Source organism: Nocardia sp. NPDC060255 (assembly GCF_042727395.1).
Taxonomy (GTDB): Bacteria; Actinomycetota; Actinomycetes; order Mycobacteriales; family Mycobacteriaceae; genus Nocardia.
On record NZ_JBHXAU010000004.1, the window covers coordinates 110,728 to 168,398 of the forward strand.

At 66.3% G+C, this 57,671-nt stretch carries 46 protein-coding genes and 1 pseudogene (2 of these 47 only partly in view); 26 read left to right on the plus strand and 21 right to left on the minus strand.

Annotation, left to right across the window (positions count from 1 at the left end; genetic code table 11):
* The 5 genes in view from ACFWF1_RS10790 to ACFWF1_RS10810 are tightly spaced (at most 27 nt apart) and all read right to left on the minus strand, a layout consistent with a single transcriptional unit that may run on beyond the window.
* Window positions 1-281, minus strand: the 5' portion of a protein-coding gene (locus ACFWF1_RS10790) for an acetyl-CoA carboxylase biotin carboxylase subunit family protein (protein WP_379281568.1). Its footprint begins 862 nt before the window's first position; the window shows 281 of its 1,143 coding nt (coding positions 1-281); its start codon is at window positions 279-281; its stop codon lies off the left edge, out of view.
* Entirely contained in the window at window positions 268-1,386 is a 1,119-nt protein-coding gene (locus ACFWF1_RS10795) for a pyridoxal phosphate-dependent aminotransferase (RefSeq protein ID WP_379281569.1), read from the minus strand. Before ACFWF1_RS10795 ends, ACFWF1_RS10790 begins: the two co-directional genes overlap by 14 nt.
* Window positions 1,376-2,359: an arginase family protein gene (locus ACFWF1_RS10800; protein ID WP_379281570.1), complete on the minus strand. Its 984-nt coding sequence runs from the start codon at window positions 2,357-2,359 to the stop codon at window positions 1,376-1,378. Before ACFWF1_RS10800 ends, ACFWF1_RS10795 begins: the two co-directional genes overlap by 11 nt.
* Window positions 2,352-3,374: a methyltransferase domain-containing protein gene (locus tag ACFWF1_RS10805; protein WP_379281571.1), complete on the minus strand. Its 1,023-nt coding sequence runs from the start codon at window positions 3,372-3,374 to the stop codon at window positions 2,352-2,354. Before ACFWF1_RS10805 ends, ACFWF1_RS10800 begins: the two co-directional genes overlap by 8 nt.
* A 27-nt stretch (window positions 3,375-3,401) precedes the next feature.
* Entirely contained in the window at window positions 3,402-4,628 is a 1,227-nt protein-coding gene (locus ACFWF1_RS10810) for a 4-hydroxyphenylacetate 3-hydroxylase N-terminal domain-containing protein (protein WP_379281572.1), read from the minus strand.
* Window positions 4,629-5,224: 596 nt separating this feature from the next.
* On the opposite strand from ACFWF1_RS10810, the gene ACFWF1_RS10815 reads away from it, so the two are divergent.
* The 8 genes from ACFWF1_RS10815 to ACFWF1_RS10850 are packed head-to-tail and all read left to right on the plus strand — an operon-like array spanning window position 5,225 to window position 16,630.
* A complete protein-coding gene (locus ACFWF1_RS10815; protein ID WP_379281573.1) occupies window positions 5,225-10,024 on the plus strand; it encodes an SDR family NAD(P)-dependent oxidoreductase in 4,800 nt (1,599 codons plus the stop codon).
* Window positions 10,021-10,863 (plus strand): 3-hydroxyacyl-CoA dehydrogenase family protein, encoded by an 843-nt coding sequence (locus ACFWF1_RS10820; RefSeq protein ID WP_379281574.1) that lies wholly within the window; start codon window positions 10,021-10,023, stop codon window positions 10,861-10,863. The genes ACFWF1_RS10815 and ACFWF1_RS10820 overlap by 4 nt, the downstream gene beginning before the upstream one ends.
* A gap of 52 nt (window positions 10,864-10,915) precedes the next feature.
* Window positions 10,916-11,179 (plus strand): acyl carrier protein, encoded by a 264-nt coding sequence (locus ACFWF1_RS10825; protein WP_379281575.1) that lies wholly within the window; start codon window positions 10,916-10,918, stop codon window positions 11,177-11,179.
* Complete coding sequence (locus ACFWF1_RS10830; RefSeq protein WP_379281576.1) at window positions 11,179-12,336, plus strand: acyl-CoA dehydrogenase family protein; 1,158 nt, start codon at window positions 11,179-11,181, stop codon at window positions 12,334-12,336. Before ACFWF1_RS10825 ends, ACFWF1_RS10830 begins: the two co-directional genes overlap by 1 nt.
* 22 nt (window positions 12,337-12,358) lie before the next feature.
* Window positions 12,359-13,426 (plus strand): HAD-IIIC family phosphatase, encoded by a 1,068-nt coding sequence (locus ACFWF1_RS10835; RefSeq protein WP_379281577.1) that lies wholly within the window; start codon window positions 12,359-12,361, stop codon window positions 13,424-13,426.
* Window positions 13,423-14,181 carry a thioesterase II family protein gene (locus ACFWF1_RS10840; protein ID WP_379281578.1) on the plus strand — a complete coding sequence of 253 codons (759 nt, stop codon included), beginning with the start codon at window positions 13,423-13,425 and terminating at the stop codon, window positions 14,179-14,181. The genes ACFWF1_RS10835 and ACFWF1_RS10840 overlap by 4 nt, the downstream gene beginning before the upstream one ends.
* Window positions 14,178-14,918 carry a 4'-phosphopantetheinyl transferase family protein gene (locus ACFWF1_RS10845; RefSeq protein ID WP_379281579.1) on the plus strand — a complete coding sequence of 247 codons (741 nt, stop codon included), beginning with the start codon at window positions 14,178-14,180 and terminating at the stop codon, window positions 14,916-14,918. The genes ACFWF1_RS10840 and ACFWF1_RS10845 overlap by 4 nt, the downstream gene beginning before the upstream one ends.
* The gene (locus tag ACFWF1_RS10850) at window positions 14,915-16,630 is read left to right on the plus strand and encodes a fatty acyl-AMP ligase (RefSeq protein WP_379281580.1); all 1,716 of its coding nucleotides are present in this window, start codon (window positions 14,915-14,917) and stop codon (window positions 16,628-16,630) included. Before ACFWF1_RS10845 ends, ACFWF1_RS10850 begins: the two co-directional genes overlap by 4 nt.
* 9 nt (window positions 16,631-16,639) lie before the next feature.
* Here ACFWF1_RS10850 and ACFWF1_RS10855 read toward each other — a convergent pair whose 3' ends face one another.
* Complete coding sequence (locus ACFWF1_RS10855; protein ID WP_379281581.1) at window positions 16,640-17,437, minus strand: class I SAM-dependent methyltransferase; 798 nt, start codon at window positions 17,435-17,437, stop codon at window positions 16,640-16,642.
* A 130-nt stretch (window positions 17,438-17,567) separates the two neighbouring features.
* On the opposite strand from ACFWF1_RS10855, the gene ACFWF1_RS10860 reads away from it, so the two are divergent.
* The 3 genes from ACFWF1_RS10860 to ACFWF1_RS10870 all read left to right on the plus strand — a co-directional run bounded on the left by ACFWF1_RS10860 (window position 17,568) and on the right by ACFWF1_RS10870 (window position 19,375).
* Window positions 17,568-18,311, plus strand: a complete 744-nt coding sequence (locus tag ACFWF1_RS10860; RefSeq protein ID WP_379281582.1) for a hypothetical protein — start codon at window positions 17,568-17,570, stop codon at window positions 18,309-18,311.
* Window positions 18,312-18,398: 87 nt separating this feature from the next.
* Window positions 18,399-18,599 carry a hypothetical protein gene (locus ACFWF1_RS10865; protein WP_379281583.1) on the plus strand — a complete coding sequence of 67 codons (201 nt, stop codon included), beginning with the start codon at window positions 18,399-18,401 and terminating at the stop codon, window positions 18,597-18,599.
* 296 nt (window positions 18,600-18,895) lie between these two features.
* On the plus strand, window positions 18,896-19,375 hold the full coding sequence (locus ACFWF1_RS10870) for an SRPBCC family protein (RefSeq protein WP_379281584.1): 480 nt from the start codon (window positions 18,896-18,898) through the stop codon (window positions 19,373-19,375).
* On the opposite strand, the gene ACFWF1_RS10875 is transcribed toward ACFWF1_RS10870, so the two are convergent.
* Window positions 19,376-20,182, minus strand: coding sequence for an alpha/beta fold hydrolase (locus ACFWF1_RS10875; RefSeq protein ID WP_379281585.1), 807 nt, complete (start codon window positions 20,180-20,182; stop codon window positions 19,376-19,378).
* Between the two features lie 150 nt (window positions 20,183-20,332).
* Here ACFWF1_RS10875 and ACFWF1_RS10880 point away from each other — a divergent pair, with 150 nt between their 5' ends.
* Together ACFWF1_RS10880 and ACFWF1_RS10885 are read left to right on the plus strand one after the other, a co-directional pair.
* Window positions 20,333-20,890, plus strand: a complete 558-nt coding sequence (locus ACFWF1_RS10880; RefSeq protein WP_379281586.1) for a MerR family transcriptional regulator — start codon at window positions 20,333-20,335, stop codon at window positions 20,888-20,890.
* A gap of 120 nt (window positions 20,891-21,010) precedes the next feature.
* Window positions 21,011-21,457, plus strand: a complete 447-nt coding sequence (locus tag ACFWF1_RS10885; RefSeq protein ID WP_379281587.1) for a nitroreductase/quinone reductase family protein — start codon at window positions 21,011-21,013, stop codon at window positions 21,455-21,457.
* Between the two features lie 2 nt (window positions 21,458-21,459).
* On the opposite strand, the gene ACFWF1_RS10890 is transcribed toward ACFWF1_RS10885, so the two are convergent.
* From ACFWF1_RS10890 to ACFWF1_RS10920, 7 genes are all read right to left on the minus strand, one after another.
* Window positions 21,460-22,329, minus strand: a complete 870-nt coding sequence (locus ACFWF1_RS10890; protein ID WP_379281588.1) for a type II CAAX prenyl endopeptidase Rce1 family protein — start codon at window positions 22,327-22,329, stop codon at window positions 21,460-21,462.
* A 79-nt stretch (window positions 22,330-22,408) separates the two neighbouring features.
* Window positions 22,409-23,389: a glycine betaine ABC transporter substrate-binding protein gene (locus ACFWF1_RS10895; protein ID WP_379281589.1), complete on the minus strand. Its 981-nt coding sequence runs from the start codon at window positions 23,387-23,389 to the stop codon at window positions 22,409-22,411.
* Complete coding sequence (locus ACFWF1_RS10900; RefSeq protein WP_379281590.1) at window positions 23,386-24,117, minus strand: ABC transporter permease; 732 nt, start codon at window positions 24,115-24,117, stop codon at window positions 23,386-23,388. The genes ACFWF1_RS10895 and ACFWF1_RS10900 overlap by 4 nt, the downstream gene beginning before the upstream one ends.
* The gene (locus tag ACFWF1_RS10905) at window positions 24,114-25,391 is read right to left on the minus strand and encodes an ATP-binding cassette domain-containing protein (RefSeq protein WP_379281591.1); all 1,278 of its coding nucleotides are present in this window, start codon (window positions 25,389-25,391) and stop codon (window positions 24,114-24,116) included. Before ACFWF1_RS10905 ends, ACFWF1_RS10900 begins: the two co-directional genes overlap by 4 nt.
* Complete coding sequence (locus ACFWF1_RS10910; protein WP_379281592.1) at window positions 25,388-26,032, minus strand: ABC transporter permease; 645 nt, start codon at window positions 26,030-26,032, stop codon at window positions 25,388-25,390. The genes ACFWF1_RS10905 and ACFWF1_RS10910 overlap by 4 nt, the downstream gene beginning before the upstream one ends.
* A gap of 150 nt (window positions 26,033-26,182) precedes the next feature.
* A complete protein-coding gene (locus ACFWF1_RS10915; RefSeq protein ID WP_379281593.1) occupies window positions 26,183-27,112 on the minus strand; it encodes a TauD/TfdA dioxygenase family protein in 930 nt (309 codons plus the stop codon).
* Window positions 27,113-27,239: 127 nt separating this feature from the next.
* A complete protein-coding gene (locus tag ACFWF1_RS10920; protein ID WP_379281594.1) occupies window positions 27,240-27,812 on the minus strand; it encodes a CGNR zinc finger domain-containing protein in 573 nt (190 codons plus the stop codon).
* Window positions 27,813-27,883: 71 nt separating this feature from the next.
* On the opposite strand from ACFWF1_RS10920, the gene ACFWF1_RS10925 reads away from it, so the two are divergent.
* Window positions 27,884-28,627 (plus strand): class I SAM-dependent methyltransferase, encoded by a 744-nt coding sequence (locus tag ACFWF1_RS10925; RefSeq protein ID WP_379281595.1) that lies wholly within the window; start codon window positions 27,884-27,886, stop codon window positions 28,625-28,627.
* A gap of 168 nt (window positions 28,628-28,795) precedes the next feature.
* A complete protein-coding gene (locus ACFWF1_RS10930) occupies window positions 28,796-29,128 on the plus strand; it encodes a plasmid stabilization protein (protein ID WP_379281596.1) in 333 nt (110 codons plus the stop codon).
* Window positions 29,129-29,190: 62 nt separating this feature from the next.
* Here ACFWF1_RS10930 and ACFWF1_RS10935 read toward each other — a convergent pair whose 3' ends face one another.
* Complete coding sequence (locus tag ACFWF1_RS10935) at window positions 29,191-29,391, minus strand: hypothetical protein (RefSeq protein WP_379281597.1); 201 nt, start codon at window positions 29,389-29,391, stop codon at window positions 29,191-29,193.
* A 207-nt stretch (window positions 29,392-29,598) separates the two neighbouring features.
* Here ACFWF1_RS10935 and ACFWF1_RS10940 point away from each other — a divergent pair, with 207 nt between their 5' ends.
* The 4 genes from ACFWF1_RS10940 (at window position 29,599) to ACFWF1_RS10955 (ending at window position 32,594) form a co-directional block, all read left to right on the plus strand.
* Window positions 29,599-30,060, plus strand: a complete 462-nt coding sequence (locus ACFWF1_RS10940) for an SRPBCC family protein (RefSeq protein WP_379281598.1) — start codon at window positions 29,599-29,601, stop codon at window positions 30,058-30,060.
* A 325-nt stretch (window positions 30,061-30,385) separates the two neighbouring features.
* Entirely contained in the window at window positions 30,386-30,892 is a 507-nt protein-coding gene (locus ACFWF1_RS10945; protein WP_379281599.1) for a hypothetical protein, read from the plus strand.
* Window positions 30,893-31,014: 122 nt separating this feature from the next.
* On the plus strand, window positions 31,015-31,911 hold the full coding sequence (locus ACFWF1_RS10950) for an aromatic prenyltransferase (protein ID WP_379281600.1): 897 nt from the start codon (window positions 31,015-31,017) through the stop codon (window positions 31,909-31,911).
* A gap of 302 nt (window positions 31,912-32,213) precedes the next feature.
* Window positions 32,214-32,594 (plus strand): PLD nuclease N-terminal domain-containing protein, encoded by a 381-nt coding sequence (locus tag ACFWF1_RS10955; RefSeq protein WP_379281601.1) that lies wholly within the window; start codon window positions 32,214-32,216, stop codon window positions 32,592-32,594.
* 7 nt (window positions 32,595-32,601) lie between these two features.
* Here the strand turns inward: ACFWF1_RS10955 and ACFWF1_RS10960 are convergent, their stop codons facing one another.
* The 4 genes from ACFWF1_RS10960 to ACFWF1_RS10975 all read right to left on the minus strand — a co-directional run bounded on the left by ACFWF1_RS10960 (window position 32,602) and on the right by ACFWF1_RS10975 (window position 34,791).
* Window positions 32,602-33,615, minus strand: coding sequence for a hypothetical protein (locus tag ACFWF1_RS10960; RefSeq protein WP_379281602.1), 1,014 nt, complete (start codon window positions 33,613-33,615; stop codon window positions 32,602-32,604).
* Window positions 33,616-33,694: 79 nt separating this feature from the next.
* Window positions 33,695-34,051, minus strand: a complete 357-nt coding sequence (locus ACFWF1_RS10965; RefSeq protein WP_379281603.1) for a hypothetical protein — start codon at window positions 34,049-34,051, stop codon at window positions 33,695-33,697.
* Between the two features lie 15 nt (window positions 34,052-34,066).
* Window positions 34,067-34,522 carry an ester cyclase gene (locus tag ACFWF1_RS10970; protein WP_379281604.1) on the minus strand — a complete coding sequence of 152 codons (456 nt, stop codon included), beginning with the start codon at window positions 34,520-34,522 and terminating at the stop codon, window positions 34,067-34,069.
* A 53-nt stretch (window positions 34,523-34,575) separates the two neighbouring features.
* Window positions 34,576-34,791, minus strand: a complete 216-nt coding sequence (locus ACFWF1_RS10975) for a hypothetical protein (RefSeq protein WP_379281605.1) — start codon at window positions 34,789-34,791, stop codon at window positions 34,576-34,578.
* Between the two features lie 166 nt (window positions 34,792-34,957).
* Between ACFWF1_RS10975 and ACFWF1_RS10980 the strand changes: the two genes are divergently transcribed.
* The 3 genes and pseudogenes from ACFWF1_RS10980 to ACFWF1_RS10990 form a co-directional block, all read left to right on the plus strand.
* Window positions 34,958-37,573: an AAA family ATPase gene (locus ACFWF1_RS10980; RefSeq protein WP_379281606.1), complete on the plus strand. Its 2,616-nt coding sequence runs from the start codon at window positions 34,958-34,960 to the stop codon at window positions 37,571-37,573.
* Window positions 37,574-37,606: 33 nt separating this feature from the next.
* The gene (locus ACFWF1_RS10985; RefSeq protein ID WP_379281607.1) at window positions 37,607-38,398 is read left to right on the plus strand and encodes an adenylate/guanylate cyclase domain-containing protein; all 792 of its coding nucleotides are present in this window, start codon (window positions 37,607-37,609) and stop codon (window positions 38,396-38,398) included.
* Window positions 38,287-39,006 (plus strand): annotated as a pseudogene (locus tag ACFWF1_RS10990) (alpha/beta fold hydrolase); the annotation flags it as partial. The gene ACFWF1_RS10985 and the pseudogene ACFWF1_RS10990, both read left to right, overlap by 112 nt.
* A gap of 67 nt (window positions 39,007-39,073) precedes the next feature.
* Here ACFWF1_RS10990 and ACFWF1_RS10995 read toward each other — a convergent pair.
* Window positions 39,074-39,655: a helix-turn-helix domain-containing protein gene (locus tag ACFWF1_RS10995; RefSeq protein ID WP_379281608.1), complete on the minus strand. Its 582-nt coding sequence runs from the start codon at window positions 39,653-39,655 to the stop codon at window positions 39,074-39,076.
* A 66-nt stretch (window positions 39,656-39,721) separates the two neighbouring features.
* Here ACFWF1_RS10995 and ACFWF1_RS11000 point away from each other — a divergent pair, with 66 nt between their 5' ends.
* From ACFWF1_RS11000 to ACFWF1_RS11010, 3 genes are all read left to right on the plus strand, one after another.
* A complete protein-coding gene (locus tag ACFWF1_RS11000) occupies window positions 39,722-40,732 on the plus strand; it encodes an alpha/beta fold hydrolase (RefSeq protein WP_379281609.1) in 1,011 nt (336 codons plus the stop codon).
* Window positions 40,733-40,920: 188 nt separating this feature from the next.
* Entirely contained in the window at window positions 40,921-42,300 is a 1,380-nt protein-coding gene (locus ACFWF1_RS11005; RefSeq protein WP_379281610.1) for a hypothetical protein, read from the plus strand.
* Window positions 42,300-43,691, plus strand: coding sequence for a PQQ-binding-like beta-propeller repeat protein (locus tag ACFWF1_RS11010; protein ID WP_379281611.1), 1,392 nt, complete (start codon window positions 42,300-42,302; stop codon window positions 43,689-43,691). Before ACFWF1_RS11005 ends, ACFWF1_RS11010 begins: the two co-directional genes overlap by 1 nt.
* Before the next feature lie 229 nt (window positions 43,692-43,920).
* Here the strand turns inward: ACFWF1_RS11010 and ACFWF1_RS11015 are convergent, their stop codons facing one another.
* Entirely contained in the window at window positions 43,921-47,226 is a 3,306-nt protein-coding gene (locus ACFWF1_RS11015) for a BTAD domain-containing putative transcriptional regulator (protein WP_379281612.1), read from the minus strand.
* A gap of 479 nt (window positions 47,227-47,705) precedes the next feature.
* Between ACFWF1_RS11015 and ACFWF1_RS11020 the strand changes: the two genes are divergently transcribed.
* On the plus strand, window positions 47,706-57,671 hold the 5' portion of the coding sequence (locus tag ACFWF1_RS11020) for an amino acid adenylation domain-containing protein (RefSeq protein ID WP_379281613.1). The gene runs 5,286 nt beyond the window's last position; the window shows 9,966 of its 15,252 coding nt (coding positions 1-9,966); it begins with the start codon at window positions 47,706-47,708; its stop codon lies off the right edge, out of view.

A 57,671-nucleotide genomic window follows, 5' to 3' on the forward strand; every position in this document is an offset into this window, starting at 1 on the left:
AGCTGCGCCGCATAACCGAGCAGGTACTCGTCATTGGTGACGATCGCGGTGGTTCCGGCGGGGATCAGCGACCGCCATTCATCGAGGTCGGCGATCTGTTCCGCGCCGATCTCGTCCAGTGCCTCGTCGCCCTCGCGAACCAGCGGAACCTCCCCGGTCCGCAGGATCCGCAGGTCGGCGCCCGCCGCCGTGACGGCCGAGCCGAACTCGGTCAGCCCGGCGGTGCCCAGCGATTGTTTCGCCTGGAGCAGGACCACCGTTGCGCGATCACCTGATGACAACTCGCCTCCACGCCTCTAGGTGCTGGTCGACGCGTTGGCAGCCGGTGACGACGGCTTCCGGATCGCGCGCCAGCGAGATACGGATCAGATCGGTGCCGAGTTTTGGCTGCGCCCAGTAGAACAGCTCGCCGGGCAGCACGTGCACACCAGCCTCGCCGAGTTCAGTGTAGAGCGCGCTGGCCTCGACACCCTCCGGCAGCCGGAACGTATCGACCGAGATTCTGGATTCCGGATAGGCGGGCGCGAGGTTGATGTGCTCGCGCGCCAAGGTCCGGTTGCTCTGGATGCCGCCGCGCAGCCGATCGTAGCCACCGTGCCTGCCGTCCTCGGCGAACAGTTCGACGACCCGCAGGATGAACGGCGACGCCGACAGCATGTGATCGGAGTACATTCTGGCCAGCGGCAGCGGATTGCCGACATTCCAGTTCAGGAAGCCGGCCTTCAATTCCTGCAGGGGCCAGAGCTTTCCGGTGTCCTCGATGATCACCCAGTCGAGATCGTAGTGGCCGAGTACGGCATACATGTCGTACTGCGCGCGCAGATCCTGTGCCCGGAAGCAGGAATCGATGACGAGGACGGTGTCCCGGTCGGCGCATGCGGCGGCGATCTCGTGCAGCCGATCCGCATCGATCACCGTACCCGTCGGATTGTTCGGTGAGACGGTGAACAGCACTCCGCGCGTGGGGATTACATCCTCGAGTGCCCCCGACGCCAACTCGGTTTCGGCAATGGAATGGATGGTCAGGCCGTGGCCCGCGAGCAGGTCGTGCAGGTTGTCGAAGGTCGGCTCGACCATCGCCACCCGGCGGTCGGCGAGGCGAATCGCCTTGCCGATCATGTCGATAGCGGTCGAGGAGGAATAGCAGCTGCGGAAGGTGACCTCGTCGGCCAGCGCGCCGTGCTGGCCGATCGACGACAGGAACGCGTTGCGCGCGCTCCGCTCGACCACGTCGACGGGCAGCTTCCTGGTTTCTGCGAAGACCTCGGGGAAGGCGGTGACGATGTCGGACTGCGTGGCGGACAGCGACATTCGCGGATGCCCATCGGACAGGTTCACACCGTCGATCAGCGCCTTGACTTCGAGGTCGGTGATGTTATCGGGCATGCAAACGACCATCCTGTTGCGTCTTGGCTCGCCGTGCGGCGGCGGCAAGGGTCATGATTTCGAAGATCACCGCGACACCGAGATGCGCGGTGATGTCGGCGGTGTCGTACGGCGGCGATATCTCCACCAGCGATACGGTGCGAATATCGGGCAGCTGGAGTTCGCGCAGCAGCCGCAGCGCGAACGCCGAGGACGGCCCGCCGACCTCGGGGGTACCGGTGCCGGGGGCGCACGAGGGATCGACGAAGTCGATATCGAAGGTCAGCGCAACGGGATTGGCGCCGACCCGGTCCCGGACGATCCGGCCGAGTTCGGTGGCGCCGAGCGCCATCGCCTCCTCGCACTGGATCACGGTGAAGCCGAGGCCGTCGTCTTCCAGGTCCTCGCGTGGCACGCTGCCGCGCATGCCGATCTGGATGCTGGTGGTCGGATCGATCAGGCCTTCCTCGGCGGCGCGGCGGTACACCGTGCCGTGAAAGTGCTTCATGCCGAAGTAGTTGTCGAGCACGTCGCGGTGCGCGTCCAGTTGCACCAGCGACAGCGGGCCGTGTTGCTTTGCGGCGGCGCGCAATTCGGCGATGGCCAGGCTGTGGTCGCCGCCGACCAGGATCGGCAGCGCGCCGATGTCGTGCACGAGCCCGACGCTGTGCTCGATCAGGTCGAGCGTCTCCAGGTGATAGCCGGGCACGATGTGCACGTCGCCGCCGTCGACGACGGTGAGCAGATCGGTGATGACCAGGTTGCGTTCCCGGCTGCCCAACCGGCCGAGCGTGCTCGCCGAGCGGACCGCCTCGGGCCCGAAGCGCGCGCCGCTGCGGTAGCCCGTCGCGCCGTCGATCGGCACCCCCATGATCACCGCGTCCACGCCGTCGGTGGCGGTCAGCTCCCGGATCGGCCGGTAGGGGAGCCGGAAGAAGGTGCGCGGGCCCGAACTGAGCCGGGAGACGGCCTGGCTGTCGGTGTAGTCAGTCATCGTGGGTTCCCTTGGACCGCAACAGCATTGCCGTCACGATGCCGGTCTCGTCGAGGCCGGGAGTGTCGACATCATCCACTACGACCTCGAGGCCCTCGCTCTCGTACAGGTCCGTCCAGTACTGCTTGGGTGCCAGCCGCTGGTCGGTGAAAGGGTGCAGCAGGAAGTAGTGGTTGTAATAGTTCGTGCGATGCGGGTCGCGCATCTTCTCCGGATCGTCCCAGCAGTAATCGATATCGATCACCAGGAGCTCGAGGCCGGGGTTGGTGTCGAACAGCGAGCGGAGGAACTTGCGGACGCCCGCTTCGCCCTCCTGGCCGAGGATCTCGTGGATGACGAAGCTGATGATGCCGAAGTCGTAGCGGGATTCGGTCTGCTCGAGATGGCGGATGGCATCCGCGTTCACGATGTCGATCCGGTCCGCGTGCAGCGACCCGGACACGAATTCCACTGCGGCGGCGGCACCCTCGGGGCTCGGCTCGATCCCGGTGAGTCGCATGTCCGGATACTTCTCGGCCAGCGTGGTCAGGAAGATGCCGCTGCCGCAACCGAGGTCGATACCGCTGGTGTAGGTCTTACCGCGCTGATCGAGCACCCGGTACATCAGCGGGATCGCGTCGTGCACGCTGATCTCGCAGCTGCCGATGCCGACCATCCGGCCGTCTCTCGGCACCGCGGCGGGGGAGGTGAACCCGCTGCCGATGTCCAGGAAGGTGCGGCCGTATCCGCCGATCATCATCTGATACCAGCCGCGTGCTTCCCAGATCTGCACGAGCTTGTCGGTGGCCCGATCGTTGTCGGTGTATCCCGCGGTGTGCAGGAACAGTTGCAGCGCGTCGACCCGCTCCGGCGTCGTGACGGCGGATTCCAAAGCCTTGCGAACGGAAATCCCGTTCACCACGATTTGTTCCAGAATTCCGTGCTCGATCAGGTTGTACAGCACAGCCGACTGCACGTATCCGCTGAACGGCTCCAGCGCTTCGATCAGGCGTTTCCGGTTGAGCATGTCGTTCATACCTCTCTTTCGGTGCTTTTCCGCCTGTCAGCCAGCGGCGAGCCGATCGGGGTCACCGACGAATGCCAGCTCGTATTTGTTCTGTCGATATCCGTACGCGCCCGACGAGAGGTTGGTGAACAATGTCCAATCGGAGAGCTGTGGTGCGGCGGGAATGAGGCCGTGCTGGGTTGTTCTGCCCGGTTTGGGGCAGATGAGATCCAATCCGGCCATTTGGGAAAGCAGGGTCGAGGCACTTTCGATACGTTCGGTGAAATTGCCGATGCCCTGCAGGAGCAGATTGCGGTCGGCGGCCCAGAATCCGTAGCGGTCGTCGAATGCGGCCGAGTCGAGCGCGGCGGTGAAGTCTCGTTCGGTGCTCGCGGCGAAACGACGGAGTTTCGCCAGAATTACCGCGGGTTCCTTGACGGAGGTCTGGCCGCCGTCCAGTACTCGCTGCGCCAAGGTGTAATACATCTCGGCTTTCGCCGACATCCTGGCGAGCGCCTGTACCCAGGCCGGATGGGTCATGCCGGTGCGGGCCCGCAGCGTATTGCACTGTTCGACGGAACCGTCGATGAAGACCCGGGAGTTGGGCACGAACGCGTGGTCGAGCTCGATGATCGCGTCTTGTTCGTCGAGCACGTCGATGGATTGGTCCGGCAGTTCGTGCGCGCCGCGGAAGCCCGCGCGGGAATGCACGGTGACCCCGTTGCTGTCGGGTTCGATCGCGACGCACAGCGCGGTGTACTCCTCCGCCTGCGACAGCATGCGGTAGGGGTAGATCAGTAGCACGTCGGCGTACAGCGCCAGTGTGGCCAGCTGTTTGAAGCCGCTGAGATAGATGCCGTCGGCGTCGCGCGCAACGACTTTCAGCAGGTGTTCCTCGGAGATTCGCCCGCGTTCGGAGATATCGGAGATCGCGTGCGTGAGGATGGCGTTGCCGGCGCGGCACTCGCGATGGAACTCGCGGATCGGTCCGGCGCCGTCGCCGAAATGGTCGGCGTTGGCGGCCCAGGCGGACACGATGCCGGCCAGGAAATCGGGGCTGCGGCCGAGCAGTCCGCCGCTGTGCGCCGCGAACCGGCGCAATTGCCCGGCGTACTCCAGGAATTGGTCTTTCGTCTCCGGTGGTGTCCAGATGCAATCCCAGAACAATTTTAGCTCGGGATTGGTGCGCAGGCCGTCCAAGGTTTTTGCGAAAGGAGTATTGGTTCTTTCCGCAAAAGTGGCCGAAATAGTTTCGGTCGAGCAGCTGATTTGCTGAGTTTCCAATGGATATCCTTAGTCCTGCGACTTGGAAGTCTGAAATGCACCTTTAATTATTAGAGTCCGAATCCATGACACCCCAGCTCCAAGTATGGACACCCTGTAGCCTGCCCCGTCTTCAAGATAGCCGAACTAACGAAGTGTAACCATTCCAGCATCTGTGACCCTCATCACATTGTACCATTTCGTGATCACGCGCCAAGTGTCTATTCCCGACTATCGGGAAAGCATTGGAAAGGCCGTTTGTAAACCCCCCGATCGGGGGGATGGGATTCGCCTGAAACCCCCCTTTTCAGGGGGTTGCGGATTCCGTGTGAATGTCGAGAATGTAGTCGCTGTCGAACGGTAAGTCCAGCATGCCGCAACGACTCTCATTCAAATACGCGTCGATATGAAGTATGCTGGAAACGGCGTTGCGAGGTGGGTGTAACGGTGCTAGATTCGGGGCCACCAGGGGCTGAGCTCGCCCTGATCGGGTGTATGGCAAAAGCTCTTTTGAATTCGAGCATTCAGGCCGGGAACCCGATGTCCGAAGGGTGGTATTGGTGGAGACGAATCGGGTGGGGTCCGGTGCCTTCGATCGGTCGGCGATCGAAGAATGGATGGCAGACAAGATAAGCCAGATCATCGGAATGGATCCGGCGGCGATCGATCGGACCACCACCTTCGCCGCCTACGGGCTGACGTCGTCCGACGCGGTCGGCCTGTCCGGCGAGCTGGAGGAGTGGCTCGGCCGCGACCTCCCCGAAACCCTGCTGTACGAGCACCCGACGGTGGAGCAGTTGAGTGCGGCACTGGTCGGCGCGACTGCCGATTCAAGTAGCGCCACAGCTGATTTCGGCGGCACCGCGGAGCGCGAGCCGGCGGCCGACGACGACACGATGTGCATTGCGGGCATGGCCTGCCGATTCCCCGGCGGCGCGAACTCGCCACAGTTGTTCTGGCGCAACCTGGCAGACGGCATCGACACGGCCACCGATGTGCCGCAACAACGGTGGGACGCAACGGAATACTTCGATCCCGATCCTTACGCGCCGGAAACGGCCTACACGACGAAGGGCGCGTTCGTCGACGACATCGCGGGCTTCGACGCCCAGTTCTTCGGCATCTCGCCCCGCGAAGCGATGCGGATGGACCCGCAACAGCGGATGCTGCTCGAGGCGACCTGGGCGGCGTTCGAGGACGCCGCCATCCCCGCCGACCAGATCCGGGGCAGCCGGACCGGCGTGTTCGTCGGGATGATGGCGGACAGTCGGTACGCGAACGTCCTGGTCGACCACGGCGGCCACGGTGAACTGGATGACCCGTACGTGGGCCTGGGCAGCGCGTCCAGCGTTGCGGCGGGCCGGCTTTCGTACCTGCTCGACCTGCGCGGGCCGAGTCTCGTTGTCGACACGGCCTGCTCGTCCTCGCTGGTCGCGTTGCATCTGGCAATGAACAGCATTCGCAACGGAGAGTGCGATCGGGCCGTTGTCGCCGGAGTCAGCGCGATCGTGCATCCCGACACCTACCTGCAGGCCTGCAAGATGCGGATGCTCGCCGTGGACGGTCGCTGCAAAACCTTCGACGCGGCGGCGGACGGGTTCCTGCTCGGCGAGGGCTGCGGCGCGGTCGTTGTCGAACGGCTCGCCGATGCCAAGGCTCGGCGGCATCAGGTGCTCGCGGTGGTGCGCGGATCGGCGGTGAACCAGGACGGCATGAGCAACGGGCTGACCGCCCCGAACCGTGCCGCGCAGGTCGCCGTCATTCGCGAGGCGCAGCAGCGCGCCGGAATCACTGCCGACAGCATCGATTACGTCGAGGCGCACGGCTCGGGGACGCAGCTCGGTGACGCGATCGAGATCGCCGCATTGACCGAGGTTTTCGGCGCATCGGGCGACCGGCCGCTGTATGTGGGCGCGGTGAAGACGAACATCGGTCATCTCACCGGTGCGGCCGGGATGGCCGGATTGGTGAAAACCGTGCTCGCGCTGAACCGTCGGACGATCCCCCGGAATCTGCATCTGCGCCAGCCGAATCCGGCCATCGACTGGTCCGCCACCCCGGTCCGCCTGCCGCACGAGAACATTCCGTGGCCGCGCGAGGACGAGCGCGTCCCCACCGCCGGTGTCAGTTCGTTCGGGTGGTCGGGCACCAACGCCCACGTCATCGTGTCCGCGCCGCCGGTCGAGGTGCACGACGACCAACAGCGTTGGCACATCCTGCCGTTGTCCGCCCGTTCGCCAGAGACGTTGACCAGCACCGCACATGCGATCGCGGAGTACCTGCGCAGCAATCCACGCCTCGCTCCCGCTGCGGTGGCTGCCACCTTGCAGACGGGGCGAACTTGCATGCCGTGCCGAACGGCGGTGCCATTCCGGACGCTGCTCGAGGCGGCGGAGGCGCTCGACGAGGTCGGCCGCCGAGTATCGGTGGCGAGCGTGCCGCGCGGACCGCAGCCGGTCGTGCGATTCGTGTTGCCGGGCACCGGCGATCAGTTCCCGGGCATGGGGCGTGACCTCTACCGAGCACACCCGGAATTCCGTGACGCGATCGATCACTGTGCTGAGATCGCGGCCGAATCGTTGGGCATGGACCTGCGCACCGCCCTCTACCCGGACGCGGCACCGGTGGTGTCGGATCCCTTCGCGGCGTTGCGTGGCAATGCGACCGGCCCGGGAGAGCTGGTCACCCGAATCGACCTGGCGCACGCGGTGGTTTTCGCGTTGAACTACGCTGCGGCGCGGCTGTGGCACAGCTATGGCATCGAGCCGCGAGGTCTGCTCGGGTACAGCCTCGGTGAATACTCCGCCGCCTGCCTGTCAGGTGTGTTCGACGTGGAAGTCGCGCTGCCACTGGTTATTCGGCGGGCCCAGCTCGTCGCGGCCGCCGAACCCGGCGCCATGCTCACCGTCGCGACCGCCGCGGACCGCATCGCCGAATACCTCGGCCCGGACCTGTCGTGTGCCGCGGTCAACAGCCCGAACACGGTCGTAGTGGCTGGCACCGAGGCCGCGATCACCGCGCTCGAACAACGCCTCGCCGCCGACGAAATCGCCGCGCGACGAGTCCCGACGACCCGCGCGATGCATTCACACCTGCTGGATCCGTTGCGCGAGCGGCTGATCGAACTGTTCGACGGAGTCGAGCTGCGTGCGCCTCGTATTCCGTTCGTGTCCAACCTGACCGGTAAGTGGATCACCGACGATCAGGCCCGCGACCCGCAGTACTGGGCCGAGCACATGTGTGCGACGGTCTCGTTCGCTGACGGCGTGCACACGCTCGTCGACCCGGAGCCGTGCGTGGTGCTGGACCTCGGGGCCGGTCAGCTGGCCAGCCTGGTCAGTCAGGCGCTGGTGCACTCCGGTGGTGTCGCCGCACTGCCGACGCTGCGTGGCTCCTCGACGCGTGATCCGGACGAGATGATCGTGTCCCGCACGCTCGGCCGCCTGTGGGTCGGCGGGGTGGAGGTGGATTGGCCGCGTATCGGCTCAGCGGGAAGTTCACTGTCCCTTCCGACGTATTCGTTTCAGCACCAACAGTTTTGGCCTACTGGTGCGCGCGGCGTCAGTGTCGCGCCGATCAGGACGCCTGCCGCGACGGACGGCGCGGCCACGGAGCTCTTCGAACCACAGTGGGTCGCGATGCCCGCGTCTGATTCGGCGGATCGGTACGGGCCCTACCTCCTGTTCGCCGATCCCGGTACGCGCAGTGCCGATCTGGCCGGTCATGTGGCCAAGGCGCTGGACGGTGCCGACCTGGTGACCGTGGTCCCCGGTACCGAATTCGGCACGTCCACCGCTGGTGGCTACCGTATCCGGCCCGGCGAACCGGCCGACTACGCCCGGCTGTTCGAGGCGCTCGGCGAACGGAACCTGCTGCCACGCACCATCGTTCACCTTTGGTCCGTGCACGGTACGACCGACCACCCGGCGACCGTCGACAGTGTCGCCCTGCATCGACGTTTCGGGTTCGACAGTCTGATGGCGCTGGCCGGCCAGTGGGGGCAGCGCTGTGTCGACGGCTGCCGAATATTGGTCGTCACCGATCACGCGCAGTTCATCGATCCCGATGACATCCTCTATCCCGGCAAGACCGCGGTGGCGGGCCCCGCGCTGACCGCAGGCCAGGAGTATCCGGGGTTGGCGGTGCGCACGTTCGATGTCGTCACGCCGGTCGACGATGAGAGCGGTTCGTGGGACGAGCTCACCGAAGCTGTTGTCGCCGAACTGCATTGGCCGGGCACCGACACGGTGATCGCGCGTCGCGGGCGGCGCAGGCTGGTGAAACGCTTCAGGCCACTCACGCTGGACGCACCTACTCCATACGTCCGTGACGGCGGCGTCTATGTGATCACCGGCGGGACCGGAAGTATCGGCCTCCAAGCGGCGGCTCATCTGGCCGCCGCGGCGTCCGAGGTCAAACTGGTCCTGCTGGCCAGGACGCCGCTACCGGATCTCGACGACGCGGCCTCGGTCGCGCAGGCCGGTGAGACGTTGCGCGCCAAGGCGACCGCGGTGCGCGACCTGAAGGACGCCGGTGCCCAAGTACTGGTGCTGACCTGTAACATCGGCGATCCCGACGCCACCGCTGCCGCGATCGCTCACGCCCGCAACAGCTTCGGTCCGATCGACGGCGTGATCCACGCCGCGGGCGTGCTGTCCCCGGACGCGTTCACCACGATCGAGGCGACAACACCGGAGATCAGCGCCGCGCATTTCCGGGCCAAGATCGACGGCACCATCGCCTTGGCCGCCGCACTGCGCGGCGAACGTCCCGACTTCGTCGTGCTGCTGTCCTCGATGTCGGCGGTCCTCGGCGGCATCGGGTTCGCGGCGTACGCGGCCGCCAACGCATTCCAGGACCAATTCGTCGCGCTGCCCGGCCTGCCCGGCGGATCCGCTTGGCGTTCGGCGTGCTGGGACACCTGGCAGTCCACTGTTCGGCACGGCGAAAACCCCGGTGTCGCTGATTCTTTGGACAAGTACTCGTTCGCCGCCGCGGACGCGCTCGCGGTACTGGACCGGCTCATCGTGAGCGGCCCGCGACGCGCGGTGGTCTCGGCCGGTCAGCTGCACGACCGCATCGAGACGTGGGTCGGCGGCAGCGATCCGTTCGGCACGGCCACCTCGGCACCGGAACCGGCTGCCGCTACGGCACCACCCGGTCGAACCATCGAGGAGTACCAGCGCAGGCTCGCCGAACTCTGGCAGCAGGCCCTCGGCGTCGACCAGGTCGGCCCGCACGACAACTTCTTCGAGTCCGGCGGCAATTCGCTGGTCGGCCTGCAACTGATCAACTCGATCAAGAAACAGTTCCGCGCGATCGTCCCGACCGTGGCGTTGTTCGAGGCGCCGACGATCGCCGATATGGCCGCTTATCTACTCACGGCCACCGCAGACGAAAGGAAGCCACAGGCATGAAACTTCTCGGCGTCATCGGTGCCGGTGTCATGGGTACCGGTCTGGCACAAGCCCTTGCAGCGCATGGCTTCTCGGTCGTGTTGGTGGACCGCTCCCGCGAACAGCTCGACCGCGCGGAAAGCGAAGTGGTGCGGTACTCCCGCACCGGGCGTCTGTTCGGGCACGACACCGAGAAGTACGGCGACCTGACCCAGCGGGTCAGCTACACCACCGATATCGGCGAGGTCGGCGCGGCGGAGTTCGTCATCGAGAACATCACCGAGAATTGGGCGCTCAAGGCCGAGATATATCCGGAGCTGGACCGTATTTGCGCGCCCGACACGGTCTTCGCGGCGAATACCTCGTGCATCCCGATCACCAAGATAGCCGGGGTCACCAATCGCCCCGATCGGGTGATCGGCATGCATTTCATGAACCCCGTGCCGATGAAATCCACCGTCGAGGTGATCCGCGGCTGGCACACCTCCGAGACCACCATCGCCATCGCGCTGCAACTGCTCGCCGATCTCGACAAGCGCGGCATCGTCGTCAACGACATGCCGGGCTTCGTCTCCAATCGGGTGTTGATGCTGATGGTCAACGAGGCGATCTTCCTGCTGCAGGACGGCGTGGCGGCGGCCGCCGAGGTGGACGAGATCTTCCGGTCCTGCTTCGGGCACGCGTCCGGTCCGCTGGAGACCGCGGACCTCATCGGCCTCGACACCATCCTGTACAGCATCGAGGGACTCCAGGAGTTCTACGGGGACAGCAAGTATCGGCCGTGCCCCTTGCTGAAAAAGATGGTGGACGCCGGACTACACGGCCGGAAGTCCGGCCAGGGTTTCTTCTCGTACTCATGAGAGCCGGCCCGCACCACCGAACCATTGCCCCGTTACCGACAGGACGGTAGTTATGTTCTCCGATGTCCGTTCCGAAATCCGTGACTTCGTCGCCAAGCGGTTCCCCGAAGGGCGGCTCCAGGACAATCACGACATCTTCGAAAGCGGCTTCGTCAATTCACTTTTCGCGATGGAACTGGTCATGTTCATCGAGCAGAATCTCGGCGGCCGGATTCCCAACGACGAGCTGATGCTGGACAACTTCCGCACGGTGGACGTGATGACCGACCTGGTCGGCAGGCTCAACGGCCACGGCACGGCGACCGAGGTGGCGTGATGGCGGTGCAGGCGGAACCCGTTTTAGGCCAAGCGTTTTCGCGGGCCGAGATCGGTGCGTTCGTCGATGAGGTGGTGGCGCCGCGGGCCGCCGAGTTCGATCGTGCGGCGCGGATCGACCTGAGCATGGTGACCGAGTTCGCCGCGCGCGGCCTGTGGGGTGCGGTGCTGTCGACCGCCGATGGTGGCACCGGTGCCGGAATGACGGCCCTCGCGCGCGTGCACGAGGAAGTGGGGCGCGGCTGTTCGTCCATGCGCAGCCTGCTGACCGTGCACTCCATGGCGTTGTTCGCGCTGGATCGGTGGGGGACCGAGGCGGCGAAGAGCCGGTGGAAGGCCGACATGGTCGCCGGTGCCGCGCTCGGCGCGTTCTGTCTGACCGAGCCCGAGGCGGGCAGTGATTTCGCCGCGCTGCAGGCGACGGCGCGGCGCGAGGGTGACGAGTGGATCATCGACGGTCACAAACTCTGGGTCACCGGCGGCCAGCTCGCCGACGTACTGCTCGTATTCGCCCGCACCGCAGTCGGTCCCGCCGTGTTCCTGGTCGATGCGGCCAGTCCCGGCATTCGCCGGATTCCGGTCCCGGAGGTCACCGGGACGCGCGGTAGTCAGGTCGCCGAGATCGTTTTCGAGAATTGCCGCATCGGTGCCGACTCGATCATCGGGCCCGAGGGCATGGGATTGGCCATCGCCACCGGCGTGCTCGATATCGGGCGATTCAGTGTCGCCGCCGGGTGTGTCGGCCTGCTGCAGGCCTGTTTGCAGGCCAGCGTGGCGTACGCCAACACCCGCCGCCAGGGCGGGGCCTTGCTGCGCGAACACCAACTCGTGCAACAGCTGATCTCGACGATGGCCACCAACACCAGGGCGGCCCGGTTGCTGGTCCGGCAGGCCGCGCAGCTGAAAGACGCGGGCAGTCCCGACACCATCATGGCGACCTGCATCGCCAAGCAATTCGCGGCGACCTCGGCGGTGGCCGCGGCCAATGACGCGGTGCAACTGCACGGTGCGCGCGGGTGCAGCGACGAATATCCGGTCGGCCGGTATCTGCGCGACGCCAAGGTCATGGAAATCATCGAGGGCAGCACACAGCTGCAACACGTACTGATCGCCACCGATGCGTGCCGGAATCAGGCCCGCATCGTCGACGTCGAGTGATTCGCAGAGGCCAGGGAATTCGATGAACGCTGAAATCCGTAACCGCCCCCGGTACATCAAATGTGTCGTCTGGGATCTCGACCACACCCTGTGGGACGGCATCCTTTTGGAGAACTCCGCGGTCACCGAGCTCAAGCCGGGGATCCGGGAGACCATCGTCACGCTCGACGAACGCGGGATTCTGCATTCCATCGCCAGCCGCAACGATCCCGACCTCGCGGTCGCGAAGCTGAAGGAACTCGGGATCGCGGAGTACTTTCTGCACCCGCAAATCAGCTGGGACAACAAATCCGCCTCGGTCGCGACGATCGCCGAGCGGCTGAATATCGGGATCGACACGCTCGCCTTTGTCGACGATCAAGAGCTCGAACGGGACGAGGTCGGATTCGCGCATCCCGAGGTGCTCTGTATAGCTGCGGAAGAGGCCGCGACGCTGGCGGATCGGCCGGAATTCCAGCCGAAGCACGTCACCGCGGACTCGCGGGTGCGGCGGCAGATGTACCGGGCGAGTATCGAACGCTCGACGGCCGAGGACCGGTTCTCCGGCACCAACGAGGAATTTCTCGCCACCCTGGGGATGCGTTTCCGGATCAGTCCGGCGGGTGCTGCGGATATCGGCCGGGCCGAGGAACTCGTCGTCCGGACCAATCAGCTCAACTCGACCGGTGTCATGTATTCGGCCGAAGAGCTTGCGGCGCATGCCGAATCCGATGATCACCTGTTGCTGATGGCCGAGTTGGAAGACAAGTACGGAACTTACGGGCAGGTCGGTCTAGCGCTGGTGAAACGCGGTGTGCACCAGTGGCGGCTGAAGTTGCTGCTGATGTCGTGCCGGGTGATATCTCGTGGCGTGGGGACGGTATTGCTGAATCATGTTGTCCGGCTTGCTCATGGCGAGGGTGCGCGGCTGGTCGCCGAATATGTGCCCACCGACCGGAATCGGATCATGTACATCACCTATCGATTCGCCAATTTCGCGGAACTCGGCGAGGAGGACGGCGTGACATTGCTGGCGGCCTCATCTATGCCGCCTGCGCCGCCACCCTCTTATCTGACGGTCGAGACGGCCGCGGCGGGACACCTGCTGTGAACGCCCCCGCGATCGACGCGCGCAAATGGATGCCGTATCCGTCGGCCGGTGGCGCGCCGACGACGCTGTACTGCCTGCCGCATGCCGGGGCGGGTGCTTCGACGTATCTGCCATGGCGCAAGGAGTTACAGCCCGACGTCGACGTGGTGCCGCTGCAGCCGCCCGGGCGCGAAATGCGTATGCGGGATGAGCCTTTCGAGCATCTCACGCCGTTGCTCGACGACCTGCTGGCGGCGATGGACGGTGTCTGGCAAGAGCCGTTCGCGTTGTTCGGGCACAGCCTGGGCGCGCTCGTCGCCTATGAGCTGGCCCGTCGACTCAGCGCGGGGGAGGGGCCGCGTCCGGCGCACCTGATCGTGTCGGGACGCCGTGCGCCGCACCATCCTTCGCGGCTGCCGTGGATCCGGATGGCCGACGATCCGATGCTGCTGGAGATCGTGCGCAGGCTCGGCGGCACCCCGGACGAGATCCTCGACGACGAGCAGATGCGGCAGACGGTGCTGACGCTGATGCGCGCGGATCTCGGCGTCGACCAGACCTATCGGTACCGGCCGGACCCGCCGCTCGACGTGCCGATCACCGTGCTCAGCGGCAGCACCGACAGCCACGTGACCATGGCCGAACTCCAGCCGTGGGCCGAGTGCGGCTCGGCCGGGGTCGACATTCGGCTGGTGCCCGGCGGACATTTCTTCGTGGTGACCCACCGCGACACCGTGCTACGCCGGGTCCGCCACTGCCTGGTGGGTTCGCCATGATCGCCGGCACCGCCGCACGGCGGGCGATCGCACCCGACGAGGTCGAACTGTGGTGGCTGCGGCTGACCGGCGAGTGTTCCGCCGGCGATTGCCGGGTGCTGGCGCCCGAGGAACTCGCCCGCAGCGTCCGGTTCGACACGCTGGAGTTCGCCGGTGATTTCATCCGCATCCGGGCCACGATGCGGCGCGTGCTGTCGGCCTATGCCGGATGTCCGCCCGAGGACCTCGTTTTCACCACCGGACCGCATGGCAAGCCGGAATTGCCTTGTTATGCACCGGCATTCAATCTGACGCACACCCGAGGTCTCGCCGTTGTCGCGGTCGGCGGGTCGGCGTCGGTCGGGGTCGACGTCGAACGGGTCGATGCCGATTTCGACCTGGCCGGGTTGGCGTCGCGGGTGCTGACCGCGCGCGAGGCGGACTGGGTCGGCACGGACCGGCGGCGTTTTCTGCACCATTGGGTCGCCAAGGAGAGCTATCTGAAATGGTTGGGTAGCGGGCTGACGATATCGCCCGACACCATCGAGCTGCGCACCGACCGCAATGGGCGCTCCGTGCTCACTCCGGTGGACGGTGCCGACCGGCCCACCGGATACGTCCATCATTTCGGTTTGCACTCCCAGTACGTCGGGGCCTTCGTCGGCGGCCGGCCGCCACCCCGTTTCACGCTGCGGCCGGCCGAATCGGCCGGTGCCGACTCGAATCTCCGCCGCCGTACCTCAGGAGTTCAAGCATGACAACCTATTTCGCGGTCGAACCCGCCACCCTGGCCGAGATGCTGACCGCCCGCGCCGCCGCCACCCCCGACGAGGTGCGTTTCCACCACCTCGGCGACGGTGACGAGCCCACTGCCACAATGACTTTCCCGCAACTGGATCGCGCGGCCCGGGCGGTGGCCGCCCATCTGGCGCAGCTCACGCGACCGGGGGAGCGGGCACTGCTGCTTTATGCCCCTGGCCTGGAATTCGTTGTCGCCTATTACGGTTGCCTCTATGCGGGCGTGATCGCGGTACCCGTCGCGCCGCCGCAGCCGAGCAAGTTGGCGGACGGTTTGGCGCGGTTGGCGTCCATCGTCGCCAATTCCGGTGCGCGGCTGCTGTTTACGAGCGCTGATATCGAACCCCTACTGGGCCCGGTGCTCGCGGATGCCGACGGGTTCGCCGGGCTGCAGACGGTCGTGACCGACCGCATCGACCTGGCGGAAGCCGATCAGTACCGCGATCCGGGCATCACCGGCGATACCATCGCCCACCTGCAGTACTCCTCCGGATCGACCGGCGAACCGAAGGGCGTCGCACTCACCCACGGCAACGTGCTCGCCAACCTCCGACTGGTCACTTCGGAGATCGGCGCCGGTGTCGGCGTGGCCTGGTTGCCCACCTTCCACGACATGGGCCTGCTCAGCATGGTCACCTACCCCGTGTACAGCGACTCGACCGTTATCAGTATGTCCCCCTTGGCTTTTGTGCAACGACCCGCCCGCTGGATCTCGGCGATGTCCCGGTACAAGGCCACCCACACCGTCGCCCCCAACTTCTCCTTCGCGCTGGCGGTGCGGCGGGTACCGGCCGATCAGGTCGCCGGCTATGACCTGTCCAACCTGCGGGTCGCACTCTGCGGTGCGGAACCCGTCCGGGTGGACACGATGTTCGCGTTCGCCGAGCACTTCGGTGCCGCAGGCTTCGATGTGCACAGCTTGTTCCCCTGCTACGGCCTAGCCGAGGCAACGCTTTTGGTGACCGGCGGCCCGGCCGGAAGTGGACTCACCACCGTCGAGGTGGACCCGACCGCACTCGCCAAGGGCCGGGTGGAGCCGGTATCGAGCGGCGGCCGCCGCCTGGTGGCCAGCGGCGAACTCAATGACGCCTACGAACTCGTCCTCACCGACCCCGACACCCACACCCCGCTACCAGAGGGACAGGTCGGCGAAATCTGCCTCCGCGGTGAAAGTATCGGCCTCGGCTACTGGGACGCCCCCGAGGCTTCGACGGAAACCTTCAACGCCACCGTCACCGGCCGCCCCGGCCACTTCCTCCGCACCGGCGACCTCGGCTTCATCCACGACGGCCAGCTCTACGTCACCGGCCGCCGCAAAGACCTCATCATCGTCGACGGCTACAACCACTACCCCTCCGACATCGAAGCCTCCGCAATGGACAGCCACCCGGCCCTGCGCCCCGACCGCTGCGCCGCCTTCCAGGTCCTCGACGGCGACCAACCCACCCTCGTCCTGGTCGCCGAACTCAACCGCGACCCAGCAGCCGAGGCCGCCGACAAGACCGAAATCATCACCGCCGTCCGCCAAGCAGTCGGCGAACACAACGGCCTACGCCTCGACGACGTCGTCCTGGTAACCGCAGGCTCGGTCCCTCTGACCTCCAGCGGCAAAGTCCGCCGCTACGTGGTCCGCGAACAGTACAGAGAAGGCGCACTGACCCCACTGCCCTGATCCGCGCGCCTACCGGCGAGCCGTGATAAGCCAAGCGTGCGAGTCGAACCACACGCCCTCGGTGCCGCAGTGGGCGGTCATGACGGCGTGTAGTCGGTCGAGGGCCCGCTCGGTCTCGTCGGCGTCGAACTCGGCGAGCAACTCGGTGGCCATGCGCAGCGCGAGGACGGAGTCGACGCCGGCCTCGGGATCCGGGCCGTAATAGACGGGCTCGTGCACGTCGGTGACGTTGACGTCGGTGAATCCGGCTGCGGTAAGAACGCCCTCGGCCTCGACCGGATCGGCCAGTGAGAACGCACCGCCGGTCGGTGCGGCGACGGGTGCACCCGAGAGGGCCTGACGTATCGTGCCGACCCACTCCTGCCGGTCACCGGCCTGCCACACCAGTTGCGCCAGTTGCGCTTCGGGTTGCAATGCGCTTCCGATGTTGGTGAACGCCGCGACCGGATCGGCGAAGAACATGGTGCCGAACCGGCTGACGGCGTGCGTGAAATGTGCTGCCGGGAACGGATAGACCTGGGCGTCCGCCTGCTCGAAGTGCACGTTGCCGACCTCCGCTGCCGCGCTGAGCTCGCGCGCCTGCGCCAGCATCACCGGCGAAATATCCACCCCGAGCGCGCTGCCCTCGTGCGCGAGCGCGGCGGCCTCGCGAGTGAGTTGGCCAGTGCCACAGCCGATATCGAGCACATTGTCATCAGGTCGTACGTCGATAGCTTCGCGTAGCCGCCGATGATGGTGACGCAACTCCGCGTCGTAATCGAAGGTGTTCTTCGAGGCCGGTGCCGCGCGATTCCCGCTGTCAACCATGGACCCATCCTGGCAACTCCGCTCACCACCCGCCAGCCACCATTCTCATGTGGTTGCCGGGTGGGTTGATGCGGTCCGTACTCTGGGCGATCCGCAGCTAGTCGAAGTGACTCGGAGATGGGAGCCAGGAGTGAACACCGAGGTCGTGCGAGGCGTCGGGGGAGAGTCACTGGCCTACTACGAGGAGGAGAGCAGGCAGGAGGTGCGCTGGGCGGACGATCTGCGCCTCGCGGAGGGGGCTTCGCCCACTGTGGCCGCGGATCGCATCGCGGCGGAGTTGTCGGGTTGGGGCGCGACAACACTGGCGTCGCTGAGTGCGCTCTTGGTCGAACGTGGCGCGCGAGTGCAGCGCGAGTTCGACACCTTCACCCATGGGCTGCAAGAGGTTTCGCGTCCATTCGCGCTTGGTCGATTGTCGGCGAATCTAGAATTACGCGCTGCTGAAACGGTCGATCCGGCGGTATTACGCGCCACCTATGCCGCGGCATATCCGGTCGGCCATCCCGACCACGACATGAGCAGCTTCGAGGATCTGCAAGCCTTGCTGAACGGCACCCTCATGGGCACACTGCTACCCGCCAGCACGGTACTGATCGATACCGATCGCGGCCTCGGCATCGCCGCCGTCCTCGCCCACAATTGTCCCGGTCTCCCGCCCGAGGAAGGACCGTGGATCTCCGAGGTCTTTCGCGACCCCGCACCCGCCTACCGCGGCCTCGGCTCCCTCCTGCTGCGCCACGTGTTGTGGTTGGCCGCCGAGGCGAAACTGCCTGCCCTCGGCCTGGCGGCCACCACAGGAAACCATGCCGCCGGGGTGTACGAGAACATCGGATTCGTCCGCACTGCCCGGTGGGTCGACCTCCTTCTGCGCTGACGACACGCCCCGTCGGCTAACCAGCAAAAGTTGCTCTACCTGCGACTACAGTCGGATGTACTGCTAAAACGACGGGTGGGAGCGAGTATGTGGGCGGTCGTCGAGAAGTGGTACGCCGGTACGTATGAAGGTTTCGGAGTCCTGATCACCGAGGACTGCGAAGAGGTCATCGCACGAGAACCAGTGGTGGAAAACGATATTGCCTTGAAGGCAGGCGATCGTGTCCTCATCGACTACATCCCCGGTCCGGACGGGGCCGACGCCATCAAGCTGGTGAAGGTGCAGTAAGAGCGTCCGAGACGCTTTTCCGGCCGTGAATCGAGCAGGCGCGGCAGCCGTTCACCAAAGGGAACCTTTACCATCGAACAGATCGCCGAGCGTTGCGGCTTCGCCAGTCCGGGAGCGCTGTCGCCGGCCTTCGTCAGTCGGATCGGTGTCCGCCCCGTCGGTGTACCGCAAGATATGACCGCAAGGTCGGCAATTCAGCGCATGGCCCTTGACCGGCCGCGTCGCATAGTTTCGGACTGGCGCAACAGCTTTCGCGTGCCCTGCGCCCGCGAACCGCGCCACGGGGACGCACGGCAGTGAACGAAGGGACTCCCGTCATGCAGAGCTACGACGCGACCGCGACCACGACAGCAGCACCGGGCGACATCTGGCCCCTCCTCGCCGACGCACGCACGTGGCCAGTGTGGTCCGTTGTCGACGCCTTGGATACCAAGCGTTCCAGCGGTCTCGATCCCGACGGTCGCGACCCGGTCGGTTCGGTTCGCGCGTTCCGCATCGGACGAATGGTGACCGGCGAGCGCCTGACCGGGCTCGACGAGGGCAACCGGATGACCTACGAGGACGCCTTCAACTGGGCCCTGCGCAACTACAGCGCCGTCATCGACCTCGTCCCCGCACCCGACGGCCGCACGGTCATCCACTGGTACGGAACCTACACCGCCCGTTGGGGATTGGGCTGGCTGCTGCAGCGCATCATGAAGCGCGTGATGCAGCAGATGGCCGACGGCCTCGCCGCCCACGCGTCCGTCCAGTCGTCCAGCGGCAAGACCGTGTAGTCAGCCGCGTGCCGAACCGGCGAACGCCAGCAGATCCTCGTTGAGCCGCGCGCGGTGCGACAGGTGCACCATGTGTGCGGCGTTTTCGTAGACGACGAGCTTGCTGTCGGGGATCAGCTCAGCCGAGCGCCGCCCGCAGGTCTCCAGCGGTGCGAACGCGTCGTGATCGCCGTGCAGCACCAGCGTCGGCACGGTGATCACCCGCGCTTCGGCGCGAAAGTCGGCGGCCAGGTTGGCGCGGGTGCATTCCACCGCCGCGTGTAGCGAGACCCGCATCCAGTCGCGAATGGTCGCCTCCTGTTCGAGTTGCGGAATGTCGCAGCCGGGCAGGTCGTTGCCGAAGGACAAGGCGGCATTGCCGGCCACCCACCTGCCGTAGTCGGTGCGCAACTGGTCGAGCAGCGCGTCGGCCAGCGGTGGATCGACGCTGAGGTGCGGTGCGGTCGCGCCGACGAGCGCGATGCGGGAAATGCGCTGCGCGCCATGGCGAGTGAGATAGCGGATCACCTCACCGCCGCCCATCGAGTGACCGACGAGGGTGACCTCGGTGAGGTCGAGCCGATCCAGCAGCGCAGCCAGATCGTCGGCGAGAGTGTCGAAGTCGTAGCCGCGGCCGGGGTCGTCGGATCGACCGTGACCGCGGCGGTCGTAGGCGATGGCGCGATGGCCGTGTTCGGCCAAGTGCAGCATCTGGTGCTGCCACATGTCGCTGCTCATCAGCATGCTGTGCACGAAGACGACCGGTCGGCCGGTCCCGTAGTCCCGGTAGAACAGGGTGGTGCCGTCGGTGGTGGTCAGGGCGGTCATGGGGAATTCCTTCGGTGTCTAGAATCAGCGAGATATTTGCGACCGAGGCGTCCTGGCCGCTGACATCACCCTCGGCGCTGCGGCAGCCGGACAGTCAATCCCGTTGGTGCGGAGGACTCTCCCGCAGGGGGAGACTCCACAATGGCGGTTATGACCGCGTATCTGTCCATCGGCGACTTCTCCCGCGCCACCCACTTGACCGTCAAGACGCTGCGGCACTATCACCAGATCGGACTGCTCGCGCCCGCCGAGGTCGATCCGCATACCGGTTATCGCCGCTATACGGCCGAACAACTGTCTGTCGCACAGGTGGTCCGGCGGTTCCGTGACCTGGACATGCCGCTGGAGGAGATCCAGGCAATACTGGCGAGCCGCGACCCGGGCCTCCGCAATGCGCGGATTGTGGCGCACCTGGATCGACTGCAAAGCCAACTCGGCCGCACCCAGCGCGCCGTCGACGACCTGCGCAACTTGCTGATCCACCCGGCCCCCGACGCGACCGGTGTCGAGCTACGCACCGCGATCGGCGTCGATCGCTCCTATGCCACGCTCGCCACCTACGTCACCCGCCACGCCCTCGGCGTGCCCGGTCCCGTCCGCGAGTACTACCCGGTCGGTCAGGCCGAAACTGCCGATACCTCCTTGTGGCGCACCGAAATCGGCTGGCCCGTCTTCCACACCGGCACTCCGCACCGGAATGCGGACTAGCCGCCGGCGTGGTGACCGCGAGCCGGCCGCAAAGGCCGCGACCTTGTTGCGCGGGTATGTGGTACCGGAGGTACGCTGGGCAGCGTCAGAGCTTGGTTCCGATTACCGGAGAAGGATCTCATGCCCTCGGATTTCGCTCTCAAGACGATGAACACCGCGCATCGAGTGTTGTTGAAGGTCACCTGCGGCAAGGTGGGTAATGAGTTCGGTGGGATGTCGTCGGTCGAGCTCGTGACGACGGGACGTAAGTCGGGGCGTGAGCACGCGGTGATGCTGACGGCGCCGATCATCGACGGGGACACCTACGTTGTGGTGGCCTCGCGCGGCGGTGACCCGCAACATCCGGCGTGGTTCCTGAATGCCCGCGACAACCCGAATGTCTTGGTGTCGGTGCGCAGTGGACCGCGCGTGCCGATGATCGCGCGGGTCGCCGATGCCGAGGAGCGGGCCGCGTTGTGGCCGCGGGTGGTGGCCGCGGCGAAGGGGTACGCCGGTTATCAGAAGAGGACGACTCGCGAGATCCCGCTGGTGCTGCTGACTCCGGCCGCGGATCCCTCGTCGAACTGAGGTTACGTCGACGGTTGCCGTAGCAATCTGCCGGGACGCCGGCAGAGGATGACGGCACCGATCACGTTGGCGGCCAACGTCAGCACGCCCTGCTCGCCGAGCCACAGCCAGGCTTCCGATCCGGAGGTGTGTGGATCGAACACGGTCTGGATGACGCTGTTCCAGGACGCGTGCAGTACGACAGCCGGCCAGATGCTCCCGGTATCGAGCCGGAGCCGGGCGAAGACATACGACACCACGGTCACCTGTACGACGAAGAGCACGGCGATGACCGGCATGGACCCACCGTTGCCGGTCAGGTAACTGCCACCGACGATCAACGGCAAATGCCAAGCCGCCCAGATCAATCCGCTCACCAAGATCGGCCGGGGGATCTCGGCTTCGATGAGCCGGGTGAGCAGATAACCGCGCCACCCGAGTTCCTCACCGAGCGCGAACACCAGCCCGACCGCGGTACCGAGTGTGGTGCCGATGAGCAGGTCCCCGGCGAAAGCACCCCATCCGCTGGAAGTGCCTGCGGGGGAGATGAAGTCGACGAGCCCGCTCGCCCATCCGACGCCGTACGCGGCGGCCCCGACGGCGACCGGATAGCCGAGGGCGATCACGAACGCCCACCAGCTGCGCCGGCCACCCCACCGCAACGAGATGTCGCCGAACCCCTCCCGCAGGATCAACCGGGCGATCAACGCCGCCAGACCCGGCGCCCACATGAGCAAGAGAATCCCGATGTCATTGCGCGCGACGACCGCGAAAACCATGGCGGGGGCGGACAATGCGACCAGGGCGACAAGGAAGACGCCGATACCCCGTCGGGCCGTGTTACGCCGGTCCGGCGCCAGCAGCGACGATCCCACCCGCTGATCTTCGGTCATGTAGGCACAGTAGGCAGCGCTCACCGCGTGGGTCGTCACCCCGGAGAGCGGTATTCGCCTCCGGGACAACCCTGACCCCCTATGCGACCAGCTTCTCTTTCTTCAGCCAGTCGTAAGCGACGTCGGCCGGATCCTCCCCGTCGATATCGACGCGACCGTTGAGCTCCTGCATCAGCTGATCGGTGAGATGTTCGGAGATGGTGCCGATCAGGCCTCGCAGCTGCGGGTAACGATCGATGATGACGCTACGCACGACCGCCGTGCCGCTGTAGGGCAGGAAGAACTTCTTGTCATCGTCCAGGACAACGAGATTCAGGTTCTTGACGCGACCGTCGGTGGTGTAGACCATGCCGAAATTGCAAGGCGCACCCTTGGCGGTCGCGGTGTAGACGACACCGGCGTCCATTCGAGTAACGTTGCCGGACGGCACACCGTTCGGATCGTTGTACGGAATCCCGTATTTCTGCAACATCGGAATGAAACCATCCGAGCGACTGAAGAATTCGTCGTCCACGCAGAACGTCCGATCGGGCACCGGAAGCCGCGCCACATCGGACAGCGACTTCACCTGCAGCCGTTCGGCATTCGGCGTCGACGCGCCGAACGCGTAGGTGTCGTTGAAGTTCGCGGGCGGCAACCACTCCAGGTTGTTCTCGCGCTTCTCGATCTCGTGCACCCGCTGCCACAGTTCGGTCGGATCCGCGATCGTCTCGGTCTCGTTGTGATAGTTGACCCACCCGGTGCCGGTGTACTCCCAGAGAATATCGGCGTCACCGTTGAGTTGAGCCTGTCGAGACGATGCGGAACCCGGTGCGCCGGTGAGGTCTTTGACCTCCGCGCCCGCTGCGGCCAGGTAGGTGGCGGTGATCTTGCCGAGCAGGACACCCTCGGTGAAGCTCTTGGACGTGACGACCAGTTTCGCGCCGTCCAGCGGCTGCTGACCGTCCGGTAGCCGCGCCTCGTGGAACGTCCCGGACGAGCTCACCAGGCCACACCCGGCGAGCAATGCTACGACCAGCCCGGAAATCAGCGTAACCCGTTGGACTCGTGTCGATTTCATGAGATGCCTCGCGGCGTCGCGGCGAGTTCGACGAGTCTGCCGAGCCAGTCGATGATCAACGCGAGCAGCCCGACGAGGATCGCGCCGGAGATGAGCAGCTTGGGCAGGAACAGCGTGACGCCGGTGGTGATCAGCGTGCCCAGGCTGGTCGCCCCGATGAATGTGCTCAGCGTCGCGGTACCGACCAAAATGACCAGCGCGGTGCGAACTCCGTTGAGAATCACCGGCACCGCCAGTGGCAACTCGACCTGGAACAACGTCCGAGTCCCCGAGTAGCCGATCCCACGCGACGCCTCGATCGTGCGGTGATCCACCTGCCGCAACCCGACGATCGTGTTCTGCAGGATCGGCAAGATCGCGTACACCACCAAACCGACTATCGCCGTACGGAATCCGGTGCCCAACCAGAACGTGAACAAGACCAGCAACCCGACCGCGGGTGCCGCCTGACCAATGTTGGCGACATTCACCGCGATCGGCTCGAGCCGCCGCAACGCGGGCCGGGTCAACGCGATACCCAACGGAATCGCGACCACCACCACGATCAGTGTCGCCACCACGGTCAGCTTGATGTGCGCGAGGATCGTGGTCTGCAGGTTGTCCCACCCGAGCGACGCCTTCTCCGTCGGGGTGAACGTCGTCGACCGATACCAGAGGAAATACCCGATACCGATAACGCCGATGATGATCGGCTCGAACCACACGTCGATCGGCACCCGGCGACTCATGACGGCTCCGCCGATCCGGGTTCCTCGTCGGCCGCCACCACCGGCGTCGGCGCCGGATCGGTTCCGTCGACATAGGTTTCGTACGAGAGATCGGCCTCCTCCGAGCGCACTTCGGCGAGCTTGGCCTGAATCGTCTCGGTCACCGACCCGATACTGAGCGACCCGACCACCGCGCCGCGACCGTCGGTGACCAGCGCGGCTCCCTGACTGGCCGCGAGCATGGCATCGAGGGCGTCGTTGAGCGTCGAGGAGCGCGCGACAACCGGCAGGCGCCGATCGAGAAAGTCGGAAACCTCCGGTTTCGTCGCCACCTCCGCGAGCGACGGCCACGACCGCGGCCGCCCCGCCTCGTCGACAACCACTATCCAGGTGTGCCCGGCCGCCTTCGCGCGCCCGATCACCGCCTGCGCCGACTCACCGACCCGGGCGGTAATCACCTTGTCGTACTCCACATCTCGCACTCGCGACACGGTGAGATACGCCAACTTCGCGCCGGACCCGACGAACTCCTCCACGAACGGCGTGGCCGGATCGGTCAGGATCTCCTCCGGCCGCGCGTACTGCTCGATGTGCCCGCCCTCGGACAGGATGAGCACTTTGTCCCCGAGCTTGGTGGCCTCCTCGAAGTCGTGCGTGACCACCACGATCGTCTTGCCGAGTTCGTGCTGAATCGCAATCAGACTGTCCTGCAGGCGAACCCGGGTGATCGGATCGACCGCGCCGAACGGTTCGTCCATCAGCAACACCGGCGGATCCGCCGCGAGCGCCCGCGCGACGCCGACCCGCTGCTGCTGACCACCGGACATATCCTTGGGCAGCCGGTCGGCGAAGGTCCCCGGGTCGAGCCCGACCAGATCGAGCAGGTACTCGGTGCGCTCGGCGATCCGTTTCTTGTCCCACCCGAGTACCCGCGGGATAGCGCCCACGTTCTTGGCGACCGTCCAGTGCGGGAACAGCCCACCGGACTGGATGACGTACCCGATCGACTGCCGCAGCTTGTCCGGATCCTCCCGGGTGACATCGCGCCCGCCGATGAAGATCCGCCCCTCGGTCGGCTCGATCAACCGATTGATCATCTTGAGCGTCGTCGTCTTGCCACACCCGGACGGCCCGACGAACGCGACGATCTCACCCGCCTCGATCTCCAGGTCGAGCCGCTTGACCGCAGGTGCGTCCTGGCCGCGATACCGCTTGACGACCGCGTCCAGCTTGATGGGCGCACCGGTCACATTGCGCTCCGCGGACGGCGCGGGCCGGCTGGTCACATCTGTCATGACAGTCCCTTTGCGATCGTGAGGCGTCCGAGCAGGACGAGGAGCGCGTCGAACACCAACGCGATGAGGACGATGAGGATGGTGCCGGTCAGCGCCATTTCGATGGCGTTCGCGCCACCGAGCCGGGACAGCCCGTTGAAGATCAGCGATCCGAGACCCGGACCGAGGACATAGGCGACGATGGCCGCGACGCCGACGATCATCTGAGTGGACACCCTGATGCCGGTGAGGATCACCGGCCAGGCGATCGGCAATTCGACGGTCAGCAGAATGCGCCAGCGCGAAAAGCCGATGCCGCGCGCGGATTCGATCACCGACGCGGGCACCGACCGCAGGCCGACGATCGCGTTGCCGATCACCGGTAGCGCGGCGAAAAACGCCAGCATGAGGAACGACGGCACAACGCCGAGTCCGAATGGGACCAGCAGCAGTGCGAGCAATGCGAGCGACGGAATCGTCAATGCGACTCGGCTAGAGGTCAGGGTGAGTGCGGACGCCAGCGGAAGCCGATATACCGCGACGGCGACGAGGACCGCCACGACGGTTCCGACCAGCACCGTCTGAAATGCCAGGGAGGCATGCTGATACGTGAGGAACGTCAGAAATTCGCCTCGTCCCCGGACGTAGTTCCATAAATTCACGCGTTTCCCATCGTCAGGCGAAGTCGGTTACCTGTTTGTGCGTAGTGACCGGGCGCGAGCCGTCAAAGAGTAATCGACGCCGCGCGATCGGCTCTGGACGACGCGCGGCGCAGGAATCGCGGTGACAATTACTTACGCGACGGCGGAAGGCTATGCCGCCTGCTCGACGGCCGAGTAGTACTCCGCATTGCCCGCGATCACGGTGCTCGACGAGCCGTCGACGCCGACGGGAATGGTGCCCGCCAACGTGATGCGGGTCAGCCTGCGGTGTTCGCTGCCGTCGTAGTCGTCGATGGCGTAGTGCTGGGTGGCGTGGTTGTCCCACATCGCGACATCGCCGAGTGACCAGTCCCAGCGGACAGTGTTCTCCAAGCGCGTCACCCGGTCCTGGAACAGCCGGAACAGCGCGTGCGATTCGCTGCTGGACACGCCGACGAGCTGCTTCACGAAGCAGCCGAGCAGCACGGCGCGCGCACCGGTTTCCGGGTGCACGTGCACGACCGGGTGCTCGGTTTCGAAGTAGGTGGACTCGAACTCGCGGCGGTAGGCCTTGGTGCCTTCGTCCAGGCGTTCCTCGGTGTCCGCGGCGTAGTCGTACTGGTTGGTGTGCCGCGCGCGCAGGCTCTCGGCCAGCCGTTTCAGCGGTTCCGGCAGCGAGTTGTACGCGGCGACGGTCGAGGCCCAGGTGGTCGAGCCGCCGTAACTGGGCAGCGTGACCGCGCGCAGGATCGAGGCCTTCGGGACGCGATCGACGAAGGTGACGTCGGTGTGCCACACGTTGGAACGACCGTGGTGGGAATCGATGGCGAGGGTCTTCACGCCCGCGGAGGTGAGGGTCGGGTGCGGGGTGGTCGGCGTGCCGAGCAGTTCGGCGAACTCGTACTGCCCGTCCTCGGTCAGGTGCTGCTGGCCGCGAAAGAAGATCACCTGGTGCTCGTTGAGGGCCGCGCGGAGGGTGGCCACGGTCTGTGCGTCCAGGTCACCGCCTAGGCGGATGCCCTCGATGCGTGCGCCGATGTGGGCTCCGAGCTTGACCACCTGCACGGCGGTGCCGGTCTCCGTTGGGTAATCGACGGACATACCAAGGCCTTTCGCTCCAACCGGATGCTGGAAGACAGACAAAACCACCCTTGGCCGGACTTGACCAGTATTACGGTCACCGAGATCGAAACGGGCAGGAGCGGATCGCTCGCGAGACCTTGATGGCCTAGCTCGATGCCCGGCGTGCTCGGAAAGCCGCTGTCTTGGCACGGTTCTGGCATGCGGTACTGCAGAAGCGCTTGGTGCCGTTGCGGGAAGTGTCCAGGTAGACGCGGTCGCAGTGGTCCGCTGAGCAGATGCCGATCCGATCGGCGTGTTCGCTGCCGAGCACGAAGGCGAGGCCGACGGCGCAGGCCGCGGCGATGCCGGCCGTCAGTGCGGCATCCGCGGAGTGGAAATGCAGGTGCCACGGCTGTGAGTCGCGCCGGAAAAGTGTTGGCCTGGCGCCATATTCGATGATCAGCGCATTGACCTGCGCGGCGGCGGCGTCCATGTCATCGTCGGCGACCGCGTTGAACACCTGCCACAGCTGCTCGGCGGCCCGGGCCAGGTCTTCCGCATCCGCGGGCTGGACGTGATAGCCGTAGGCCGCCGAGACGACGTTGTCCAATCGTTCGAGCAGTTCCGCGCTGTCGGCCGCCGGCGGGTACGGCCTGCCGCGGCGTTCGCCGGGCACAGCGGCGTTCACCAGGTCGACCCCGTCTTCGACGACACCCAAGGTGTGACTGTCTAAACGCACTTGATCAGTCACCTCACTTTCGCTACAGTCGTTACTGTCGTTGAACAGTATGACAGTAACGGGAGTTGCTCATGTCGCTCACACCCACCCTCGCCCGGACCTGGATCGACCGCTGGGATCGCCAGCAGGAGGGCTATCTGCCCGATCGCGAGATCATGTTCGCGGTGATCGCGGACGCCGTCGCCGCGAACGCCGACCGCCCGGACCCGCTCGTGCTCGACGTCGCCTGCGGGCCGGGGTCGCTCGGCGCCCGCATTCGCGAACGGTTGCCGCGGGCCCGCGTCATCGGCGTCGACGCCGATCCGGTGTTGCTCGAATTGGCCCGCACGGCTTACGGATTCGAACTCGTCGACCATAACCTCGCCGATCCGGCCTGGGCGGCCGCGCTGCCGAGCGAGCCGATCGACGCGATCGTCAGCACCACCGCACTGCACTGGCTCTACCCCGACCAGCTCGCCGCGCTCTACGCGCAGTCCGCCAAGCTGCTCCGCCCCGGCGGCATCCTGCTCAACGGCGACGATATGGCCACGGCCGCAACAGCTATCGACCTACTCCACACCGCGATCGGTACCCGGCAGATCGAACGCGAAGGTGTCGGCGACCGCGAGGGCTGGGTGGAGTGGTGGGCGGCGGTCACCGCCGAGCCGGAATTGGCGACCGCGGTCGCCGAACGTGACAACCGCCGCTGGGAACATCCAGCGGACAGTGGCGCGACCTACGAGCAGCACGTACAGGCGTTGCGTACCGCCGGATTCCGGACCGCGGAATCAATCTGGCAATACGGTCGTCGTCGAATCATCGCCGCCGTCAACTGACCGGCCGATCCAGCTCGGGTGGCGACCGCGGGCACGCGCAGGACCGATAGGCCGGACAATTCGGTCATACGCCCGCCCTGCTCACTGATCCATGAATTCGAGTGGCAAATAATCCCAGCTGGTTTGTAGTCCGGCGCGCGGGTTATCCGGCGAGCAGGAGGTGTGATCATGCCCAAGGAATGGACCGACAAGCAGGAACGTCAGTACGAGCACGTCCGGGACTCGGAAAAATCGCAAGGCGCGAGCAGCCGCCGGGCCAAGGAAATCGCGGCACGCACGGTCAACAAGAATCGTGCGCAGGCAGGTCAGACGAAAACCGCCAGCCGCACATCGCTACAGGACAAGTCGCCGCAGCAACGCGGCGGCGAGCGCTCGGGCCGCCGCGGACCCAAAGGGCCGACCCGCGACCAGCTCTACAACGAGGCCCGGCAACGCGGCATCAAGGGCCGTTCCAAGATGACGAAAAGTCAACTGGCCCAGGCGCTCGGCGGCAAGAAGTAATCGCGCACTGCTGTGGTCCCGCTCGAGCGAGCGGGACCACACCGTGTCGAGCGGTCGTCGCGTTACCCATCGACGGCTAGCACGCCCGGCTCGACCCGGAATTCACGCTCCACCTCGGCCAACAGCACAGTGCTTCGCTGGCCGCCGCCGATCGGCTCGACCTCGGCATAGGGGACCGGGGCGTAGCGAACCGCTTTGACCCGCAACATCGCCGAGTCGTTGTCATCGAGTCGAATCAGGAGAGCACCGCGCGTGACCTGCATGGGAGTCAACCTTTCGAGCCGGGGGATATGGTCGCCTGCGATCTACCCGCCGCGTCGCGGTGCAAACTCGGCTCACCCGTTCGGTATACGACAAGTCCCGAGGCGGTTTCCGCACGGACCGCCCGGGTAATGCGACCTCCGACCGAGTCGCCGAAAGCGACTGTCGAAGGGCTCGATCCAGCGGGTCGAGCAAGGAAAGGGGTACCTATGAGCACCTTGGCCGCCACCGTAGACGTCGAGGTACCGGTCCGCACCGCCTACAACCAGTGGACGCAGTTCGAGTCGTTTCCGCAGTTCATGGAGGGCGTCGAAGAGGTACGGCAGCTCGACGACCAGCACACGCACTGGCGCATCCACGTCGGACCGGCGACCCGCGAATTCGACGCGACCATCACCGAACAGCACCCCGACGAACGGGTCGCGTGGAAATCCGACTCGGGCCCGCAGCATGCGGGCGTGATCACCTTCCACCGCCTCAGCGACAACCAGACCAGGATCACCGCCCAGATGGACGTCGACCCCGAAGGTTTCGTGGAAACCGCAGCCGACCTGCTCGGTGTGCTGCAGCACCGCATACACGGCGATATGCAGCGCTTCAAGCAGTTCATCGAAAGCGAAGGCCACGAAACGAGTGCTTGGCGCGGCGATATCGCGCGCCCCGACGCCTGACCGCAAGCGCGTCGCGAAAACCTCCGAACCACTGCGGGCAACGCTCGGCAAACTCCGATAGTTGCCGAGCCCGGTGCACGAATTAGTACTGGACAAACGAAAACATGCGTGGTTCCGCATAGTGTTTCGTAGGGCGTAAAGGTGAAGCGAGTTGCGGTTCAAGCGATTTCGGCGCAATTCGTCACCGGCGTGGCCGGGCCGATTAGTAATACCATTCGGCTATTGATGCGCCATTGACAACTGCCGAATGGTGCTGAATTCTTGCCGGGTGACGGGGAACGGGCAGAGTCGGCGAAAACCGCCATCGCACGTGTTAGGAGAATTGATGACGTCGCCGCAGTGGCCGGACCAAGACATCACACAGCTACGTGAGGTCGCGGATCGAATCGCGACCCTCATTCAGCGCAACACCGAAGGTAGCGGGGGTTTGCCGCGCTTCGTTGACGCGCTGCGCCAGAGCGGGCCGATCGCGGAACTGCTGATCGAGTACTCGGTCCGCTGGTTCAACGACAGCAACGGCGAATCCGTGCTGCTCGGACCCGAACTGTATTGGCTGCTCACCGAGACCGTGCCGGTGGAGGATCGCGCACCGGCCGGCGAGGGCTTCGGCCAGGCGGGCATGAACTGCCATCCGGTCACCCGCACCAGGCAGATGCTGCTGATCTGCGTGCTGGAAAAGCTGTCGACCCGTCCGTGGCGCCCGGAAACCCCAGAGCAGGCCGCGGCGATGGTCAAGCGTCGGTACAGCGACACCGCAACCCCCGTGTTGCCCACTCGCACGGCGCAACCGGCGGGCGTCGAAGGCGTAATCACCACCTCGCAGTTCCCGTAAGGGCGAGTCGCGCGGTGCGTTTGCTGGGTTGATTGCTGGTCCGCCTCCGCGTGACCGCGGCGAGCGCTATCGTGAATAGGTCCCACACCTGCACTGCCTGTTGCACTTTGAGGTGATGGTCTATGAGCGCGTCCGGCGTGACAGCAGCAATCCTTCGGCACGATCTGCGCGAGTTCGCGCGGCTAGCCGAAACCGGTTACGACCCCGCGGTTGTCGACGCGGTGTTGGACGCGCTGACCGACGTGTGGGCCGAGGCGTGGCTCGCCGTGCGAACAACCACGCATCCGCCGCAGGTGCGACAGGTCAGTGCTCGGTTCATGAATCTACCGGCGGCGACAGATCCGGTCGGCAAACTGCGCAAGGCAGGACTGCTGCATTTCGACGGCCATCCGATGGAAGAACTGCTCGCACAGGTGTCGGCCGCCGTGCCGGTGAACTGGGGTGTTGACCTCGCCGTCGATACCGGCGTCCAGAAGATCTGGACCGCCTTCCCGGAATTGATCAGCGTGGACCGGATAATGGACTTTTCGGGCATACCGGAATCGGCACGCGCCCATGCCGAACAGTTGAATCAGTGGGGTGGCGGCGAAATCGCGTTGATGGCAGCCGATTTCGTCAACCGAACCCTGAACCTGTACACCCAGATCCTGCGACCGGGCCAACTCACCACCACCGACATCGCCACGATCCTGCACGAACTCGATTTCGTCGCCGCCGACCCGAACGAATTATCCGCTCTCGCTTGGCCTTACACGGTATACGCAACCTTCAACTGGACAACACCGACCATCCAGCGAATCTGCTTCCCCGCCCGCTACACCGCCGACTCGTTCCCTGCGCTCGATCCGACCTTGACCCGCTTCGTCAACGGAGCCCCTTTCGCAGGCCCCGGTCCCCGCGGCTTCGCCTTCTACGCCGCCTACGGCCCCACCGAGCGCTACTACAAAGTCCAAGCCGACTACACCTCGGCCGCGACGCAAACCTTGCCCGGCGGAGTCAAAGTCCCGCAGACCCGTTAGCCACGCGGGGACAGTTGCGGCAGGAGTGACCGACGTCTCCGTTTCGGCATCGAAGACGGGGATGGCCGGTCGCGTAGCAGTCGGCGCGTGGTGGGATGAGATGCGCATCGCACTCGGGGTGCGAAAGTTCGGGGGTCGGATAGGGTGTGCGGTGGCGCGGCCGCGGGGGTTGATCGGGGTCGGTCGAATAGTTCAGGAAGTGCCAGTTGCGGGCAGGCGAATGTCCGGGCCGGTTGGGGGAGATTCGTCGCGAATCGCCACACGAACGGGTTGTTGGCTGGCCGGCGTACGAGGAGAAATCAATGCCTTACGCGGTGGTGGGTTTGTTGACCCTTGCGCTGTGGGTTTACTGCTTGATCGACATTATTACCTGCCCTGACGTGGGCATTCGCCATCTGCCCAAGATGGGGTGGCTGGTTGTGGTGATCTTGCTGCCCACTATCGGCGCGCTGCTCTGGCTCTTCGCGGGCCGCCCGATCAACGAGACCGGTCCGCGGTCGACGACCAGCTACGCCGAGTACGACCGGCCGGGCCGCTATGTCGCCCAGGATCCGGAGGCCGACGCGGCATTCCTGCGCGGCCTGCGCGAGCGGGCCGAACAGCAGCGGGCCGAAGCCCGCCGCCAGGAAGCCGCTCGGCAGAGTGACTTGGACCGGCGGCGGGAGCGGGGCGAACAGGTCTGACGGCCGCCTACGACGGCGGCGGATTCCATCGCCGCGCCAGCTCGTCCAGCCGATCGCGAATTCGCCGAATTCTTTTGCCGGGTGCGGTTTTCGGCGCGAACAGCGAAACTGTCAGCGGAGTGAGTGGCGTCTGCACGGGATGCGGCACGTCGGTGTGCTGTAGCACGCTGCCGAGCTCCGGCCCGTAGCCGAGATCGACCACGATTCGATCGGACCGGTATGCGCAGCGGGCAACGATCGGCCGCACCGCCAGCGCCGCGAGCTCAGGCGTCACCCGCAGCAGCAGCGCGGGCGCGAGGCCGATGATCACGGTGGCGGCCGCGACCGCCGGGCACGCGACGAGGCCCCGGCTGAACACCGTCCAGCCGATGGCGAAGACTCGGGAACTCCGCGCGGGCAACCGCCGTGCGATCGCCTCGCCGACGGCGATCAGCCCCAACCCCGAAAGCAACGCCCGCTCGATCCAGACCACGGGCAGGTTGTAGTGCCGAAATATCAACTGCCAGAACGTCGCTCGACCCTGCACCCGTTGCGCGAGTTGATGCGCGAGCACAGCTTCCAACTCCCGCGGCTGGAGTCGCCGCAGCCATTCCGGAGTAGTGGTGATCATCCGGTCCGGCACCACGAACTGCCGATCCGCTTCCTGCACCCACAGTGTGTAGGCCGACGCCGGCACTCCGGCCTTGTGTGCGACCTTCTCCCACGCGGCGCCCAGCGCGGGCTGTTCGTCGGACGTCGGCGGCCGCAGCCGGAATACACGCAACAACCATCGCCGTTCCGGCGCCCGGACACACACCACACACCAGCAGATGCACACCAGAAACCAGGCCACCGGCAGCGCGCCGGGCGCATCGACGCCGAGCGCGCGGCCGAGTCCGTAGAGCAATACCGTTATCGACGCCGCGGACGGTATCGCGGACAGCAGGAGCGCGATCCACGCCCGCACTCGGTCCGCGGTCGTCCGCCGGGCTACCGCAGTGCCGCCTGGGTATCTCGCCTTCGCGATCACTTCGGAGGTCATGCCCGACCGTACAGCGGATTCCGGCCATACCGTTAAACCACCGGTGAGCACCCGGTGGCCAACGACTTGCCATCAGTGCTCAGCGCCGCCGTCGCAGCTGGTAGACACCGGCGACAGCGAGGCCTGCGGCGACGACTACGCCGGCGAGGACCGGATGCATGTCCTTCGACAGACTCTGCGCACGGTCGGGCCGGAGTATCCAGATACCAAGTGGCACAGCGTAAGCCACGGCGAGCGCGCCGGCCCAAGGGCGCAGCGAACGGAGCCGGGCGTCGCGCAGCGTGCCGATCAGCACGACTGTGACCGGGACGACAGCCACCATGGCGAACTGGCCGACGATCAGGACGGGCACCGCCCATGCGGCGATGATGACCGACCGAGCGGCAGGGTAACGAGCGTGCTCTGCGCGGTTACGCAGCAGGGTTCCAGCGGACATGGTCTTCTCCTTGATTCAGGCGTGGACGCCGAGTGTGGCCAGCAGCACATGCGTGTCCGAGTTCACCCAGTACTCGGCGATCTGCTCCTGCTCGATCCGCAGCATGTCGATGCCGGTGAATCGGATGGCGGTACCCGCGGGGGCGGTCGCGGCCGGGAATCCGCCGCCGTAGGTGCCGACGGCGATCCAGCGGAACGCGAGATGGTCGCGATCGACGATGGGCCCGACCTCCACGGTGAACACCAGTTCGGTGTAAGCAGCTCGGATCTGGGCGATCCACTCGACCAAACCGTCCGGCCCTTCGATAGCGCGATCGTCGTCGCCCAATAGTGCGGCGTGCACCCGGAAGTCGGGGGAGATGATGTCGTCGGCGCGGGTGTAGTCGCCGTTCCAAGTGGCCAACCAGTCGTTGAGCAGACGCAGGTACGCGGCCTGGTCATTGGTGTCGATGGCAGTGCTGTGTTGCTCCATGACGAGCCTTTCCTGTTGTGTCGGTGCGGTTTTCGGAATTTCGTGGGAACGAGTCAGCCCTGGTCCTGGATGCACTGCCCGCGGCTGCCTGCCGGAACTCGCAGCGGGAGTGTCGGCGTCACAACGGGTTTGGGATTGTGCTCGATACGGAAGTAGCGGCCGGTCAATTCCGGCGGCAGCGTGCCGTGCACGGTCGGCTCGAAGGCGGTGAGCTCGTCGGCCGTCGGTGCGTAGTGGCCGGTAATGTACGGCAGTGATCGCGTTCCCATGCCGGTAAGTCTCGCGACGGCAGGCACTGGCTCGCGTCGGTAATACCTACCTATCCGAATACCTAGCGTGCGGCGTTGTCCGCGCCGAGATCGAGTACGTGAGTGAGCGGCAGCGAGTGAAGCAAGGGCACAGCACGACGGGGTCAAGCGTCAGCGAGGCGCGGTCGTGAGTTATCTGGTCGGGCGATCCGACGAGACGGCGCGACTGCTCGCGTTGCTGCACGAGGCGCGAGAATCCCGTGGCGGTGCCGTGATTCTGCTGGGAGAGGCGGGCATCGGCAAGAGCGCCCTGCTGGAACACGTGGCCAAGGCGTCCTCCGGTTTCTTGATCATGCGAGCCACCGGTGCCGAATTCGAGATGGAACTGCCGTATTCGGCCCTGCATCAACTGTGCGGTCCGGTGCTGGAACACCTCGATGCGCTGCCTGCCCCGCATCGCACGGCGCTGCGGATCGCGTTCGGCATGGAGACCGGCACCCCCGACCCGTTCCGAGCCGGCGCGGCTGCCCTCGGCCTGCTGCTCGAACATGATCGTCCCCTGCTGTGCCTCATCGATGACGCGCAGTGGCTGGACCACGCCTCGGCGCGGGCCCTGGCGTTCGTGGCTCGCCGGATCGGCGCCGAACGAGTGGCGATGGTCTTCGCCGCGCGCGACAGCGTGAGCGGATTGGATCAACTGCCCCGGGTGGATGTCGAGCGGTTGAGCGAATCCGAAGCCCGCGCCGTGCTGGTCCGCGAGATCCCCGCCTCGCTGGACGTGCGAGTGCGTGACCGCATCCTGGCCGAATCGCGCGGCAACCCGCTGGCCCTGGTGGAACTGCCGCGGTCCGCGGGATTGGCAGGCATGGCAGGCGGTTTCGACCTGCCCGCACCCCGCGCCGCCGAACGAAGCTTCCGCGCCCGCCTCGAGGTACTGCCGCCCAAGACGCGGCTGCTGCTGACCTTGGCCGCTGCCGAGCCGGTCGGCGATCCCGCCCTACTGTGGCCCGCGGCGAAGCTCTTGGGTGTCGAGGACGCGGCCGCCGACGAGGTGCCGATGGTCGAGTTCGGCACCCGGGTTCGTTTCATTCATCCGCTGGCCCGCTCGGCGGTCTACCAGGCCGCGACCACCGCCGAGCGCCGCCGCGCGCACGGCGCCCTCGCCCAGGTGAGCGATCCGGTGGCCGACCCGGACCGGGTCGCCTGGCATCGCGCACTGGCCAGCGTCGGCCCTGACGAGGACGTGGCCGTCGCGCTGACGCAGTCGGCGACCCGTGCCCGGGCGCGGGGCGGCGAGGCGGCCGCGGCCGCGTTCCTGGAACGCGCGGCCGCGCTGACGCTCGAGCCCGGCATGCGGTCCGAGCGAGTGCTCGCCGCGGTCGAGGCGAAACTGTCGGTCGGCGACTTCGGTGTGGCCGCCGAGTTGCTCTCCACGCTCGGCTCCGACGATCCGCGCGTGGATCTGCTGCGCGCTCGAATCTCCTTCGCCCGCTTCCGCGGTGGCGACCGGCCGACCGGCCATCTGCTGCGCGCCGCCGCTCGACTGAGCGACCGCGAGCCGGCCCGCGCGCGCGAGTACTACCTGGACGCGTGCGAGATGGGCACGCTGACCGGCGGCCTCGACGCGGTGATCGCCGCCGCGCGCACCGCGCCGGCCAACCCGGAACCGCATACCAGCGCGGACATCGTGCTGGACGGCGTGGTCGCCCTGGCCGTCGAGGGCCATCAGGCGGCCGCGAAGCTGCTGCGTCCGGTCGTTGCCGACGGGACCGGCGAGGTGTGGACCCGGTGGCCCACCCTCGGCTTCCTGCTCGCCGTGGAACTGTGGAACGCCGACGCCATGGCAGGCATCGCCACCCGGGTCACCGCGTCCGGCCGCGAGCTCGGGTCGTTTCATATGTTGCCGATCGGCCTGGCCATGCTCGCCACCGTCGCCGTGCACGCAGGCGACTTCGGTGCCGCGACCGCGATGATCTCCGAGGAAGAGGCGATCGCGGAGGCCACCGGCGCCGCCCCGCTCGTCTACCCGCGCATTCACCTCGCGGGTTTCCGGGGCAGGCGGGCCGAGGCCGAGGAGCTGTTCGCCGATGTCGGACCGCACATGACCCTCAGCGTGCAATACGCCACCGCCGTCCTGCACAACGGCCTCGCCGACTATCCCGCGGCATTGCAGGCGGCGCAGCGAGCCGTCGCGACCGGCGACCTCGGGATGGCGGGTCAGGCGCTGCCGGAACTGGTCGAGGCCGCGGTGCGCTGCCATCAACCGGAAACCGCCCGCACCGCGCTCGCGAGCTTGACCGAGCGGGCCGGCGCGGGCGGGCAACCGTGGGGGCTCGGAATCGAAATGTACGCAAGGGCTTTGGTGGATGACGACGAGGACTCCTACCGTCAGGCCGTGGCGCTGTTGGAAACGACGACGCTCGCGATAGCGGCGGCGCGCGCCCATCTGGTTTACGGCGAATGGCTCCGTCGTCAAGGCCGCCGTCGCGACGCCAGGGCCGAATTACATCTCGCCCATGAGCGACTGTCGGCGCTCGGCGCGGAGGCGTTCGCGGCGCGCGCGGCCGCCGAGCTGCGCGGCACGGGGGAGCAGACCCGCAGTCGATCCGCCGACGTCGCCGACACCCTTACCGTGCAGGAAGTCCACATCGCCCGCCTGGTCGCCGAGGGCGCCACCTCCAAAGAGGTTGCCGCCAAACTGTTCCTCAGCCCGCGTACCGTAGATGCGCACTTGCGCAACATCTTCCGTAAGCTCGGCATCACCTCCCGGCGGCAATTGCGCGACCTGCCCGCCCTCCGATAAGCGCGTCGACCACCAACTACGGCGGAGCACCTGATGATCGAGCTCGTACTCGCGGCGATCGCCGTGCTGGAGGCCGTCGGTCTGGTCGTGCTGTTCGTGTTGCTGACGCGCAGTCGCCGCCAGTTCGACGAGCTCCAGCGCAAGGTCGACAACCGGCAACTGCTGATGATCAGTGGCCGGGAGGCGGTGAAGACCGTGTGGGACACGGCGAACCTGTTGCGCAAGAAAGGATTCCGCAGCGCGGTACTCACCTCCATCGAGAACCTGGCGGGTTGGGCTCAGGTCGAGCGACCGGACCTGGCCGGACTGACACCCGACGGCCACGTCGTCCTCATGTTCTCCGATATCGAGGGATCCACCGCCCTCAACGAGCGGCTGGGCGACCAATCCTGGGTCAAGCTGCTCGAACGCCACGACCGGCTGATCCGGCACCGTGTCACCAAGCGCGACGGGCACATCGTGAAGAGTCAGGGCGACGGCTTCATGATCGCGTTCGCCGAGCCGGCGCAGGCGGTGCGCTGCGGCTTGGAGGTGCAGGGCGCGTTCGGCAACGGCGCCAAACTCAGTGGCCGCGAGCATGTTCGGGTGCGGATCGGCATCCACATGGGCAAGTCGGTCCGCCGCGGCGATGATCTGTTCGGCCGCAACGTGGCCATGGCGGCCCGGGTCGCCGATCAGGCGAGTGGCGGCGAGATCCTGATCAGCGAGCCGGTGCGCGAGGCGGTCGCCGACGAGCCCGATATCGCCGTCGTCGCCGAACGCGCGGTCGAGCTGAAGGGCCTGCACGGCACCCATCTGCTGTACACGGTCGACCGTGTGGGGTAACGGGCGTCGCCGACGCGGAACGCGCGCTGGACGCCCTCGGGCTCGAACGAGCGCACCTGGCGGGAAACTCGCTGGGCGGCTGGATCGCCATCGAACTGGCCCGCCGTGGCCGGGCCGACACTGTCTGCGCGCTCTCGCCCGCCGGGTTCTGGGAGGCGGGCGGCACCGGGCAGACTGCGGGCGTGCGGAAGCTGCGGCGAATGATCGCTCTCACCCGCCTGACTCACCGAATGCAGCCTCTCGCAGTGCATTCGCGACTCGTGCGCCGAATCGCAATGCGCGACATCGCTCGCCGAGCGGACCGGATCACGCCTGCGCAAGTTCTCGACGCGGCGCGAGACCTCCTCGGCTGCACGGTCATCGACGATCTACTCGGCAACCATGAACAGCTGGCGCCGCTGCCCGACCCGCCCTGTCCGATCACCCTCGCCTGGTCGGCACACGACGCCATCCTCCCCGTCGATGTCAACGGCAGCATCGCCCGCGAACGAATACCGCAGGCGCGCTTCGAGATCCTGCCCGGCGTCGGTCACGTGCCGATGATCGACGACCCGGCACTGGTCGCCGCGACAATCCTCGCCACCACCGGAGTGGCCGCGAAAGGGTGACAGGTCGAGCTCGGTGCGGCCGCCGCACCAGGGGGCGACGCAACTGAGGCCCGGCTCGATCAGCAGGTCAGGGCTTGGCGGTGGGGCGCACGTGTGAGCGGACACCGTGCAGGCCGAACAGGATGAGGAGCTCGACTGCGCGGCCGTCGGCGGTGCCGAGGAAATGCGGCAAGGAGGTGTCGAATTCGGCTGCCTCGCCGGGTGGCAGCGTCAGGTCGCGTTCGCCGACGACGAGCCGGAGGCGGCCGTTCAGTACGTACAGCCACTCGAAACCTTCGTGCGTCTGCAGTGTTGGCTCGAGCGGCTTCGGCTGCGCGGGAATCAGCATCTTGAACGCCTGGGTGCCGCCGGGACGCCTGGACAGCGGGATGAAGGTCATCCCGTGACGGTGGATCGGCTTCAAATGGATTCGCGGGTCGCCGGTGCGCGGGGCGCCGACGAGGTCGTCCAGCGGGACGTCGTAGGTGCGGGCCAGTGGCAGCAGCAACTCGAGGGTCGCGCGGCGCTGTCCGCTCTCCAGTCGGGACAGGGTGCTCTCCGATACCCCGGTCGTCGCCGCGAGATCGGCAAGGGTGATGCCGCGATCGCGGCGCAGCGCCCGCAGGCGCGGGCCCACCACGTCGAGTACATCTTCGGTTTCCCGGTCCACGAGACCATCTTGCCGGAACCGCAAGTTTGCGTGCCAAACTGCGGCGGTTCTGGCGAAGCTGGGCGCATGACCTCCTTTCGCCGCAACCGCCGATCTGTGCGAGCCATCGCGACTATCGCGCTCGCCCTCCTGCTCGCCATCGGCACTTCGGCTTGCGCCACATCGGCGGCCGATGTTCCGTCCTACGCCGTTGCCACGCAGCACGACCCCGGGTTCGAGAAGACCTTCCGGCACGAGTTCGCCGACGTCGACGGCGTCCGCATGCACTACGTAACCGGTGGCACCGGAACGCCGGTGGTACTGATTCACGGCTGGCCGCAGACCTGGTTCGGTTGGTGGCCGATCATGCCCGCCCTCGCCGAGCATCACACCGTCTACGCCATCGACCTGCCCGGTCTCGGCGACAGCACCGGTGCGCCGACCGGCTACGACAAAGCCACCCTTGCCCGATACGTGCACACCCTGATCGCCGATCAACTCGGCATCCGCGACGCCCGCGTTATCGGCCACGACTTCGGCGCCGCAGTGGCCTACCAGTACGCCACCCAGTTTCCCGCCGACACCACCCGCCTCGGCTACCTGGATCTACCGCTGCCCGGCCCCGCGATCGACGCTGCCACCTACCGAACCTTGAGCTGGCACATCGCCTTCCACTCACAACGCCGAGTCCCCGAGGCTGTGGTCGGCGACAACGTCCGCGAATACCTGTCCCTGTTCTACCCTCAGGTCTCGTTCGGCGGAACAGCTTTCGGCGGCACCTCCGACCGGTCACCGTTCACTGACGCCGAAATCACCGAGTATGCAAGAACTTACAGCCGCCCCGAAACGCTGTCCGACGGCTTCGAACTCTACCGCGCCCTCGAGAAGGACGTCCGCGACACGGTGGCGGCACCCCCGACCAATGTACCCACCTTGCTCATGACCGCTCAGGGCCAACTCGATCCGATCAGATCCACCGCGGCTCCCCGCATGATCAACATCGTTCGCGCTGTGGACGTTCCGCACGCAGGCCACTGGCTCGTCGAGGAGAACCCGCAGTTCGTGACTGTGGAGTTGCTGAGCTTCCTCAACGGCTGATCGGCCGAACGGCACTGCCGAACAGCTGACCTGCACGTTCTTCTGGATTCGGTGGTGATCCGCGGGCCAGAAGGCAGTCCTCAGGATGATGTGTCACCGCTGTGGGCTATCTTGCACGACGACCGGCGACTCGGCTGGGGCGCGTCTGGATGTGTTCCGCGTTCGGTGGATCTCAACAGGTAGGGGCGATGCAGGAGATGGAAAGCGGCGAGGATCGCGAGGCGAAGGAGCCGTCGCGGACGGTGACCGGGTGGACGGTGGCGCTGGTCTGCGTGGCGATCGTGGCCTGCGGCGTGATCGTCGGCGGGTTGTTGCACAAGCCGGAGCCGGAGTTGACGACCGCGCCCGTGCCCGCGTCGACCACACGCGCACCGGAGGTGGACAGGTCGTATGTCACTCCACCCGTGGTGTTTCCGGTGGACATTCCGGGGTGCGACGTGGTCCAGCCGCCGGGCGACGGCAAGTTGACGGGCTTCGCCGCGATCGACAATTTCGGTTACGACAATCCCGCGTATCCGTGGTTCTCCGGTCCGAAGGCGGTCGCGATGTCGCGGGCGCTGCAGGATGCGCTGCCCGACGGTGTCGCTCTCCCCTTCGCCGCTGCCGACCAGGCGCTGTTCTTCCGGCCCATCGTCGATCCGGACAACGGGTCCGGTGTGCGTCCCGACTTCGGTGGCTGGACCACGGCCAGCGGCGACCTTCGCCGCGGCGGTAAAGCAGGCGAGTTGATGGTGTCGGTCCGCAAGTTCGCCGCGCCCGTTCCGCCCTGTGTCGCAGGCGATCTCGACGAACGCAGGCACCTCCCCGACGGTACGACCGTCGATGTGCACGACACCTGGTACGCGGTCGGTAAGGTCCGCACCCTCACGCACTCCGCGGACGCGTACCTGACCGACGGCACCGTCGTCACCACCAGAGCCACCGACGCGGGCCAGGACAGCAGCCATTCCGGCACGGTGCCGCTGACCATCGACGAGCTCGCCGCCATCGCCACCGCCCCGGGACTTCGTGTCACCGCACCGGTGCCGTCGGGCACGCCGGACGTCCCCGAATCCTGCGGCACGGGGGTGGAGACCGGCACCACGATCGACCAAGACGCCGCGCACCGCCTGAACGCCGTGCTGGCGCAGATCTCACTCGACGGACTCACGCTCGACCGACCGCTGGGACAACTGCAACCGGCGAGCGCCATCATGGGCAAAGCGAGCGGAGTGTGTCAGGCCGTTCGGATAACAACGCCAGGGCGACAATCCAAGCTGAGCGTCGCGATCAGTGCGGGACAACCTCTTCCGGATCAATCGGCCGCGGCGTACGCGCCCTATGGTGAACGTGTCACGTCCCGGCAACTGCCAGACGGGGCGGTAGTCGAGAACCGGGAGTCGCGGTACACGAGAACTCCGAATCAGCCTGATGCACAGCCTATTTCGGTGACAGACCGCAATGTCACGGTCACCCGCCGGTCTGGCACCCGGGTCAAAGTGAGTTCCAACGCTGAAGGTTCCACCGACCCGCTGCCATTCGAACAGCTGGAGTCGATCGCCGTAACTCCCGGTCTGGAGGTGCGGTGATGGCATCGACTCCGGGCATGCGTGGTCTGATCATCGCCGCGGCGGCGGCCGTAATAGCCAGTGCCGGAGCCGTTATCGTCCTGATGCAGCCCGCCGACAGCACGAAGAAGATCACCGGAACAACGGAATCAGCTCCTGGTCTCGCGTGGTCGATCGACGCCGCCACCCATGGCGGCTCGAAGGCAGAGTTCCGTGATCCCACGGGCGGAACCGAATACGACATGAGCAACCCGGGATTCATCGACGCGGGCGACACCCTCGTCACCGTGGTCGCTACCTCTAGTGGCGGCAGGTGGCTACAGGATCCGAAGATGGTCGGCATCGATGCCACGACCGGCGCCGTGCGCTGGCAGGCCCCGGCCGACGACCTCGCCGGTTGTGCCCGCACCCCGGTCGACGGCCGTCTCGTCTGCTTCACCAGGCAGTCCGCCGCCGTCATCGGCTACGACCTCGCCAGCGGCAAGGTCACCCGAACATCAACGGATTGGAACGTTTTCGCGCTCGCGACGACAGCCGATCGCGTGTACGTCGCCGAAGGTGATGTCGAGTCCGACGACGTGCGCGTGCATTCCGGCACACTCGCCGACCTCGACGCGAACTGGTCCCGCCCGTTCGCCATGGGCACCGGTTGGGACGACATCGACCCCGACGTGCTGGACGTGTCCCACGGGCAGGGCCTGCTCACCCTCGGCGTCCAGGTCGCCGGATTCGACCTCGCCACCGGCGAACCCACCTGGACCTCGAACCTGGGCGGCTGTTCCCGCACCACCGCGACCAGCACGGCGCTGGTCGTGCGCACCGACTCCGACTGCGCCGCCCACCACATCACCGGCAGCACGGTCCTCGACCGCACCGGGCAGGTCCTCGCCACCAGCAATAACGAAGCCGCCCACTACCTTTCGCTCGATCAGCCCACCGACGACAGCATTCCCGTCCTGCTCGCCGACGGTGCCCATGATCGCCGCACCGGAAACCTCGTCTGGACCAGCCCCGACCTCATCACCAAGCTCCGCAATACGAACAGCGACAACGGCAACGCCACGATCGGTACCGCCATCGCGATCGTCGGCGACACCGCGATACTCCGGGATAGCGACGCACGCACCATGACCGGCCTGGACATGCGAACCGGGCGGCGCCTGTGGCAGATCCAGACCGACCGCTCCGGCACGATCAACGCATGGGACGGAAACGTGGTCATCCAATCCGACTTCACCGGACTGTGGGCCACCGACCCGAAATCCGGCACCACGACCTGGGAGATCCCGTTCCGCGCGGTGAACAAGGACCGTGACGCCCTCACCGGCGGCGGCCAGCTGACCGCCCGCAGCAACGGCCGCTATACCTACGCCGCCGCCCACACCATGATCGGCTTGCGCCCCATCAAGTGATAAGAGTGTGGATTGTGTGCAGGGTTTGTGTAGCCGACCTGTCGCACGAGTGATCTGGGTGAGACTGGCCGAGTGAACGAGACGTGGGGCGGGGTAGTGCTCGCGACTATCGCCGCCGTACCGGCCGCAGGTGTGGCGGCATGGTGGCTAGCGCGGCGGCACGGTTGGCCGCCACTCATCGGTCGACGACGTGCTGTTGAACGCGGTCGGCGCCTACCTGGCCGCGCTGTCAGTGCACCTCTGGGTCCGCCATCGCGGCCATCGCCGCCGCGCGCTGCGCGGGCGAGATGCCGCCGCGGATCAGGTCCGCGGCGCGGCGGAACTCGGCCGAGCGTAGTTCGGCGGCGCGCGTCGCGGTGGCCGCGAGGAACGTCGAATCGATGCTGGAGACGTGATTGGCGATGCGCTGGGTTTCCGGAATACCAAGGCCGGCAGCGATCTTCAGCGCCGCCTTCCAGCGTTGCCTGGCCACGGAAAAGTGCGCCGAGCAGTAATTGACCGTCGCGATGGCGTCGAAGGCGAGCACCTCTTCATACGGCGAACCGGACGCGTAGGCGATGTGCAGCGCCCGCTCGTAGTGGCCGAGTGCTTCTCGATACTGTCCCTGCCTGCGATGGACATCGCCGATACCGAGATGCGTGCAGCACTTGAGGATCAGATCGTTGTTGCGTTCGGCCCGCGCCAAGGCCGTCCGCAGGCTGTCGAGCGCCGCGTCGTACTGCTTCACGGCGCAATAGACATTGCCGAGTCGAATCGAAAAGTAGTTGTGGAACAAGGTATTCGACGGCATCGGCGTCAGCGACTTCCGCGCGTCCTCCAGGTGCACGAGCGCGTCGTCGTATCGGCCGACCCGCATATCGGTGTCGCTGATCCGCATCAACGCGCAGGAGCGCAGATAAGGATCGCCGGTCTCGTCGGCGAGCCGCACCGCCTGCCGCAGATAGTCGAACGCGTCATCGTAGAGACCCATCCGCTCGTGGACCTGCCCCAAGCCCTGTAATGCGTAGCCCTCCATGAACTTGTCACCGGACGAACGCGACAGCGACAGGGCCTGGTGGTAACCCATCAGGGCATCCCGATACCGGGCCAGCCGGAAGTAGACCAGCCCGCTGTGGTGCATAGCCCTTGCCGCACTGGCATAGTCGCCCATGCCATGGGCCAGCCGTACCGCATCGTCGAGCACGACCAACGCCTGCCGGCAATGCCGCATCCGCCACAGCGTGTAGCCGAGATTGACCAGCAGGCGGCACTCTTCCGCCTGTTCACCGCTGGTGCGCGCGCTTTCGACCGCATCGAAGTGCAAGGTGATGGCGTCGTCGGAGCAGCGCAGCCCGGTCACATAAGGCCACCACAGGATCTCGGAGAACAGCCCCGTGTAGTCCGACCAGCGGCCCCTGGTCGCCTCACGCGCGATGGCCAGCAGGTTGAGCCGCTCGCTGTGCAACCAGGCCACGCATTCCTGGTGACTGGCCAGCGCGGGCATCGGCGTCACCGGCCTCGGCAGGTCGACGATGCGACTGATCCGATCGGGGAGGATCTTGCTGCCGACCGCCCACGCGGCATACCGGTAGTAGTCGAACAGTCGCGTCAGCGCGGCACCGCCGTCCAGATCGGACGGCTCGACCAGGGTCGCGGCGTAATCACGCACCAGGTTGTGGAACCGATACCGCTCGGAGACAACCTGTTCCAGCAGATGCACATCGACCAGCGCCTCCAGAATCTGCTCGGCGGCATCGATCCCGATATCGGCCAGGGCGGCGGTGGCATAGGTATCGAAGTCGCGACCCGGGTGCAGACCGAGCAGTCCGAACGCCCGCCGTTGCTCGGTGGGCAGGTCTTGAAAGCTGGCGGTGAGCGCGGCGGCCACGCTGCGCGATCCCGCGGACAGATGCTCGAGGCGGTTGCTCGGATGTCGAAGCCGTTCCGCCAACCGATCGATCGGCCAGACCGGCCGCGCGCGCAGCCGACCGGCCGCAATGCGGATCGCCAGCGGCAGGTAACCACACAGCCGAACGGTCTCGGCCACCGCATCGGGCTCCGCCAGCACGCGATCGTCATGGACGATGGCGGCGAACAGCGCCGTCGCGTCCTCGGGCGAAAGCACGTCCAGCGACAGGGATTTGGCGGCCTCCAGGTCGACCAGCCGGCGCCGGCTGGTGATCAGCACCAGGCAGCTCGCCGTACCGGGGAGCAGCGGTCGAATCTGCGCGGCGTCGGCGACATTGTCCAAGACGAGCAGCGCCGAAAGGGCCGCGATCTCGGTGCGCCACAACGCCGCTCGGGCATCCAGGTCCGGCGGTATCGACTCGCTGGGCACCCCTACCGCGCGCAACAGCCGGTCCAGCGCCACCATCGGATCGATGGGCGCGCTCTCGGCGGCGTGCCCGTGCAGGTCGAGATACAGCTGGGCATCGGGAAACTGGTTACTGAGTTGATGGGCGGCATGAATCGCCAGCGTTGTCTTGCCGACTCCGGCCATGCCGTCGATGGCCTGGATGAAAACGGTCGGCCGGGCCGCTTCCGGCGGTATGTCGGTGAGCAGCCGACCCATTTCGGCGGTGCGGCCGGTGAAGTCCGCGATATCACCGGGCAATTGGTTTCGGCTCTCGGGTCGAGATTCTGTTCTGCCCATGGCGGACGCGATCGCGGGAGCTGTTTCCGCGGCCACGCTCGCGGTCGGCCACGACGACTTCTGGTCAATATCGGCGAAATCTACTCCACCGTAACCGGATTCATTCCGACCGGTCTGTGTTGGCGGTTCCTCGGCCGGTGGTTCGATCTCGTCGCGCAGGATCCGCCGGTGCAGTTCGCGGAGTTCGCGTCCCGGCTCGATCCCGATCTCGTCGGCGAGCCGCCGCTGCGCGTCCTGGAAGACCATCAACGCCTCGGCCTGGCGGCCGCAGTGGTACAGCCCGAGCATGAGCAGCGTCCGAAACCGTTCTTGCAGTGGGTAGGAGCTGACCAGCGGCGCGAGCTCGGCGACGGCCTCGGCGTGCTGGCCGCGGGCCAGCTTGATCCCGGCGCGGTGCTCGAGCGCGGCCAGGTAGCGCTCCTGCAGGCGCCGGCGTTCGGCCTCGATGGTCGGACCCGCCAGACCGCTGAACGGCTCACCGCGCCATAGCGCCAGCGCCGCGTCGGTGTGCGTGGCCGCGGCGGCGAGGTCGGCGTCGCGCCTGCATCGCTCGGCGGTCGCGATGAGCCGGTCGAACGCGACGTGGTCGGACAGCGACGGGTCGCCGTGCAGCACGTATCCCGTATCCGCCCGTACCAGTGCGGGTTCGGCGACCCGGCGGCGCGGCGCCAGGGCCCGGCGCAGGCGGCTGACGTAAGTCTGTACTCCGTTGCGCGCGTCACTCGGTGGGTGTTCGCCCCATACGCCATCGATGATCGCGTTCATCGATACTGGACGGTTCATTTCTAGCAGTAATGCCGCGAGCACGGCCTGCTGCTTCGCAGGCCCGAGCTCGATTTCACGGTCATCCCACCATGCCGTGAACGAGCCGAGCACGCCATATCTGATCTGTGTATGCGCCATGGACAAGCCCTCCTGAACCATGTGCTGCCAGCGATGAGCATAGGGGGCGGCGGCCTCGCTCAACGCGGGATCGGTGGATAGTTACCACTTTGACCAGTCATTTACGCACTAGTACAGCCGCAGTTATGCAGCCTGCTCCATCCTGATCGAGTGTGCGACAGCATGTTTCGGGGGGTCCGACGTCTGCGGTCGTCGACTGGCGGTGGGTCGCGCAACCGTGCACCTAGTTATGGTCAAGCGCCCACTTGTCGGCGTGACCAGGCGGTGTACCGGTTGCGGCGTCCGGCCGTGCCGTCGCGGGCTGCGGGCAGGGTTGTCGCACACGGTGATTCGGGGGGAACGGAGTCGGGGTCAGTAGGGCGCGTTGCGGTGCTATCCGGCGATGCACGTGCCGAGGGTCGGTATCGCCGAAAACGAATTCTTTCGGCCAGCTGCAGATCGATACCACCCGGCAAAGGTGATAAGCGAGGGAGTTTGCCATGCAATCGGGAAACAAATCACTGCTGCGCAGCCTGACTTCTATTCAGAAAGAGCTGTGGATAGCGCACGAGCTGGCGGATATTCCTAATAACTGTATTATTTACATCGACATTCGCGCCGAACTGGCACTGGATCATTTCTTCACCGCGCTGCGGCACGCGTTCGCCGAATCCGAGGCGCTCACGGTGAATTTCGTCCGCGGCGCGGACGGGCCGATGCAGGTCGCGCGGGACACCACCGATTGGACGCCGTCCTACCTGGATCTCACCGAGAAGCGGGATCCGGTCGAGGCCGCACTCGACTACATGGCCCGGGAACGCGAGGTCGGTTTCGATCTCGAGCACGACGCGCTGCTGAGCGTCGCGGTGCTCGAGGTCGGTACGAACCACTACATCATGTCGATGTGCTTCGACCACATCATCATGGACGGCGTCGGCGTGGCCGCCTGGGCCCAGCGGGTGCTCGATGTGTACGGCGCGCTGGCGGCCGGAAAGCCCATCGCGGCAGCGGGTTTCGCGCGCCTCGACGACATCATCGACAGCGATGCCGAGTACCGCCGCACCCAGCAGGCGGCGGATCGGGACTACTGGGGCCGGCAGCTGCCCGCCGGGATCGACCCGCTGCGACTGCCCGGCAGCGCCGCCGACGGTGTAGCGCCGGGCCGGATCGGTGGCACCTACGGCTTTTCCGGCGCTGAGCTCGGCGACCTGATGAGCGTCGCGCAATCGGTCGGCGTCAAGCTGCCGTATCTGTTGATGTCGGTCGCGGCGGCGGCGATCCAGCGCTATGCGCTGCGCGACGAATTCTGTTTGCAGATACCGGTTTCCAATCGAGTCGGCGTCGCGGGGCGGACCCCGTGCCAGCTCTCGGACACCGTGCCCATGCTGGTCGAGTCGAGCCGGGATCTGTCCCTCGGCGACCTGGCCGTGCGGATCCACCGCACCATCTCGGGCGCACGGGATCACCTGAGATATGGGTTGTCGGACATCCGGCGCGACTTGAAAATGCCGAACACGCAGGGGAATCCGTTCGGTCCGGTGATCAACGTCATGTCCTTCTTCGGTGCGCTGGAGATGGCGGGCGGGACGGCCGATCTCCAGGTCTATTCGGCGGGCAACAGCGGGGATCTGACGGTCGTCTTCTACTACGAGCGGCAGTCGTCGCGCGGTGGCTACCTGCGGATCGAGGGGGACGCCCAGCTCTATACCGACGACGACGTGCAGGGCTACCTGGGATCGATCGCCCGTTATCTGCGGCAGGCGATAGCCGATGCGGCCGTGCCGATCGGGTCGGTCGATGTGCTCGGGGCCGATCGCGAGTTGGTGGTCGAGGCGTGGAACGACACGGCGGTGCCGGTCGATCCGACTGCGACCCTGGTGGGGTTGTTCGAGGACCGGGTGCGGCAGGCGCCGGACTCGGTGGCGGTGGTGTCCGGTCAAGTCGAGCTCTCCTATCGGGAGCTCGATGAGCGGGCGAACGGTATTGCGCGAGCACTGATTTCGCGTGGTGTGCGGCCGGACAGTGTGGTGGCCGTGGCGTTGCCGCGGTCGGTGGAGCTGATCGTCGCGATCTTGGCGGTGTCCAAGGCCGGTGGCGCATACCTGCCGGTCGACCCGGCCTATCCGGCCGAGCGGCTGGCGTTCGTTCTCGACGATGCCGCGCCCATCGCCGTTCTCACCGACGTCGAAACCTCGAAAGCGCTGCCGCACAGCAAGGTTCCCTACATCTTTGTCGAACACGCCGACTCGGCACCGTCTGTGGTGGACCGGGTCGCTACGCCGCGTCCCGGCAACCTCGCGTACCTGATCTACACGTCCGGTTCCACCGGAACGCCGAAGGGTGTTGCCGTCACCCACCGCAATGCGGCCGCACTCTTCCTGAGCACCGCTCCCTGGTGTGAGTTCGGTGCCGATGACGTCTGGGCGTGGTGCCATTCCCAAGCGTTCGACTTCTCGGTCTGGGAGATCTGGGGCGCGCTGCTGCACGGCGGCCGGGTGGTGGTCGTGCCGTGGGATGTGGTGCGCACGCCCGCGGACCTGTGGCACCTGGTGACCGGGAAGGGCGTGACGATCCTCAATCAGACTCCTTCCGCGTTCTACGCGCTGGCGGAGGCTCGATCAGCCTGCGGCACTACCGAATCCGCCTTGCGGATGGTGATTTTCGGCGGAGAGCCATTGAACCCGGCTCACTTGCAGCCTTGGTATTCGTCCGATCATAGTGACCTGCCCGCGCTGGTGAACATGTACGGGATCACCGAAACCACTGTGCATGTCACCAAGCTGGATCTGTCGGCGGCACAGGTCTCCCGGGGTGGCAGCCCGATCGGAGCCCCACTCGGGAACATGCGGGCATACGTGCTGGATCCGTGGTTGCTGCCGGTTCCCGTCGGCGTAGCCGGTGAACTGTATGTTGCCGGTGCGCAGTTGGCGCGTGGTTATCACGGGCGGGCGGGGTTGACCGCGGGCCGATTCGTGGCCGACCCGTTCGATCCGAATGGTGGCCGGTTGTATCGGACCGGAGATGTGGCCCGATGGACGTGGGGCGGGGCGCTGGAATTCGTCGGCCGGGCCGACGATCAGGTGAAGATCCGCGGGTTCCGGGTGGAGCCCGGTGAAGTCGAAACGATACTGGCGCACCATCCTTCGGTGTCACAAGCGGTAGTGGTGGCCCGTGACAGCGCGGATGGCAAGCAGCTGGTCGGGTATGTGGTCGCCGAGCGGAGCAGGTCGGTCGCGAGCAACGGCCACGCGGGCGGGCGTGGGCTCGAGGGGGCGGAGGTACGCCGGTTCGCGGCCGAGCGGCTGCCGGAGTTCCTGGTGCCGACCGTGGTGATGGTGATCGACTCGGTGCCGTTGACCTCGAACGGGAAGCTCGATCGTGCCGCGTTGCCCGCACCGGAGTTCGCCTCAGCGATGGCGTATCGGGCACCGAGTACCGACGGGGAGCGGGCCCTCGCCGTATTGTTCGCCGAGGTGCTCGGTCTCGACCGGGTGGGTGTCGACGACAGCTTCTTCGAGCTGGGCGGTCATTCGTTGTCCGCCACCCGGCTGATCAGCCGGATCCGGGTGGTGCTCGGCGTCGAGGTGCCGATTCGGACGGTCTTCGACGCTCCGACGGTGGCGCAGTTGGCGACTCGGCTCGATACCGAGGTGCAGATGCGTCCGACGCTGCGGGTCCGGCCGCGTCCGGACGTGGTGCCGTTGTCGTTCGCGCAGCGGCGGTTGTGGTTCATCCACCGCCTGGAAGGGCCGTCGGCCACCTACAACATGCCGTTGGCCGCGCGGTTGACGGGCGCGTTCGATCCGGTGGCGTTCGCGGCCGCGCTCGGCGATGTCGTGGCCCGGCACGAGAGTCTGCGCACGATCTTTGTCGAGGTCGATGGTGTCCCGACGCAGCAGGTACTGGATGCCGGTGTCGAGGTACCGATCACGGTGACCGACGTGGACCCGGCCGAGGTCGACGCCGCGGTGGCCGAAGCGGCGGGGCATCGGTTCGACCTGTCCACGCAGGTTCCGCTGCGGGCCAGCGTATTTCGGTACGGGGCCGATGAATGGCTGCTGGTGTTGCTGATTCACCACATTGCCGGTGATGGCTGGTCGGCGACGGTCACGTTGCAGGATCTGTCCGCAGCATATGTGGCGCGCAGGGACGGGCGTGCACCTGAGTGGGCGCCGATGCCGGTGCAGTACGTGGATTACGCACTGTGGCAACAAGAATTGCTCGGCTCGTCGACCGATCCGGACAGTGTGCTGTCGCGGCAGTTCGAGTACTGGCGTAGTGAACTCGACGGTTTGCCGGAGCAGTTGCTGTTGCCGACCGATCGGCCACGGCCGCGGGTGGCCGGTTATCGCGGCGACGCGGTGGTGTTCGGCATCGATCCGCAGTTGCGGGCCGACGTGGAACGGTTGGCCGGTCGCGAGGGCGCGACCGTGTCGATGGTGTGGCAATCGGCGTTGGCGGTGCTGTTGTTCAAACTCGGTGCGGGGAAGGACATTCCGATCGGCTCACCGATCGCCGGTCGCACCGATGATGCCCTGTCCGATCTGGTCGGCTTCTTCGTCAACACCTGGGTGCTGCGCGCCGCCGTCGAACCGGCCGCATCGTTCACCGAGCTGCTGGGCCAGGTTCGGGCAAAAGCGTTGGCGGCCTATGAGAATCAGGACGCACCGTTCGAGTTGCTGGTCGAGTTGCTCAACCCGGCCCGCTCGGCGGCACACCATCCGCTGTTCCAGGTCCTGCTCACGTTGCAGAACAATGCCGTGCCCACACTGGAGCTGCCGAATGTCGCGATCGAGCCGTATACCGCGCCCGTCACCACGTCGCGATTCGATCTGACCTTCAACATCGGCGACGCCGTTGCGGTGCGGGACAATGGGAACGCTCCGGCCGCGCTCGGCTGGGACGGATACATCGAATACGCCACCGAGTTGTTCGATCGGACCACGGTCGAGGCGATGGCGCGGCGGCTGGTGCGAATACTGCAGCACTTGGTGCTGGAACCGAAGGCCCCGGTCGGGTCGATCGACGTGCTCGACGGGGACGAACGTGACCTGGTGCTGCGCCGGTGGAATGACACTGCCGCTCCGGTCGACCGAGACGTCACGGTTGTCGGGTTGTTCCAGGCACAAGTCGCCGCGACGCCGGATGCGCTCGCGGTCGTCTATGCGGATACCGAGGTGTCGTACGAGGACCTCGATATCAAGGCTGATCGGCTCGCGCAGGTCCTGATCTCGCGCGGCGTCGGGCCGGATTGTGTTGTCGCGGTGGCATTGCCGCGGTCGGTGGAGTTGGTCGTGGCATTGCTGGCGGTGCTGAAAGCCGGCGGCGGATACCTGCCGATCGATCCGGCGTATCCCTCGGATCGTTTGGCGTTCATCCTCGTGGACGCTGCCCCGGTCATCGTCCTCACCGATCGTGTCACGGCAAACACCCTGCCCCGCAACACGACACCGCACCTCTACGTCGATGAAGTCGATGCGGTCAGCAGCGCTCGCGCCGTCACCGTACGGGCTGGCAATCTGGCGTATCTGATCTACACGTCCGGGTCGACCGGCGTGCCGAAAGGTGTTGCTGTCACACACCGTAACGTCGCGAACCTGGCCTCCCAGTCGTGGTCGACCGGTCCCGGTGAACGGGTCCTGGTGCATTCCTCGGTCGCCTTCGACGCCTCCACGTACGAGATCTGGCCCGCGCTGATCAGCGGCGGCACCGTGGTGCTGGCCGGTGAGCAGCGCTCGGACCCGGCCGAGATCACCCGGCTGGTCGCGGCGCGATCGGTCACCAAGATGTTCTCGACACCGGCCTTGCTGTCGGTGCTGCTCGATCAGGTCGAGGCGTTGCCCGGCAACCCGTTCCGGAGCTTGACCCAGGTGATCGTCGGCGGCGCCGAACTCACCTCGGGTCTGGTGCGCCGACTGCAATCGAGCATTGCGGGGGCCGGCGTAGTCAACGGCTACGGTCCGACCGAAACCACGGTGTTCACTACGGTTTTCGCGGCGGACGGCGGACCGGACAGCGGTGCCTCGGTGCCGATCGGTTCCGCATTGGCGAATGTGCGAGTGTTCGTGCTGGATTCGTGGCTGCTGCCGGTCCCGGTGGGAGTGGCCGGTGAGTTGTACGTCGCCGGTGCGCAGGTGACGCGCGGCTACCACGATCAGCCCGGGCTGACCGCTGCCCGGTTCGTGGCCGATCCGTTCGATCCATCCGGCGGCCGGTTGTATCGCACCGGTGATGTGGTGCGCTGGAACGCCGCCGGGCAGTTAGCGTTCGTGGGCCGGGTCGATGATCAGGTCAAGATCCGTGGCTTCCGGGTGGAGCCCGGCGAAGTCGAAGCCGCACTGACGCAACATCCTTCGGTAGCCCAGGCGGTAGTGGTAGCGGTCGAGACCGACGGCGGCAAGCAGTTGGCCGGCTACGTCGTCGCCGATCGAACCATCCCGGTCGCGAGCAACGGACATGCGAACAGGACTGCGCCGGATGGTGCCCAGGTGCGTGCGTTCGTGGCGGATCGGTTGCCGGAGTTCATGGTGCCGTCGGTGGTGATGGTGATCGACTCGGTGCCGTTGACCGCGAACGGGAAACTGGATCGCGCGGCACTGCCGGAGCCGGAGCTGGTGTCCTCGGTGCGGTATCGAGCGCCGGGCACCGAGCGGGAGCGGGTGCTGGCCGAGTTGTTCGGCGAGGTCCTGGGGCGTGATCAGGTCGGCGTGGACGACAGCTTCTTCGAGCTGGGCGGTCACTCGCTGCTGGCCACCCGCCTGGCCAGCCGGATTCGGGTGGTGCTCGGCGTCGAGGTGCCGATCCGGACGGTGTTCGACGCGCCGACGGTGGCGCAGTTGGTGACCAGGCTCGATGCGGGGGTCCAGGTGCGTCCGGCACTGCTGGCCGGGCCGCGTCCCGACGTGGTGCCGTTGTCGTTCGCGCAGCGGCGGTTGTGGTTCATCCACCGGCTCGAGGGTCCGTCGGCCACCTACAACATGGCGCTGGCGGTGCGGTTGCACGGGGCCGATATCGCCGCATTGCGGGCGGCGATCAGCGATGTCGTCGCCCGGCACGAAAGTCTGCGTACGGTCTTCGCCGCTACCGATGGCGTGCCGTCCCAGCGGGTGATCGACGCCGATCGCGTCGAGATCCCGTTCGCGGTGACCGACGTCGGGACCACCGACGTCGGTACCACCGAGCTGGCTGCTTCGGTGACCGCGGCGGTCCGCTACGGATTCGATCTGTCGTCGGAAATCCCGTTGCGCGCCAACGTGTTCCGTCGTGATGCCGAGGAGTGCGTGCTGGTGCTGTTGATCCATCACATCGCCGGCGACGGTTGGTCGTTGACGCCGCTGCTGCGCGACTTGTCGGTGGCGTACGCGGCGCGTCTCGAGGATCGAGCGCCCGGGTGGGGGCCGTTGCCGGTGCAGTACGTGGATTACACGTTGTGGCAGCGCGAATTGCTCGGCTCCGCCACCGATCCCGGCAGCGTGCTGTCGCAGCAGTTCAACTATTGGCGTGCGGAGCTCGACGGGCTGCCCGAGCAGTTGCGACTGCCGATGGATCGGCCGCGTCCACGCGTGGCCAGCTATCACGGGGATATGGTGCCGTTCGGCATCGATCCCGAAATCCGCGCCGCGGTAGAACGATTGGCTGGCCGTGAGGGTGCCACAGTATCGATGGTGCTGCAGTCGGCGCTGGCCGTGCTGTTGTTCAAACTCGGTGCCGGAGAGGATATTCCGATCGGCGCCCCGATCGCCGGTCGGACCGACGAGGCGCTGACCGATCTGGTCGGGTTCTTCGTCAACACCTGGGTGCTGCGCGCGACCGTCGTTCCGGCGGCCTCGTTCACCGAGCTGCTGAGCCAGGTCAGGGCGAAAGCGCTGGCCGGGTACGAGAATCAGGATGTTCCGTTCGAGCTGCTCGTCGAGCTGCTGAACCCGGCCCGCTCGGCGGCGCATCATCCGTTGTTCCAGGTGACGATGGCCTTCCAGAACAACACACTGCCCGCCCTCGACCTCTCGGGTGTGCGGATCGAGCCCTACCCAGCCTCCACCGCGACCGCGCGGTTCGACCTGTTCTTCAATATCGCGGATGCGCCCGCCGGTGCCGGGTGGGACGGGTTCGTCGAGTACGCGACCGAGCTGTTCGATCGGTCGACGGTCGAGACGATGGCGCGGCGGCTGGTGCGCTTGCTGCAGCAGCTGGTGTCGACGCCAGAGGTTTCCGTGGGGTCGATCGTCGTGCTCGGCGACACCGAACGCGAACTGGTGCTGCACCAGTGGAACGACACCACCGTTGCGATACCCGACACCACGCTGGTCGGATTGCTGGCGACCCAGGTCGCCAGTACGCCGGACGCGGTCGCAGTGGTCTGTGCGGATGTCGAGCTGACCTATCGGGAGCTCGATATCCGAGCCGACCGGCTGGCGGGCGTCCTTGCCTCGCGTGGGGTGGGCCCGGATGGTGTTGTCGCGGTCGCGTTGCCGAGGTCGGCGGAACTGATCGTGGCGCTGGTGGCGGTGTTGAAGGCCGGTGGGGCGTATCTGCCGATTGATCCGGCCTATCCCTCGGACCGGCTGGGCTTCGTGCTCGCGGACGCCGCGCCGGTGGTCGTCGTGACCGACTCCGCCACCGCGCCGTCGCTGCCGCAGTCGGCAACTCCTTGCCTGCACATCGATGCGGCCGACGCGGAGTACTGGTCAGGTCTGCAGCGGGCTGTCGCCGCGCCGCAGAACTTGGCCTACGTGATCTACACCTCCGGTTCCACCGGTGTTCCCAAAGGCGTTGGTATCACGCACCGTAACGTGGTGAACCTGGTCGCCCAGGCGTGGACGACCGGCCCGGAGGATCGGGTACTGGTGCATTCCTCGATCGCCTTCGATGCCTCCACTTACGAGATCTGGCCTGCGCTGTGCGGTGGCGCGACATTGGTGGTCGCCGGTGAGCAACGGTCGGATCTGGTGGAGATCACCCGGCTCGTGGAAACCCGGTCGGTGACGAAGATGTTCGCGACGCCGCCGTTGCTGTCGGCCTTGGTCGAGCACGCGGAGTCGTTGCCCGACAACCCCTTCCAGAATCTGCGGCAGGTGAATACGGGTGCCGACACGCTCACCACCGAACTGGTCGGCGCGCTGAAGGCCAAGTGCGGGGTCGGCCGGGTCGACAACCTGTACGGTCCGACCGAGGCGACGGTCGACGTGACCGCCTATCAGGTCCCCGACGACGTGGTGGGCGCGGTGGTGCCGATCGGTGCACCGGTCGCCAATACGCGGGTGTTCGTGCTGGATTCGTGGCTGGTGCCGGTTCCGGTCGGTGTGGCCGGCGAGCTGTATGTCGCCAGTGCCCAGTTGGCGCGTGGTTATCACGGTCGGCCGGGACTGACGGCGGCCCAGTTCGTGGCCGACCCGTTCGATCCGTCCGGTGGCCGGTTGTACCGGACCGGGGACGTGGTGCGCTGGAACAGCGCGGGCCAGTTGGAGTTCGCGGGCCGCGCCGATGATCAGGTGAAGATCCGCGGCTTCCGGGTGGAACCGGGCGAGGTCGAAACGGTGCTCGCACAACATCCTTCGGTGACCCGGGCGGTGGTGGTGGCACGCGACACCGACACCGGCAAGCAGCTGGTCGGGTACGTGGTCGCCGATCAATCCGGGCCGGTCGTCGGTGAAGACGAATTGGTGGGGCAGTGGCGTCGGGTGTACGACGACCTGTACTCCGGCATCGAGATCAGTAAAGACGATGGCACCCAGCGTGTCTCAGGTGCGGTAGCCGACTTCGGTTCGGACTTCGGCGGCTGGGACAGCAGCTACACCGGTGCAGCGATTCCGCTGGAGCAGATGCGTGAGTGGCGGTCGGCCACGGTCGACCGGATTCGCGGACTGAAACCGCGGCGGGTGCTCGAGATCGGTGTCGGCTCGGGATTGCTGATGGCGCAGTTGGCACCGGACTGCGAAGAGTATTGGGCGACTGACTTCTCGGCCGCCACCATCTCCTCGCTGCGCCAACAGCTGACCGAACTCGACGCGGGATGGACCGATCGTGTTGTGCTGCGGGCCCAAGCGGGCGATGACTCCGACGGACTGCCGGACAGTCATTTCGACACCGTGGTGATCAACTCCGTCATTCAGTATTTCCCCAGCCAGAACTACCTGCGCACCGTCCTGGAACAGGTAGTGCGACTGCTGGCCCCCGGTGGCGCGATATTCGTCGGCGACGTGCGCAATCTGGCTCTGCTGGAAGAGTTCACCACTGCCGTACAGATCAGTCGCAACGGTGGCGATGATCCCGTCGCGGTCGGTGATCGAGTCCGCCGAGACATCGCCGCCGAGCAAGAACTGTTGCTGGCACCGGAGTACTTCGTCGGGCTGCGCAGTGACGCAATGGGATTTGATGCCGTCGACATCCAGCTCAAACGCGGCCTGTCGGTCAACGAGCTGACCCGGTACCGCTACGACGTGGTCTTGCACAAGGCTCCGACGAAACCG

What these genes read in the sequence shown, in the direction of transcription:
- ACFWF1_RS10795 (WP_379281569.1), bottom strand. Translation starts at nt 1,386, where the DNA reads ATGCCCGATAACATCACCGACCTCGAAGTCAAGGCGCTGATCGACGGT.
- ACFWF1_RS10800 (WP_379281570.1), bottom strand. Translation starts at nt 2,359, where the DNA reads ATGACTGACTACACCGACAGCCAGGCCGTCTCCCGGCTCAGTTCGGGC.
- ACFWF1_RS10805 (WP_379281571.1), bottom strand. Translation starts at nt 3,374, where the DNA reads ATGAACGACATGCTCAACCGGAAACGCCTGATCGAAGCGCTGGAGCCG.
- ACFWF1_RS10815 (WP_379281573.1), top strand. Translation starts at nt 5,225, where the DNA reads ATGGCAGACAAGATAAGCCAGATCATCGGAATGGATCCGGCGGCGATC.
- ACFWF1_RS10820 (WP_379281574.1), top strand. Translation starts at nt 10,021, where the DNA reads ATGAAACTTCTCGGCGTCATCGGTGCCGGTGTCATGGGTACCGGTCTG.
- ACFWF1_RS10825 (WP_379281575.1), top strand. Translation starts at nt 10,916, where the DNA reads ATGTTCTCCGATGTCCGTTCCGAAATCCGTGACTTCGTCGCCAAGCGG.
- ACFWF1_RS10830 (WP_379281576.1), top strand. Translation starts at nt 11,179, where the DNA reads ATGGCGGTGCAGGCGGAACCCGTTTTAGGCCAAGCGTTTTCGCGGGCC.
- ACFWF1_RS10835 (WP_379281577.1), top strand. Translation starts at nt 12,359, where the DNA reads ATGAACGCTGAAATCCGTAACCGCCCCCGGTACATCAAATGTGTCGTC.
- ACFWF1_RS10845 (WP_379281579.1), top strand. Translation starts at nt 14,178, where the DNA reads ATGATCGCCGGCACCGCCGCACGGCGGGCGATCGCACCCGACGAGGTC.
- ACFWF1_RS10850 (WP_379281580.1), top strand. Translation starts at nt 14,915, where the DNA reads ATGACAACCTATTTCGCGGTCGAACCCGCCACCCTGGCCGAGATGCTG.
- ACFWF1_RS10855 (WP_379281581.1), bottom strand. Translation starts at nt 17,437, where the DNA reads ATGGTTGACAGCGGGAATCGCGCGGCACCGGCCTCGAAGAACACCTTC.
- ACFWF1_RS10865 (WP_379281583.1), top strand. Translation starts at nt 18,399, where the DNA reads ATGTGGGCGGTCGTCGAGAAGTGGTACGCCGGTACGTATGAAGGTTTC.
- ACFWF1_RS10875 (WP_379281585.1), bottom strand. Translation starts at nt 20,182, where the DNA reads ATGACCGCCCTGACCACCACCGACGGCACCACCCTGTTCTACCGGGAC.
- ACFWF1_RS10880 (WP_379281586.1), top strand. Translation starts at nt 20,333, where the DNA reads ATGACCGCGTATCTGTCCATCGGCGACTTCTCCCGCGCCACCCACTTG.
- ACFWF1_RS10885 (WP_379281587.1), top strand. Translation starts at nt 21,011, where the DNA reads ATGCCCTCGGATTTCGCTCTCAAGACGATGAACACCGCGCATCGAGTG.
- ACFWF1_RS10890 (WP_379281588.1), bottom strand. Translation starts at nt 22,329, where the DNA reads ATGACCGAAGATCAGCGGGTGGGATCGTCGCTGCTGGCGCCGGACCGG.
- ACFWF1_RS10895 (WP_379281589.1), bottom strand. Translation starts at nt 23,389, where the DNA reads ATGAAATCGACACGAGTCCAACGGGTTACGCTGATTTCCGGGCTGGTC.
- ACFWF1_RS10900 (WP_379281590.1), bottom strand. Translation starts at nt 24,117, where the DNA reads ATGAGTCGCCGGGTGCCGATCGACGTGTGGTTCGAGCCGATCATCATC.
- ACFWF1_RS10905 (WP_379281591.1), bottom strand. Translation starts at nt 25,391, where the DNA reads ATGACAGATGTGACCAGCCGGCCCGCGCCGTCCGCGGAGCGCAATGTG.
- ACFWF1_RS10915 (WP_379281593.1), bottom strand. Translation starts at nt 27,112, where the DNA reads ATGTCCGTCGATTACCCAACGGAGACCGGCACCGCCGTGCAGGTGGTC.
- ACFWF1_RS10925 (WP_379281595.1), top strand. Translation starts at nt 27,884, where the DNA reads ATGTCGCTCACACCCACCCTCGCCCGGACCTGGATCGACCGCTGGGAT.
- ACFWF1_RS10930 (WP_379281596.1), top strand. Translation starts at nt 28,796, where the DNA reads ATGCCCAAGGAATGGACCGACAAGCAGGAACGTCAGTACGAGCACGTC.
- ACFWF1_RS10935 (WP_379281597.1), bottom strand. Translation starts at nt 29,391, where the DNA reads ATGCAGGTCACGCGCGGTGCTCTCCTGATTCGACTCGATGACAACGAC.
- ACFWF1_RS10940 (WP_379281598.1), top strand. Translation starts at nt 29,599, where the DNA reads ATGAGCACCTTGGCCGCCACCGTAGACGTCGAGGTACCGGTCCGCACC.
- ACFWF1_RS10945 (WP_379281599.1), top strand. Translation starts at nt 30,386, where the DNA reads ATGACGTCGCCGCAGTGGCCGGACCAAGACATCACACAGCTACGTGAG.
- ACFWF1_RS10950 (WP_379281600.1), top strand. Translation starts at nt 31,015, where the DNA reads ATGAGCGCGTCCGGCGTGACAGCAGCAATCCTTCGGCACGATCTGCGC.
- ACFWF1_RS10955 (WP_379281601.1), top strand. Translation starts at nt 32,214, where the DNA reads ATGCCTTACGCGGTGGTGGGTTTGTTGACCCTTGCGCTGTGGGTTTAC.
- ACFWF1_RS10960 (WP_379281602.1), bottom strand. Translation starts at nt 33,615, where the DNA reads ATGACCTCCGAAGTGATCGCGAAGGCGAGATACCCAGGCGGCACTGCG.
- ACFWF1_RS10965 (WP_379281603.1), bottom strand. Translation starts at nt 34,051, where the DNA reads ATGTCCGCTGGAACCCTGCTGCGTAACCGCGCAGAGCACGCTCGTTAC.
- ACFWF1_RS10970 (WP_379281604.1), bottom strand. Translation starts at nt 34,522, where the DNA reads ATGGAGCAACACAGCACTGCCATCGACACCAATGACCAGGCCGCGTAC.
- ACFWF1_RS10975 (WP_379281605.1), bottom strand. Translation starts at nt 34,791, where the DNA reads ATGGGAACGCGATCACTGCCGTACATTACCGGCCACTACGCACCGACG.
- ACFWF1_RS10985 (WP_379281607.1), top strand. Translation starts at nt 37,607, where the DNA reads ATGATCGAGCTCGTACTCGCGGCGATCGCCGTGCTGGAGGCCGTCGGT.
- ACFWF1_RS11000 (WP_379281609.1), top strand. Translation starts at nt 39,722, where the DNA reads ATGACCTCCTTTCGCCGCAACCGCCGATCTGTGCGAGCCATCGCGACT.
- ACFWF1_RS11005 (WP_379281610.1), top strand. Translation starts at nt 40,921, where the DNA reads ATGCAGGAGATGGAAAGCGGCGAGGATCGCGAGGCGAAGGAGCCGTCG.
- ACFWF1_RS11010 (WP_379281611.1), top strand. Translation starts at nt 42,300, where the DNA reads ATGGCATCGACTCCGGGCATGCGTGGTCTGATCATCGCCGCGGCGGCG.
- ACFWF1_RS11015 (WP_379281612.1), bottom strand. Translation starts at nt 47,226, where the DNA reads ATGGCGCATACACAGATCAGATATGGCGTGCTCGGCTCGTTCACGGCA.